The sequence below is a fragment of the Pseudomonadota bacterium genome, from assembly GCA_039196715.1.
Taxonomy (GTDB): Bacteria; Pseudomonadota; Gammaproteobacteria; order CALCKW01; family CALCKW01; genus CALCKW01.
Genome location: JBCCUP010000006.1, coordinates 57048 through 104853, shown reverse-complemented (window position 1 = coordinate 104853; position 47806 = coordinate 57048). Strand labels below are relative to the sequence as shown.

Annotated in this window: 42 protein-coding genes and 1 pseudogene (1 of these 43 running past the window's edge); 29 read left to right on the top strand and 14 right to left on the bottom strand. The window is 65.6% G+C overall.

The annotated features are described in order from the left end of the window. Both AAGA11_04480 and AAGA11_04475 read right to left on the bottom strand, forming a co-directional pair. A partial coding sequence (locus AAGA11_04480) for a GTP-binding protein (GenBank protein ID MEM9602093.1) occupies nucleotides 1-1622 on the bottom strand: 1622 nt, incomplete at its 3' end. A gap of 80 nt (nucleotides 1623-1702) precedes the next feature. Next, nucleotides 1703-2272 (bottom strand): annotated as a pseudogene (locus AAGA11_04475) (MFS transporter). Between the two features lie 240 nt (nucleotides 2273-2512). Between AAGA11_04475 and cyoA the strand changes: the two are divergent. The 5 genes from cyoA to AAGA11_04450 all read left to right on the top strand — a co-directional run bounded on the left by cyoA (nucleotide 2513) and on the right by AAGA11_04450 (nucleotide 7420). After that, nucleotides 2513-3547, top strand: a complete 1035-nt coding sequence (gene cyoA, locus AAGA11_04470; GenBank protein MEM9602092.1) for a ubiquinol oxidase subunit II — start codon at nucleotides 2513-2515, stop codon at nucleotides 3545-3547. A gap of 55 nt (nucleotides 3548-3602) precedes the next feature. After that, complete coding sequence (cyoB, locus tag AAGA11_04465) at nucleotides 3603-5636, top strand: cytochrome o ubiquinol oxidase subunit I (GenBank protein ID MEM9602091.1); 2034 nt, start codon at nucleotides 3603-3605, stop codon at nucleotides 5634-5636. Between the two features lie 71 nt (nucleotides 5637-5707). Then, nucleotides 5708-6289: a cytochrome o ubiquinol oxidase subunit III gene (gene cyoC, locus AAGA11_04460; protein ID MEM9602090.1), complete on the top strand. Its 582-nt coding sequence runs from the start codon at nucleotides 5708-5710 to the stop codon at nucleotides 6287-6289. Next, a complete protein-coding gene (gene cyoD / locus AAGA11_04455; GenBank protein ID MEM9602089.1) occupies nucleotides 6286-6645 on the top strand; it encodes a cytochrome o ubiquinol oxidase subunit IV in 360 nt (119 codons plus the stop codon). Before cyoC ends, cyoD begins: the two co-directional genes overlap by 4 nt. Nucleotide 6646: 1 nt before the next feature. Further along, on the top strand, nucleotides 6647-7420 hold the full coding sequence (locus AAGA11_04450; GenBank protein MEM9602088.1) for an SURF1 family protein: 774 nt from the start codon (nucleotides 6647-6649) through the stop codon (nucleotides 7418-7420). On the opposite strand, the gene AAGA11_04445 is transcribed toward AAGA11_04450, so the two are convergent. After that, nucleotides 7381-8277, bottom strand: coding sequence for a LysR family transcriptional regulator (locus AAGA11_04445; GenBank protein ID MEM9602087.1), 897 nt, complete (start codon nucleotides 8275-8277; stop codon nucleotides 7381-7383). The genes AAGA11_04450 and AAGA11_04445 overlap by 40 nt on opposite strands. Nucleotides 8278-8392: 115 nt before the next feature. On the opposite strand from AAGA11_04445, the gene AAGA11_04440 reads away from it, so the two are divergent. The 8 genes from AAGA11_04440 to AAGA11_04405 all read left to right on the top strand — a co-directional run bounded on the left by AAGA11_04440 (nucleotide 8393) and on the right by AAGA11_04405 (nucleotide 16294). Continuing rightward, nucleotides 8393-8989 (top strand): NAD(P)H-dependent oxidoreductase, encoded by a 597-nt coding sequence (locus AAGA11_04440; protein ID MEM9602086.1) that lies wholly within the window; start codon nucleotides 8393-8395, stop codon nucleotides 8987-8989. 1 nt (nucleotide 8990) lies between these two features. Continuing rightward, a complete protein-coding gene (locus AAGA11_04435; protein MEM9602085.1) occupies nucleotides 8991-9749 on the top strand; it encodes a pirin family protein in 759 nt (252 codons plus the stop codon). Next, nucleotides 9746-10690, top strand: a complete 945-nt coding sequence (locus AAGA11_04430) for a pirin family protein (GenBank protein MEM9602084.1) — start codon at nucleotides 9746-9748, stop codon at nucleotides 10688-10690. Before AAGA11_04435 ends, AAGA11_04430 begins: the two co-directional genes overlap by 4 nt. Before the next feature lie 485 nt (nucleotides 10691-11175). After that, the gene (locus tag AAGA11_04425; GenBank protein ID MEM9602083.1) at nucleotides 11176-13062 is read left to right on the top strand and encodes a PhoX family phosphatase; all 1887 of its coding nucleotides are present in this window, start codon (nucleotides 11176-11178) and stop codon (nucleotides 13060-13062) included. 371 nt (nucleotides 13063-13433) lie between these two features. After that, nucleotides 13434-13934, top strand: a complete 501-nt coding sequence (locus AAGA11_04420; GenBank protein ID MEM9602082.1) for a PepSY domain-containing protein — start codon at nucleotides 13434-13436, stop codon at nucleotides 13932-13934. A gap of 42 nt (nucleotides 13935-13976) precedes the next feature. Beyond that, nucleotides 13977-14297, top strand: coding sequence for a hypothetical protein (locus AAGA11_04415; protein MEM9602081.1), 321 nt, complete (start codon nucleotides 13977-13979; stop codon nucleotides 14295-14297). Nucleotides 14298-14321: 24 nt separating this feature from the next. Beyond that, the gene (locus tag AAGA11_04410) at nucleotides 14322-14981 is read left to right on the top strand and encodes a response regulator transcription factor (protein ID MEM9602080.1); all 660 of its coding nucleotides are present in this window, start codon (nucleotides 14322-14324) and stop codon (nucleotides 14979-14981) included. Then, a complete protein-coding gene (locus AAGA11_04405; protein MEM9602079.1) occupies nucleotides 14978-16294 on the top strand; it encodes a HAMP domain-containing sensor histidine kinase in 1317 nt (438 codons plus the stop codon). The genes AAGA11_04410 and AAGA11_04405 overlap by 4 nt, the downstream gene beginning before the upstream one ends. A gap of 20 nt (nucleotides 16295-16314) precedes the next feature. Here AAGA11_04405 and AAGA11_04400 read toward each other — a convergent pair whose 3' ends face one another. Together AAGA11_04400 and AAGA11_04395 are read right to left on the bottom strand one after the other, a co-directional pair. Beyond that, a complete protein-coding gene (locus AAGA11_04400) occupies nucleotides 16315-17007 on the bottom strand; it encodes an SDR family NAD(P)-dependent oxidoreductase (GenBank protein ID MEM9602078.1) in 693 nt (230 codons plus the stop codon). Nucleotides 17008-17138: 131 nt separating this feature from the next. Further along, the gene (locus AAGA11_04395; protein ID MEM9602077.1) at nucleotides 17139-17342 is read right to left on the bottom strand and encodes a dodecin family protein; all 204 of its coding nucleotides are present in this window, start codon (nucleotides 17340-17342) and stop codon (nucleotides 17139-17141) included. Nucleotides 17343-17662: 320 nt separating this feature from the next. On the opposite strand from AAGA11_04395, the gene AAGA11_04390 reads away from it, so the two are divergent. The 4 genes from AAGA11_04390 to AAGA11_04375 are packed head-to-tail and all read left to right on the top strand — an operon-like array spanning nucleotide 17663 to nucleotide 22662. After that, entirely contained in the window at nucleotides 17663-18628 is a 966-nt protein-coding gene (locus AAGA11_04390) for an NAD(P)-binding protein (GenBank protein ID MEM9602076.1), read from the top strand. Nucleotides 18629-18685: 57 nt separating this feature from the next. Then, the gene (locus AAGA11_04385) at nucleotides 18686-20194 is read left to right on the top strand and encodes a deoxyribodipyrimidine photo-lyase (protein MEM9602075.1); all 1509 of its coding nucleotides are present in this window, start codon (nucleotides 18686-18688) and stop codon (nucleotides 20192-20194) included. Nucleotides 20195-20227: 33 nt separating this feature from the next. Beyond that, nucleotides 20228-21439: a CaiB/BaiF CoA-transferase family protein gene (locus AAGA11_04380; protein ID MEM9602074.1), complete on the top strand. Its 1212-nt coding sequence runs from the start codon at nucleotides 20228-20230 to the stop codon at nucleotides 21437-21439. Further along, nucleotides 21439-22662 carry an FAD-binding domain-containing protein gene (locus AAGA11_04375; protein ID MEM9602073.1) on the top strand — a complete coding sequence of 408 codons (1224 nt, stop codon included), beginning with the start codon at nucleotides 21439-21441 and terminating at the stop codon, nucleotides 22660-22662. Before AAGA11_04380 ends, AAGA11_04375 begins: the two co-directional genes overlap by 1 nt. 20 nt (nucleotides 22663-22682) lie before the next feature. Here the strand turns inward: AAGA11_04375 and AAGA11_04370 are convergent, their stop codons facing one another. Beyond that, entirely contained in the window at nucleotides 22683-23267 is a 585-nt protein-coding gene (locus AAGA11_04370; GenBank protein MEM9602072.1) for a hypothetical protein, read from the bottom strand. 159 nt (nucleotides 23268-23426) lie between these two features. On the opposite strand from AAGA11_04370, the gene AAGA11_04365 reads away from it, so the two are divergent. Further along, complete coding sequence (locus AAGA11_04365; GenBank protein MEM9602071.1) at nucleotides 23427-23768, top strand: helix-turn-helix domain-containing protein; 342 nt, start codon at nucleotides 23427-23429, stop codon at nucleotides 23766-23768. A gap of 11 nt (nucleotides 23769-23779) precedes the next feature. Here AAGA11_04365 and AAGA11_04360 read toward each other — a convergent pair whose 3' ends face one another. The 4 genes from AAGA11_04360 to AAGA11_04345 all read right to left on the bottom strand — a co-directional run bounded on the left by AAGA11_04360 (nucleotide 23780) and on the right by AAGA11_04345 (nucleotide 27572). Next, nucleotides 23780-25330: a cryptochrome/photolyase family protein gene (locus AAGA11_04360; protein MEM9602070.1), complete on the bottom strand. Its 1551-nt coding sequence runs from the start codon at nucleotides 25328-25330 to the stop codon at nucleotides 23780-23782. Between the two features lie 118 nt (nucleotides 25331-25448). Then, nucleotides 25449-27116, bottom strand: coding sequence for a choline dehydrogenase (locus AAGA11_04355; GenBank protein MEM9602069.1), 1668 nt, complete (start codon nucleotides 27114-27116; stop codon nucleotides 25449-25451). Continuing rightward, on the bottom strand, nucleotides 27109-27249 hold the full coding sequence (locus tag AAGA11_04350; protein ID MEM9602068.1) for a hypothetical protein: 141 nt from the start codon (nucleotides 27247-27249) through the stop codon (nucleotides 27109-27111). Before AAGA11_04350 ends, AAGA11_04355 begins: the two co-directional genes overlap by 8 nt. A 29-nt stretch (nucleotides 27250-27278) precedes the next feature. Next, on the bottom strand, nucleotides 27279-27572 hold the full coding sequence (locus AAGA11_04345; GenBank protein ID MEM9602067.1) for a DUF1330 domain-containing protein: 294 nt from the start codon (nucleotides 27570-27572) through the stop codon (nucleotides 27279-27281). 149 nt (nucleotides 27573-27721) lie between these two features. Here AAGA11_04345 and AAGA11_04340 point away from each other — a divergent pair, with 149 nt between their 5' ends. The 3 genes from AAGA11_04340 (at nucleotide 27722) to AAGA11_04330 (ending at nucleotide 31523) form a co-directional block, all read left to right on the top strand. Continuing rightward, entirely contained in the window at nucleotides 27722-28585 is an 864-nt protein-coding gene (locus AAGA11_04340) for a phospholipase A (GenBank protein ID MEM9602066.1), read from the top strand. A gap of 132 nt (nucleotides 28586-28717) precedes the next feature. Beyond that, nucleotides 28718-29464, top strand: a complete 747-nt coding sequence (locus AAGA11_04335; GenBank protein ID MEM9602065.1) for a class II aldolase/adducin family protein — start codon at nucleotides 28718-28720, stop codon at nucleotides 29462-29464. Between the two features lie 433 nt (nucleotides 29465-29897). Beyond that, a complete protein-coding gene (locus AAGA11_04330; protein MEM9602064.1) occupies nucleotides 29898-31523 on the top strand; it encodes a BCCT family transporter in 1626 nt (541 codons plus the stop codon). Between the two features lie 22 nt (nucleotides 31524-31545). Here the strand turns inward: AAGA11_04330 and AAGA11_04325 are convergent, their stop codons facing one another. Then, on the bottom strand, nucleotides 31546-33066 hold the full coding sequence (locus tag AAGA11_04325; GenBank protein MEM9602063.1) for a malonyl-CoA synthase: 1521 nt from the start codon (nucleotides 33064-33066) through the stop codon (nucleotides 31546-31548). 87 nt (nucleotides 33067-33153) lie between these two features. Here AAGA11_04325 and AAGA11_04320 point away from each other — a divergent pair, with 87 nt between their 5' ends. The 8 genes from AAGA11_04320 (at nucleotide 33154) to AAGA11_04285 (ending at nucleotide 40458) form a co-directional block, all read left to right on the top strand. Then, complete coding sequence (locus AAGA11_04320) at nucleotides 33154-34179, top strand: LLM class flavin-dependent oxidoreductase (protein ID MEM9602062.1); 1026 nt, start codon at nucleotides 33154-33156, stop codon at nucleotides 34177-34179. Between the two features lie 3 nt (nucleotides 34180-34182). Beyond that, nucleotides 34183-34377, top strand: coding sequence for a 4-oxalocrotonate tautomerase (locus AAGA11_04315; protein MEM9602061.1), 195 nt, complete (start codon nucleotides 34183-34185; stop codon nucleotides 34375-34377). Nucleotides 34378-34381: 4 nt separating this feature from the next. After that, nucleotides 34382-35158 carry an alpha/beta fold hydrolase gene (locus tag AAGA11_04310; protein MEM9602060.1) on the top strand — a complete coding sequence of 259 codons (777 nt, stop codon included), beginning with the start codon at nucleotides 34382-34384 and terminating at the stop codon, nucleotides 35156-35158. Nucleotides 35159-35212: 54 nt separating this feature from the next. Next, nucleotides 35213-35629: an HIT family protein gene (locus AAGA11_04305; GenBank protein ID MEM9602059.1), complete on the top strand. Its 417-nt coding sequence runs from the start codon at nucleotides 35213-35215 to the stop codon at nucleotides 35627-35629. Nucleotides 35630-36330: 701 nt separating this feature from the next. Further along, on the top strand, nucleotides 36331-37350 hold the full coding sequence (locus AAGA11_04300) for a nuclear transport factor 2 family protein (GenBank protein MEM9602058.1): 1020 nt from the start codon (nucleotides 36331-36333) through the stop codon (nucleotides 37348-37350). 60 nt (nucleotides 37351-37410) lie between these two features. Continuing rightward, a complete protein-coding gene (locus AAGA11_04295) occupies nucleotides 37411-38217 on the top strand; it encodes a crotonase/enoyl-CoA hydratase family protein (protein ID MEM9602057.1) in 807 nt (268 codons plus the stop codon). A 3-nt stretch (nucleotides 38218-38220) separates the two neighbouring features. Then, nucleotides 38221-39402: an aminotransferase class V-fold PLP-dependent enzyme gene (locus AAGA11_04290; GenBank protein ID MEM9602056.1), complete on the top strand. Its 1182-nt coding sequence runs from the start codon at nucleotides 38221-38223 to the stop codon at nucleotides 39400-39402. 18 nt (nucleotides 39403-39420) lie between these two features. Beyond that, on the top strand, nucleotides 39421-40458 hold the full coding sequence (locus AAGA11_04285; GenBank protein ID MEM9602055.1) for a D-cysteine desulfhydrase family protein: 1038 nt from the start codon (nucleotides 39421-39423) through the stop codon (nucleotides 40456-40458). A 22-nt stretch (nucleotides 40459-40480) separates the two neighbouring features. Here AAGA11_04285 and AAGA11_04280 read toward each other — a convergent pair whose 3' ends face one another. The 3 genes from AAGA11_04280 to gcvP form a co-directional block, all read right to left on the bottom strand. After that, on the bottom strand, nucleotides 40481-43582 hold the full coding sequence (locus tag AAGA11_04280; GenBank protein MEM9602054.1) for an EAL domain-containing protein: 3102 nt from the start codon (nucleotides 43580-43582) through the stop codon (nucleotides 40481-40483). Between the two features lie 312 nt (nucleotides 43583-43894). Then, a complete protein-coding gene (locus AAGA11_04275) occupies nucleotides 43895-45430 on the bottom strand; it encodes an AMP-binding protein (protein MEM9602053.1) in 1536 nt (511 codons plus the stop codon). A gap of 72 nt (nucleotides 45431-45502) precedes the next feature. Next, nucleotides 45503-47806 carry the 3' portion of an aminomethyl-transferring glycine dehydrogenase gene (gene gcvP / locus AAGA11_04270; GenBank protein MEM9602052.1) on the bottom strand. It continues 534 nt past the right edge of the window, so the window shows 2304 of its 2838 coding nt (coding positions 535-2838); the start codon falls outside the window, past its right edge; it ends in the stop codon at nucleotides 45503-45505.

Below are 47806 nucleotides of genomic sequence, written 5' to 3'. Positions count from 1 at the left end.
GCGGCCCGGATGTTGGTGAGCTTCTTGCCGCGAACGACGTTAACCACCAGATCGCCCGCTTTGCAGTTCTCGCCAACGACTTGGCCCTCGTACACCTCGTCGCCGGGGCGTACGAAGAAGACGCCGCGGTCGTAGAGCGCGTCCAGGGCGTAGGCGGTCACCATGCCGGGTTCGCTAGCGATCAGCACGCCCGCGGGCCGCGGCGGCGTGGCGCCACGGACCGGCTCGTAGCCGATCACGGTGTGGTGGATGATGGCGTTGCCGGCGGTGGCGGTCAGCAGCCGGCTGCGCAGGCCAATCAGCGACCGGGCGGGGATGGAAAACTCCATGTGCACAAAGCCAGATGTTCCCGCCCGCTGGCCCAGGGCGATCACCTCCGCCCGGCGGTCGCCCACCAGCGACATGACCGCGCTCTGGTGCTCCTCGGGCACGTCGACCACGAGCCGCTCGATCGGCTCTTCCTTGACTCCGTCCAGATCGCGGAGCACGACCTCGGGCTTGCCGACACTGAGCTCGAATCCCTCGCGGCGGAGGTTCTCGATCAGGATCCCCAGGTGCATCAACCCGCGGCCGGAGACACGGAACTGGTCGCGCGTGGCGCCTGGCTCGACCCGCAGGGCGACGTTGCTGCGGAGTTCTTTCTCCAGGCGGGCGCCGATCTGCCGGCTGGTTAAGTAGTCGCCCTCGCGGCCGGCGAGCGGGCCGTCGTTCACCCGGAAAGTCATGTGCAGCGTTGGCTCGTCGATGGCGATCGCGGGCGCCGCCACGGGGCTTTCGGCCGAACAGACGGTGTCGCCAATCTCGATGGGGTCGAGGCCCACCAGCGCGGCGATGTCCCCGCAGGCGACCGTTTCCACCTCCGTGCGATCAAGCCCATCGAACGTAAACAGCTGACCGATCTGCTGCTGCGTGGCCTCGCCGGTCCGAGTTACCACCGCCACACGGCCGCGGTTGGCGACGCTGCCGGCTAGCACTTTGCCGATGCCGATCCGGCCGACGAACTCTGAGTAATCGACCGTGGTGATGAGCAACTGGGTCGGGGCGTCGGCGTCGCCGCCGGGCGGGGGAACGTGCTCCACGATCGCCTCGAGCAGCGGCCGCATGTCGGTCCGCTCGTCCGTCAGGTGCTCCGCGGACCAGCCCTGCTTGGCCGACGCGTACAGAACGGCGAAGTCCAGCGTGTGGTCGTCGGCGCCGAGGTCCACCAGCAGGTCGAACACCTCGGTCAGCACCTCGTCGGGGCGGCTGTCGGGGCGGTCGACCTTGTTGACGACCACGATCGGCTTGAGCCCCAGGCCGAGCGCCTTCTGCAGCACAAACCGGGTCTGGGGCATCGGCCCCTCGAAGGCGTCGACCAGCAGGAGCACGCCGTCGGCCATCATCAGCACACGCTCGACCTCACCGCCGAAGTCGGCGTGGCCCGGCGTGTCGATCAGGTTGATCCGGTAGTCGTCGCCCGCGGCCGACTGGTACCGGACGGCGCAGTTCTTGCTGAAGATCGTGATGCCGCGTTCACGCTCCAGGTCGTTCGAGTCGAACACCAGGCCGTGCTGACCGCCGGCGAGCTTGTCGAGCTGCTCGGACCGGTAGCGGCCCGACTGGTACAGCAGCTGGTCGACCAGCGTTGTCTTGCCGTGGTCGACGTGGGCGATCGCGACGGCTCGAGAAGCGCAGGGTCGCTGCCGAAGTTCTCTGTCAGCAGTCGCAAGCGGGCGAACAGGGAAACGATGTTGACGGCAAGCACGCAGAAAAATGCAAAACGCCACCCGAAAGAGAAAAATTCTTCTTCTGTTAAAAAGTCGGTCAAGACGTAAAATAGCGAAGCTGCGACAGCAAAGCCGATGGGTGCGCCCAACTGCGGAACCATCCCGTACAGACCGCGTCGGTTGACTGGAGACGCGGCCTGCAACTGCAGCGTAAAGCCGTCCCATGACGCACCGAGGCCCAGCCCTTGAATGACTCGCAGTACAACCAGCAATGCGGGTGCATACCAGCCAATGCTGTCAAAGCTCGGCAACAGGCCTATCGCCATCGTGGCGCTTCCGAGCAGCAACAAACCAACGACGATCTTGCCCGCTTTGCCGATGCGGTCCTGCAGCTTGCGACCCAACAGGGCGGCGACAGGCCGCGCCAGAAACGCGAGTGAAAACACGGAAAAGCTGATGAGTGTGCCGGTCAACGGCTCGAACATCGGAAAAAACAACCTGGGGAAGACCAACGCCGACGCGATTGCGTAAACGAAGAATCCGAAAAAATCGGTCACACGCGCCATGACGACCGTCGTGACCACTTCATCGATTGAGACAGAGGGTTTGATAGGTGTGTTCTCTTGCGCCATGTTCCGTTCCCACATCGCCGTCACGCCACGCCGTGACGCAGACAAAAAATATACAGAAATCCGTCTCGGATCGGCAAAATTCCCGCGTCTGTTGTAGGCTCCGACACAGGGAAGCGAGCGCCGTTCATCGGCTGCCCGGACGCCCTTCGCCAAACAGGATGTTCGGTGGACGCCATGAACAATAGCCTCACTCGCGCGACGCTGCTCGTCAGCTTACTCATGCTCTCCGGCTGCGAGCTGGTCGTGATGGATCCCTCCGGCGACGTCGCAAGCCAACAAGCCGATCTGATCGTCTACTCGACCATCATGATGCTCATCGTCATCCTGCCGGTCATGGCGATGACCGTGTTCTTCGCGTTCCACTTCCGTGCGAGCAACAAGAACGCCACCTACGAGCCCGACTGGGACCACTCGATCAGCCTGGAAATCGTCATCTGGTCTGTGCCGATGGCCATCATCATCTGCCTCGCGGGCCTGACCTGGGTTGCCACACACCGGCTGAACCCCTACGACCCGCTCACACGCATCGACGAAACCACACCCGTCACCGAAGACGTCGAGCCTCTGCAGGTCCAGGTGGTCGCGCTGGACTGGAAGTGGATGTTCATCTACCCGGAATACAAGATCGCCACCGTCAACGAATTGGCATCCGTGGTCGATCGACCCATCGAGTTCAAACTGACCTCCGAAACCGTCATGAACGCGTTCTACATCCCGGCCATGTCGGGCATGATCTACACCATGGCCGGCATGGAGACGGAGCTCAATGCGGTGTTGAACGAACCGGGAAGCTACGACGGTTTCTCGGCAAACTACAGCGGTGCCGGTTTTTCGCACATGCGCTTCAAGATGCACGCGTTCGATCAGGCCGGTTTCGACGCGTGGGTCGACGGCGTGCGCAGCAGCGACACTGCGCTGAACCGGGCGCAGTACCTGGAGACGGCGACTCCGAGCATCGACGACCCGGTCCGCTTTTTCAGCAGTGTCGAAGACGGGCTCTGGGAGGCGATCCTGAACCGGTGCGTGGACGGCGAGTCGCTCTGCCAGAACGACATGATGATGGTTGATGCACTCGGCGGTGGTGGTTTGCTCGGTTTGCACAACCGCGAGATCTACCGTGGCATGTGTCTCGCCGACGATTCGCGCGCCCTGCTCGCCTTGCTCAAACCCGCTGCGCGCGATCAGTGGCAGCTTTTCGCGGAGTACTGACGTGACCACGCGACTGCGACCCGACACCCGAACACCGATCCGCGGAGTGTGACCCATGGCCTCAGCTCTTGACGCACACGGCACGGCCGGCGCCGACACCGCACACCCCCTTTTCGGCAAGCTGACCTGGGACGTGTTCCCGCTCTACGATCCGGTGATCCTGTCGACCTTCATCGGGGTGGTAGTTGGCGGGGCCGCGCTCGTTGGCGCGCTGACCTACTTCAAACTCTGGGGCTACCTCTGGCGCGAATGGTTCACCTCGGTGGACCACAAGAAAATCGGCATCATGTACATGGTGCTGGGTATCGTGATGTTGCTGCGCGGTTTCGCCGATGCGCTGTTGATGCGCGCCCAACAGGCGCTCGCGTCCATGGGCATTGGCAGCTTCCTCGACCCGCACCACTACGACCAGATCTTCACCGCGCACGGCGTGATCATGATCTTCTTCGTCGCGATGCCGCTCGTGACCGGCTTCATGAACTACGTGATGCCGTTGCAGATCGGTGCGCGGGATGTCGCTTTCCCCTTCCTGAACAACCTCAGTTTCTGGCTGACAGTGTCGGGCGCCGTGCTCATCATGGTGTCACTGTTCGTGGGCGAGTTCTCGACTGCCGGTTGGTTGGCGTACCCGCCGTTGTCCGGCCTCACCTTCAGCCCCGGCGTCGGGATGGACTACTACCTCTGGTCGCTCAACATCGCAGGCATCGGCACGACGCTCTCGGGAATCAACCTCATCGTCACGCTGGTCAAGATGCGTGCGCCCGGCATGAGTTGGATGAAGATGCCGGTGTTCTGTTGGACCACGCTCTGCACCAACGTGTTGATCGTGGCGACTTTCCCGGTGTTGTCGGCAACCCTGGCGCTGCTGACCGCAGACCGTTACCTCGGTACCAACTTCTTCACGAACGACCTCGGTGGCAACCCGATGATGTACGTGAACCTGATCTGGATCTGGGGTCACCCGGAGGTCTACATCCTGATACTGCCGATTTTCGGCATCTTTTCCGAAATCGTGCCAGTGTTCACCGGCAAGCGTCTGTTCGGCTACACCTCGATGGTGTACGCCACCTGCGTGATCATGATCCTGTCGTACATCGTGTGGTTGCACCATTTCTTCACGATGGGGGCCGGCGCAAGCGTGAACTCCTTTTTCGGCATCACGACCATGATCATCTCGATACCGACAGGTGCGAAGCTGTTCAATTGGTTGTTCACGATGTACAAGGGCCGTGTGCGTTTCGAGCTCCCGATGATGTGGACGCTGGCCTTCATGCTGACCTTCGTCATCGGTGGCATGACGGGCGTGTTGCTCGCCGTACCGCCAGCGGACTACGTGCTCCACAACAGCCTGTTCCTGATTGCGCACTTCCACAACGTCATCATCGGCGGTGTCGTCTACGGCATCTTCGCAGGCATCGTGTTCTGGTTTCCCAAGGCGTTCGGCTTCAAGCTCGACCCGTTCTGGGGCAAGGTCAGCTTCTGGGGCTGGGTGGCTGGCTTCTACCTTGCCTTCATGCCGATCTATGTCCTCGGCCTGATGGGTGTGACACGCCGACTCAGCCAGTTCGAAGACACAATCTACGGCGCCTTTTTCGTGACTGCGGCGATCGGCGCCCTGCTCATCGCTGTCGGCGTCGTTGCGTTCATCATCCAGATCGTGGTGTCGGTTCTGCGCCGTGAGTCGCTGCGAGATCACACCGGCGACCCCTGGGACGGTCGCACACTGGAGTGGTCAACGACCTCCCCGCCACCGTATTACAACTTCGCACTCACGCCCAAAGTCCACGAGCTTGATGCCTGGGCGCAGATGAAAAAACTGGGCGTCGCTCGGCCAGGTGCACACTTTCAACCGATTCACATGCCGAAATCCACTGCCTCGGGCGTGCTGATCTCGGCTGCGGCGACGGTGATGGGGTTTGCGTTGGTGTGGCATGTCTGGTGGCTGGCCGCGGCGGCCTTCCTGTCGACGGTGGCCTACGCGATCATGCACACCTTCGACTACGACCGTGATTACCACGTCCCCGTCGACGAAGTGGCCGCCATCGAGTCGGCCGGTGGACCGGGCTCAAGCGGGAGTGCCGCAACGTGAGCACACCGACACCGACCGCCACGGCGCTCGACATCCCGTTGGGCGATCCCCCGCAGACATCGGATTTCTACGTGATCGACGAGGGCGATCACGGCCACAGCTCCCCCACCATGCTGGGATTCTGGCTGTACCTGATGAGCGATTGTCTGATCTTCGGCATCCTGTTCGCTGTGCACGCCGTGCTCGGCCAGAACTACGCCGCAGGCCCTTCACCAGCGGACCTGTTCGATCTTCGCCTGATTGCGGTGTCGACGGCGATGTTGCTGCTGTCGTCGATCACCTATGGCTTCGCAATGATCGCGATGCAAGCACGGCAACTGCGCGCCTTAGTTGTCTGGCTGATTGTCACCGGGCTCTTCGGGTTGGGGTTCCTCGGACTAGAGATCTATGAATTCGCCCACCTGTGGCAAATCGGCGCCACACCGAACGCAAGCGCCTTCCTGTCTTCGTTCTACCTGTTGGTGGGCACCCACGGCCTGCACGTCACCGTCGGCGTGATCTGGCTCTGTGTCCTGCTCTCGCAGCTGGGATTGCACGGCATCACACCCGCAAACGAGCGGCGCGTGATGTGCCTGAGCCTGTTCTGGCATTTCCTCGACCTCATCTGGATCGGGGTGTTTTCCTTCGTGTACCTGACAGGGGTGATCCTGTGAGCCAAGAGCACGCCGACAGCATGCACGCAACCACACGCGGCTATCTCACCGGGTTTGCATTGTCCGTGGTACTGACCGTGATCCCGTTTGCCTGGGTGATGTCGGGTCAGGCCGACAACCTCGGTGTCAGTCTGATGGTGATCTTCGGCCTCGGCGCCGCACAAATCCTCGTGCACGTGCACTATTTCCTGCATGTCTCGATCAAGGTGGAAGCCGGATGGCAGGCACTGTCGCTGGTGTTCACTGCCATTCTGCTGGTCATCATTCTCGCCGGCTCCATTTGGGTCATGCTGCACTTGCACGACAACATGATGCCGGACCACGAATTGATCGACCGCGTGCGCAACCTGCCCTGAGATGGACACGCAGCGCCGTCCTTGGGTGCGCGTCACCGTGGTGTGCGCCACGCTGCTGGTGTTCGTGTGCCTGGTTCTGCTGGGCAACTGGCAGCTACGGCGCCTGGCGTGGAAACAGGACCTCATCGACACGGTGACCGCCCGCGCCTTCCAGCCTCCGGTGGCTCCACCGACGCACTTCGATGTGTCCCGCCACCGCTATGCACGTGTGGCCGTGACCGGTGTCTTCGATCACGATCTGAGCCAGAGAGTCAAAGCGGTCACCGAACTCGGTCCGGGCCACTGGCTCATGGCCCCACTGTTTGCAGCAGAGGGTGTCTATTGGATCAACCGAGGGTTTGTGCCCAGTGGCAGTGGCCCCGCAGACTGGGTGTCGCCCGAGGGCACGCAGACCATCCTGGGCCATGTGCGTGCATCGGTGCCACATGGCACGCTGCTCGAGAAGAACGACCCGACGGCCGGGCGGTGGTTTTCGCCCGACACGGCGCAACTCAGCACCCACGCCGGGCTGTCACGTGCAGAACCCTTCTACATCGCAGCTGAACACGCCCTGGCTCCCGACGCCTGGCCACGCGGCAGCCTGATGCCACTCACGTTCCGAAACAACCACCTCAGCTACGCGCTCACCTGGTATGCGATGGCAGCTGGTCTGCTGGTCGCCTGTGTCTGTGTGTTTCGGGACAGTCGGCGGCGACGTGGCACCGACAGCCATCAACGAGGCCAAGATTGCAACGATCAGCCAGCCTCCGAGCCACCGCAACAGTCGACCAGGTGATCGATCAGGGCGCGCACGCGCTGCGGCAAGTGCCGCGTGGCCGGATAGACCGCAAACAGTTCGAGCGTGTACCAGTCAACGTCGGGCAGCAGTTCAACCAGATCACCGCGTTCAATCGCCTGATCGACGATGAACCGGGGCAAGAGCACGACGCCGAGCCCGCGACACGCCGCGTCGCAGAGAAACTCACCGTTGTCGGCTGACAACCGGGCCTGCAACTCAATCTCGCCCACGGTGCCGTCGGTGTCCACGTACGGCCAGCGTTTGCGCTCGCGCAGGCCAAAGCGCAGTTCCGGCATCAGCGTGAGGTCCGCGGGGCGGGTCGGTGTGCCGTTTTGCAGCAAAAAGACAGGGCTCGCCACCGCGGTGTGGGTGATGGTTTCGAGCTTCCGCGCCTTCAAGGTCGAGTCCGGCAGATCGGCGATCCGCAACGCCACGTCGAATCCTTCGGCGATCAGATCTACCTTGCGATCGCTGAACTGCACGTCGAGGTGTACATCCGGGTGCAGTTCGCAGAACGACGAGAGCGCTGGGCCGAAGCGCGCAAGGCCAAAGGAGAGCGGGACCGACACCCGGATACGCCCGGCCAGCGGACTGTCTTCAACCCGTCCGAGCGACTCCATGTCCTGCCAGGCTGCCAGCAACTCGGTGGCGCGCTCGTAGAGGGCCTGGCCCTCGTCGGTCAGGTGCTGTGTGCGTGTCGAGCGCACCAGCAGCTGGGCACCCAGGCGTTGCTCGAGCTCGCGAATCCGGCGGCTGACGATCGACTTGCCGATGCCCAGTTGCGTGGCGGCGGCGGTGAAGGAACCGGCTTCCACGGTTCGGACAAACACGGCAATTTCGTCAAATCGGCTCATGAGGTCTGCGGTGTTGTTGCGATTCTGAGAACACTGTAACCCGCCGAAGCGGGCTTATCTTTGGCGTGTGCACGCCCACTATAGCCACACCAGAACTCAAAACGGTGAACCTGCCATGCACATCCTCCGCATCGACGCCAGCGCGCGCCAGACCGATTCCGTCTCCAAACAACTCGGCGATCAACTGGTCGACGCATTCGCTGCGCAACACGACACGACCGTGACCGCCTTCGACACCAACTCCGGCGCGCCGTTCGTGGACGCCGACTGGATCGGTGCCAACTTCACACCTGCCGATGCCCGCTCGGACGCGCAGCGCGACGCGCTCGCCTACTCCGACGCGCGCGTCGCGGAGCTCAAGGCAGCAGACCTGGTGGTGATCACCACGCCAATCTACAACTTCGGTGTACCTGCCACTCTCAAGGCCTGGGTCGACATGGTCGCCCGCGCCGGGTTGACGTTCCGCTACAGCGAGAACGGTCCGGTCGGCCTGCTCGAAGGCAAGCGCGCCGTGGTGCTCGCCACGTCGGGCGGCACACCGATCGGCAGCGACATCGACTTCGCGACGCCGTACCTGAAACACGTGCTCGGCTTCGTCGGCATCCACGACGTGACCGTGATCGGCGCCGCCGGTCTCGCGGGCTCGAAGGACCCGGCGGCGGTGATCGCGGCAGCACAGGCCGAAGCGCGCGCGCTGGCAGAGGCCGCCTGACATGGCCACCGTGACCGCCACCCAGGATCCGGGCGTCGCGCCCGTGCCCGCAGCCGCGCTGCGGGTGCGGCGCGCAGACGCGCGCGGCCAGGCCGACTTCGGCTGGCTGACATCGGCGCACAGTTTCAGTTTCGGAAACTACCACGACCCGGCGCACATGCAGTTCGCCAACCTGCGCGTGATCAACGACGACCACGTCAGTGCAGGCAAGGGCTTCGGCGCCCACCCGCACCGCGATGCCGAGATCTTCTCGTACGTCGTGGCGGGTGCACTCGAGCACCGTGACAGCCTCGGTAACGGCTCCGTGGTGGGTGCGGGCGGCGTGCAATACATGAGCGCCGGACGCGGTGTGGTGCACAGTGAGTTCAACCCGTCTGACACCGATCCCGTGCGTTTCCTGCAGGTCTGGTTGATGCCCGATCAGCTCGGCGGCGAGCCGCGCTACGACACGCTCGATATCGACCCGAGCGACAAGGACGGCAAGCTCGCGTTGTTCCTGTCGCGAGACGGCCGCAACGGGTCGATGCGGGTGCAGGCGCAGGCCGACGTGTACGCGGCCACGCTGTCGGGCAGCCAGCAGATCACGCACACCCTGGCCCCGGGACGGGCCGTCTGGATTCAGGTCGTCAACGGCAGCGTCGCGGTGAACGATACCCCGCTGCGCCAGGGTGACGGGCTCGCGGTGTCGGCACCGGGAAGCTTGACCCTGCATACCGGCGTGAGCGCGGAAATCCTGTTGTTCGACCTGGAGGCAGCATGAGTTGGAACCCGGCACTTGACGCCCACTGCCCCGACCCGGGCGATGTCGACGCCATCGAGACCCTGATCGTCCCGCGCGCCCACGACCTCGGCGGCTTCAGCGTACGGCGCGCGCTGCCAACCGCCCAACGGCAGCTGGTCGGCCCGTTCATTTTTTTCGATCAGATGGGCCCGGCGGAATTCATCACTGAGGGCGGCATCGACGTGCGTCCGCACCCGCACATCGGCCTCGCCACGGTGACCTACCTGCTCCAAGGCGAATTCCAGCACCGGGATTCGCTCGGCACCAACCAGATGATCTACCCGGGCGAGGTCAACCTCATGACCGCCGGCAAGGGCATCACCCATTCCGAACGCACCAGCCCGGAGACCCGTGCCGCACGCCACGCACTCTACGGCATCCAGACCTGGCTGGCCCTCCCAGAGGAGCACGAGGACACCGCGCCCGATTTCGAGCACACCGGCGCCGACGCGCTGCCCTTTCTCGAAGCCGAAGGCAAGACGGTGCGGCTGATCCTCGGCAGCGCCTACGGCGAGCGCGCACCGGTGCGCACCCATTCGGAGCTCTTCTACGCCGACGCCGTGCTCGAAGCGCACACCCACCTGCCCATGCCGGACGAGCACGAAGACCGTGGCCTCTACATCCTCAGCGGCAGCATTCGCGTGGCTGGCCAGGACCTCGACGCCGGCCGTATGGCGGTCTTTCGCCCCGGCGACAAGATCAGTGTGCAAGCCGGGTCCGAAGGCGCGCGACTGATGTTGCTCGGCGGCGCCACGCTGAACGGGCCTCGCCACATCTGGTGGAACTTCGTGTCCTCGTCACGCGAGAAGATCGAAGACGCCAAGCACGCCTGGCAGCGTGCCGCGCAATCGGGTCATTGGGACGAGACGACCTTTACGCTGCCACCGGGCGATGACCAGGAGTTCATTCCCCTGCCGTGATACCGGACCGAAGTCCAAGCGTCACGTTCACTGTGTCTTGCAGGCGCGCGTCAGCGCCGGGTGCAGCACCCCACTGGCCATCGCAGTCCGGTTAACACAGGTGTGCGTGCGTGTTGCTCGCAGCAGGCAATCGAGCCAGTCGAGTCGGACCGGGACAGCGCCCTGCTCACACGGCGACCGTGCCATCCGGAACCGCATCGGCCTCGCGAGGCATGGCAGCGCAGGCTGCTGTCCAGATCACCGCAGCACAGTGGGGTTGCAATGCCACACAGCCCAGTTGTCCTCCGTGGATGTTACAGTCGCTTTTTGCTCGTGCACGGGTGGCCATGCGCCCCTTGCTCGACGCCTCCAATACAGCGGCCGCGTCACGTTAGCGTTCGGCGTACAGCACACGTCAGTGTCTCTCCGCGCATGTGTGGTAGCGTATCAACTTCATGTAGCCATACTTGCAAATAACAATTGATTGCATCTTCAAGGAGAGCAACATGCGCAAGCACGACGACATGTCGTTCGATGATTACGATGAGCTCATCAATCCCAGACCAAACGAAACCGACTTCGACCGTATCGTCGACAGGGCACTGACGCGCCGCGACCTGATGAAAGGCATCATGGTGTTCGGCGGCGTCGCTGCCCTCGGTAGTACGCTTGTTCCCACTGCCACACACGCCGCCACCAACGGATTCGCGTTTGACGCCGTGTCCATGAGCACCGACGACAGCGTCGCAGTGCCTCGGGGCTACCGTGCTCAGGTCATGGTCCGCTGGGGCGACCCGCTCTGGTCTGATGTGCCAGAGTTCGACCACGCGACCCGCGGTACCGGTGCGAGCCAGGCACGTGCTTTCGGCGACAACAACGACGGCATGGAAGTCTATTCAGTTGGGGACAAGACCATTCTGATCGTCAACAACGAGTACACCAACAAACGCATCATCTGGGGCAACCACGACGATGGAAAGGCGGCGTCCGACGATGACATCCTCAAAGGCATGAACGCGCACGGCCTGACTGTCACCGAGATTGTCGAGACTGACGGCGTCTGGGGCATCGTCAAGGACAGCCCCTTCAACCGCCGCGTGACCCCCGACGTTGAAATCGATATTGCAGGCCCGGCAGCTGGCCATAGTCTGATGCGCACGCGACGTGACCCAGCCGGCCGAGTGGCGCAAGGTACGTTCAACAACTGCGGCAACGGGTCGACCCCCTGGGGCACATACCTCGCCTGCGAAGAAAACTTCAATGGCTACTTCGCGACCGACGACCAGGCATACCCTGTGTCGCCGGAGATGAAACGCTACGGTATTTCCCCTAGCGGTCGCGGCTACGATTGGCACAGAATCGATGACCGCTTCGACCTTGCCAAGACCGCCAACGAGTACAACCGCCACGGGTTCGTGACAGAGGTCAATCCCGCGGACCCGACCAGTCGCCCGAAGAAGCGGACGGCACTCGGCCGCTTCAAGCATGAAAACGCCGAGGTTGTCGTCAACGCCGATGGGCGCATCGTCGTCTACATGGGCGACGACGAGCGTGGCGAGTTCCTCTACCGCTACGTCTCCAACGGCGTGTACGCGCCGGGCGGTGAAACCGACTCCCTGCTCGACGACGGCACGCTCTACGCCGCACGCTTCCACGAGAACGGCACGGGTAAATGGCTTGAACTCTCGCCTGCGACCACCGGCATGACCAACCAGGCCGAGGTCTGCATTCACACGCGCCAAGCGGCCTCGACCGTCGGTGCAACCACGATGGACCGCCCCGAGTGGGTCGCGTCCAACCCCACGTCCGCGGAGGTCTACTGCTGCCTGACCAACAACAAGAACCGCGGCAAAAAACCCAATGCCGGTGGCGACGAGACCCCGGTCGGCGGGCCCAACCCACGCGAAGCCAACAGGTTCGGCCAGATCGTACGCTGGCGGCCAGAGGGCGCCGACCACACCAGCAACGACTTTGAGTGGGACCTCTACGTGCTGGCGGGTAACCCGACTGTCCACCAGGACGCGCGAGCCGGTTCGGAGAACATCAATGAAGGCAACATGTTCAATTCCCCCGACGGCTTGAAATTCGACTCGAACGGCCTGCTGTGGATCCAGACCGACGGCAACTACTCGAACGAGAAGGACTACGCCGGCCAGGGCAACAACCAGATGCTCGCGGGTGACCCGGCCAGCGGCGAGATCCGCCGCTTCATGACCGGCCCGAAGCAGTGCGAGGTCACCGGCCTGACCTGGAGCCCGGACCGCCGCACCATGTTCGTCGGTATCCAGCACCCGGGTGAGCGCGGCGAGGGCCACTGGCCCGAGGGCGGCGACGCCGTGCCCCGCTCGGCGATCGTCGCGGTCACCCGAGAGGACGGCGGCGTGGTTGGCTGACACCCTACCCAGCCGTGGCCCGGGCCACGGGGACCCGGGCTGCACCCGTGGCGCGGCGCAACGCCGCCCACATTTCCCTCACTCGCCAGCCTTTGCGCGTGCTGACGTGCACTGACACACTTTTACACTCGTGCCCAGCTTCGCTGGATGTTGTCGTCACGAGTTGAAGAATCGAGCGAAAACAACGATTTGCGAGAACCGCAGCGCAGTGTACGTTTTGGTACATGAGCAGCGGAAGCGCAGCAAACGTTGTTTGCAGCCGATTATCCGGCTCGTGACGACAGCATCTAAGAAATCCCTAATTTTCGCTCCATAGACTTCACACCACTGGCAGCAACGCCAGCCCTGAAGACACACACTTGGAGCACACCATGAAGAAGTCCACCACCCTCGCCGCCCTCGGTGGCGCCAGCCTCGCCGCCCTGATCGCGGTGACGTCCGCCGCGCAGGCCCACACCGCCAAGTACGACGCCGTGACCGCTGTCGGCACCGACCTGCCCGCCGCACTCGCGCTGGCCCGGGCCGCGGTGCCCGGCACCGTGATGGGCGCCGAACTCGAGCGGCACAAGGGCCAGATGGTCTGGGAGATCAAACTGCTGGACGAGAACCAGCAGCGCACGCGCCTGATCCTCGACGCTGACACCGGTGAGGTGCTCAAGCAAAAGGCGAAGCGCAAGCCGGCACGGCACACGGTCGAGGCCGTGAGTATCGAAGCGGCCCTCGAAGCGGCTGACATCCCGGCGGATGCGCGGGTGATCGAAGCCGAACTCGAGCGCGACGACGGCAAGGTGATCTGGGAGATCGAAACGATCGGACCGGACAACACGCGCACCGACATCGACATTGACGGGGAAACCGGTGCTGTCCTCTGAGGACAGCACGGACCCCGCACGACACGATACAAGGAGACTCTGATGATCAACACAAACCACTCGGTGCACATCGACGGCACCACACTGAACCGCGGCGAGTTGCTGAAACACCTGCGACTCGACGGCGACGACCGCATGACCCGCTGGGTGATTCGTCCCCTGGCCCTGCTGACCGCAGCGGGCATCGGTGTCGCCGCGGTGCTGGCCAGCGTCCTGATCCTCGCGGTGTCGCTGGCCCTGGTGCCGCTCATGCTGCTCGGTGGTTGGGCGGTGCGGCGCAAGGTCGAGAAAGCCATGGCCGAGGACGGCGTCACGATCGACGCCGAACCCGCACCCGCACCGACGGCCGAAGCGCAGGCCTGAGGGCAGAGCGTTATAGTTCGCACCATGCGCATTCTGCTCGTCGAAGATGATCCGGAAATCGGGGCCGCCATCGCCAGTGCGCTGGAAGACGCTGGCATGGCGGCCGATTGGGTCCGGGACGGCAACGCCGCCCTCGCCTCGATCCGCTCCGGCAGTTTCGGGCTGGTGCTGCTCGACATCGGCCTGCCGGGCGCCGACGGCTTGACCGTGCTGCGCCGCGTCAGAGACCAGCGCAACAACGTGCCGGTGATCGTGATCACCGCGCGAGACGCAGTCGAAGACCGCATCAGCGGGCTCGACCTCGGCGCCGACGACTACCTGGTCAAGCCCTTCCTGGTCAGCGAGCTGATGGCCCGCGTGCGCGCGGTGGCCCGGCGGCACGCCGGTGCCGGTCAGCCGGTGCTGAGCAACGGCACGCTGACGATCGACCCCGCCACCAAAACCACCGAGCACAACGGCGCCGAGATCACGCTGACCGGCAAGGAATACCGCCTGCTGCACACCCTGCTACTGACCCCGGGGCGCATCTTCACGCGCGAGGAACTCGAGGCCCAGGTCTACACCTGGAACGAGGAAGTGAGCAGCAACGCCGTCGAGGTGTTGATTCACAGCCTGCGCAAGAAGACCGACAAGACCACGATCAAGAACGTGCGCGGCCTGGGTTGGATGGTGCCCAAAGCGTGAGCGAGACGCCGGCGCACCCACAACTTGCCCGTCGGCTGCGCCGAGCGCTGCTGGCCACCTTGCTCGCCTTGCTGATCCTCGCCACCCTCGCCGCTGCGATTTCGGCGTACTTCGAAGTCAGCGACGCGCAGGACGAAGTCCTGCTCTCGATCGGCCGACTGGTCGAGACCAATCAGATCGGCGCGGTCACGGACGACGAGGTCTTTGACGACGACCGCTTCGACGACAGCGCTGTCCGCATCTGGGAGTTCGGCCGCGAAACGCGCCGCAGCATCCAGGTGCGGCGCAACCTGCGCGCGGGGTTTCACACCGTGCACGAGGGCAACGAGCGCTGGCGGATCTACCTCACCCGCCCGAACCGCGCCGGTCAACGCTTCATCGTTGCGCAACAACACAGCATCAGCACCGAGTTCGCCGGCAGCAGCGCCTGGAACACCGCCGCCCCCTTGCTGCTGCTCTTTCTGATCGCCCCGCTCCTGGTGACCTGGATCGTCCGGCACCACTTCACGCCGCTGAACACCCTCGCCCGACGGGTTGACCAGAGCGACTCCCTGACGCTCGACTTCGGCGACACCGCCGCCGTGCCGGAGGAACTGGTGCCGTTTGTCGACGCGATCGACGCGCTGCTCGACAAGAACGCGGCCTTCAACGCGCGCCAGCAACGATTCATCGCCGACGCGGCGCACGAACTGCGCACACCGATCACCGCGCTGTCGCTGCAGCTCGAGAACACCGCGTCCGCGCCGGACGAGGCGACCCGCGCCGAGCGCCAGGCGCGTCTGGCGACCAGCGTCGAGCGCTTGCAGCGGCTGGTCGGTCAACTGCTCGATCTCGCCCGTGTGCAGGCCGAACAAACAACCAACGACACGGTCGTGGGCCTCGACACGCTGGTGCGCGAACACCTCACCGACTTCGTCCACCTGGCCGAGCACAAGGACATCGAGTTGAGCGTCGAGCAGCTCGCGTCGGTGGCCGTTACCGACCGCAACCACCAATTGCAACACGTGGTGCGCAATGCGCTCTCCAACGCGATCAAGTTCACCCCCGACGGCGGTGCGGTGTCGGTCGCTGTGACGCGGGATGGCGGCGACGCGGTGTTCCGCGTGACCGACACCGGACCCGGTGTGCCGGCGGACCAGCTGGCGCGGCTCAGCGAGCCCTTCTTCCGCACCGCAGACCACGCCAGCGGCCTCGGAGCCGGGCTTGGCCTTGCGATCTGCCAGGAAATCGCCGAACGCCTCGGCGGCACGCTGCACCTCGCGAACCGGGCGCCGCACGGCTTCGAGTTCCAGGTCCGCCTGCCGGTGGCCTGACACGCCCCGAGGTCAGCGCGTCACCACTCGACGGTCTGGCCCTCGAAATCGAAAAAGCCACCGGTGTCGGCAGCGTCCAGGCCGTCGATCACGTCGAGCAGCTGCCCCGCCGCCACCTCGGGTGACGCCGTGTAGCGTCCGCGCGCGTAGCGGCGCGTGAGCTCGGTTTCCACCGTGCCGGGGTGCAGCGCCACGACAATGGCGTGTGGGTGAGAGCGCCCGGCTTCGATGGCCGCGCAGCGCACCACCTGGTTGAGGGCGGCCTTGCTGGCCCGGTAGCTGATCCAGCCCCCGAGGCGGTTGTCACCGATGCTGCCGATCCGCGCCGACAAGCTGGCGAACACGCTGCGCCGGTCGGCAATCAGCATCGGCATGAGGTGCTTGAGCAGCAACGCCGGGCCCAGTGCGTTGACCGCAAAGCTGCGCGCCATGTGCGCTGCGGTGATTTCGCGAAACGCTTTCTCCGGGCGCTGGCCATCGACATCGAGGATGCCGGTGGCGTCGATCACGGTGTCGAAGCGTCGGCCGGTGGCTGTCAACTCGGCCACGGCCGATACCACGCTCGCTTCATCGGTGATGTCAAGCGCGTGGTCACGGCGGCTCAGGCCGACCACCTCTGCTGGCGGTCGGCGGGCACGCAGCGCTGTCAGCAGTGCGTCGCCCAAACCGCCGCTCGCCCCGAGGACCAATGCCGACGTGTCGTCAGCGGCCATTCAGGTGAACACGCGGCTTGCCGACTGCACGGCCTGCTCCGCACAGGTGGACCGGGCAGTCAGCGTGGTCACGCTGCAAACCCGTTCAATACCGACGCCTTTTCCAGGCTTGGCATGTACTACGCTCTGCCTCACCCCTTGAGCACGAACGTGACTTTCATGTTCACGCGGTACTCGCTGACCTTGCCGTCCTCCACCACCACTTTCTGGCTCTCGACCCAGGCACCGGTGATGTTCTCGAGCGTCTTGGACGCGCGTTTGATGCCTTTGCGAACGGCATCGTCAAAGCCTTTGGAACTTGAAGCCGTGATTTCGGTTACGCGGGCAACTGACATGATCATCCTCCTGGTGGTCAAACGAGCTCGCAGTATAGGGGACGCAACGACTGCAGAAAAAGGCCGAACAACGGCCGCAATCGTGTGCACCCGGCAAGGTTGCGACTCGGCGATAGAACGCTCCTGACGTTGTGTCAACGCTGACCCGCGCCAAGGCCGTGTCTGCCGAGCCCAGGGCACCGCCGGCTTGCTCACGCCCGCTGGTCATGCACAGCGGCGTGTGTTGATGCAGCTTGCAAGGCGCCGACCGACGCGGGGAACACCGAGTCGCATTACCGCGGCCCCTTGCGTATGCTCCACCGTTTTTGCGAGTGATCACGATGGCTTCACTGCCCCGCATTGCGGTTGTCGGCGCTGGCGTCGCCGGCATCACCTGCACCGCACGTTTGCACGCGGCAGGCTTTCCTGTGCAGCTTTTCGACAAGAGCCGCGGCCTCGGTGGGCGGCTCGCCACCCGGCGCTGGCCGTCCGGGATCGCTTTTGACCACGGCGCGCCCCATTTCACGGCTGAGAGCGAGGTCCTTCGCGCCGCACTCGCCGCTGCAGGGGACGCCGTCGAACACTGGCAACCGCGCACCGACGGCGAGAGCGTCAACAGCTTCGTGGGTGTGCCGCGCATGAACAGCTGGCTCAAACCCGCCTTGGCAGGCGTCGCGCCACAGCTAAACACACAGATCCAGGCCGTCGCGCCCGCGGGTGACGGCTGGTCGCTCGCCATAGACGGGCGCCGAACCACGGTGCAGGCCGATGCGGTGATCCTCGCGACACCGTCGCCACAGGCCGCGGTGATGGCGGCCGTCGACACCGATCTCGCCGCGCGCCTCGCCGCGGTCGACTACGCCCCCTGCTGGGCGCTGTTGCTGCAACTCACCGATCACGCCCCCGTCGCGCGCGATGTGTCCACTGCCTTCGGCGCCGACAGCCCGCTCGTCTGGCTCGGCCGCAACGCCGGCAAACCGGGGCGTGATGACGACAACACCGGTTGGGTCGCCCACGCCAGCGAGGCCTGGAGCCGTGCGCAGCTGGAACTCACCACCGACGCCGCCATCGCTGCGCTGCTGCCCAGTGTGCTCGACGCCCTCGGTATGCCGCGCACGGCTGTGGCCAAGACCCAGGCACACCGCTGGCGTTACGCCAACGTGCGACGCGCAGCCGAGGCGCCCTATCTGCACAACGCCGCCAACACGCTCTTCGCGATCGGCGACGGCTGCCTCGGCGGCGGGGTCGAGGGTGCCTTCACGAGCGGTGCCACGCTGGCCGACGCACTGATTGATCGTCACAGCTGACGAACCCAATCCCCCGCCATCGGTCTCACCGCCACCGATACCGCCACGCACGCGCCCATGACCGCCCCCCTGCAACTCGTCTGGTTCAAACGTGATCTGCGCGTACAGGACCACGCCGCGCTCGCGCAGGCCGCGGCGCACGGTCCGGTGCTGCCGCTCTACATCGCCGAGCCCGGTTTGTGGGCGTTACCCGACCACGCCGAGCGCCAGTGGGCCTTTATCGCCGAGACCCTGGCCGAACTGCGCGAGGCCCTCGCAGCCCGCGGTCAACCGCTGGTGATCCGCGTTGGCGAGGCCGTGCCGATTCTCGAACGGGCGCGCAAACAGCTCGGGGTTGCCGCCATCTGGTCGCACGAGGAAACCGGCAACGCCTGGACCTACGCGCGCGACCGCGCGGTGGCGGCCTGGGCGGCCGACCGCGGTTTGCCCTGGCACGAGCTGCAGCAGACCGGCGTGGTCCGCCCGTTGGGTAACCGGGACGGCTGGGCCGGGCGTTGGAACCGGTTCATGGCCGAGCCGGTGGTGAACGCGCCCGAGGCGCTACCGCCGCTGGCAGACGTCGAACCCGGCGCCATCCCCGACAGCGACAACCTCGGCCTCACAACGGCACCCTGCCCCGAGCGCCAGCGCGGCGGTCGACACGTCGGCCTCGAGACACTCTCGAGCTTCCTCAACGAGCGGGGCGCACCCTACCGCGCGGCCATGTCCGGTCCGGTCAGCGGCGCTGTCCATTGCAGCCGCATCAGCCCGTACCTCGCCTGGGGGGCGCTGTCGATGCGCGAGGTTGCCCACGCCACCTGGGCACGCCGCGCCCAACTCAAGGCACTCGACGGACCGACCCCGTGGCGCCAGTCGATGAGCAGCTTCGAAAGCCGGCTGCACTGGCGTGACCATTTCATGCAGAAGCTCGAAGACGAACCGCGGCTCGAGCACGAAAACCTGCACCGGGCCTACGACGGACTTCGCCCGTGCGAGCCCGATACCGCGCTCTTGCAGGCGTGGTGCAGCGGCCAGACCGGCCTGCCCTTCGTTGACGCGTGCATGCGCATGCTGATTCACACCGGTTGGATGAACTTCCGCATGCGGGCCATGCTTGTGGCGGTTGCGAGCTACCACCTGTGGCTCGACTGGCGCGCCACCGGCGAGCACATCGCGCGGCAGTTCACCGACTACGAACCCGGCATCCACTGGTCGCAGGTGCAGATGCAATCGGGCACCACCGGCATCAACACGGTGCGGATATACAACCCCGTCAAGCAGGGCATCGACCAGGACCCCGGCGGGGAGTTCATCCGCCGCTGGCTGCCGGAACTCGACGACGTGCCGGATCTGTACATTCACATGCCCTGGGAGTGGGAAGGCGCACACACGTTGCTTGGCTCGCGCTACCCCGAGCCGATCGTCGATCACCTGGCCGCCGCCAAACACGCGCGCGAACGGATCTGGGCGGTGCGCAAGGGCGAGGCCTTCAAGCGCGAGGCGGATGCCATTCAACACAAACACGGCAGCCGCAAGAGCGGCGTGCGTTCGCCGCGCGCGCGACGGCCACGGCGCAACACCGGCTGATACACTCGGGCTGCGCACGCACCGCGAACACCCATGACCACTGACGCCCACCGCCCCCTCGCCGGCATCCGCGTTCTCGACCTCACCAATGTCCTGGCCGGTCCGTTCTGCTGCCACCAGCTCGCCCACCTCGGCGCCGACGTGATCAAGGTCGAGGTGCCTGGCAATGGCGACCTCGCGCGTCAACTCGGCGCCGACCCGACGCTGAACGCCAAGGGCATGGGCGTGTCCTTTCTCGCCCAGAACACCGGCAAGCGCTCGATCACGGTCAACCTCAAGCACGACGAGGGCAAACGCGTGTTGCGCCGGCTGGTCGCCGGTGCCGATGTGCTGGTCGAGAATTTTCGGCCGGGGGTGATGGACCGCCTGTCGCTCGGCCACGCGGCGCTTCGCGCTGACAACCCGCGGCTGATCTACTGCGCCATTTCCGGCTTCGGCCAGACCGGGCCCTTGCGCGGTGCCCCGGCCTACGACCAGATTGTCCAGGGGCTGTCCGGGGTGATGAGCATCACCGGGGACGACACCTGTGCGCCCCTCAGGGTCGGCTACCCGGTCGGTGACACCGTCGGCGGGCTGACCGCCGCGTTCGCAATCAGCGCGGCACTGGCGCGACCGGTGGACGAGCGCGGTGCGTTCATCGACGTGTCGATGCTCGACGCCCTGCTCGCCACCATGGGATGGGCGGTCTCGAACTACCTGGTCGCCGACCAGCCGCCGCGCGCGATGGGCAACGAGAACATCACCGCGAGCCCCTCCGGGGCCTTTGCAACCGCGGACGGGCTGATCAACATCGCCGCCAACAAGCAGGAACAGTTCGAAGCCCTCTGCGACACCGTCGGTCTTCCCGCCCTGGTGGAGGACCCGCGCTTTGCGGTGCGCCAGGCGCGGCTCGAACACCGCGCTGCGTTGAAGCAGGCGCTGGAGTCGGCCCTGCAGCGCGAAGCGACGGCGCATTGGGTCGAGCGTCTCACGGCCGTCGGCGTCCCCGCCGGCGCCGTGCTCGACGTCCCTGCCGCGCTGGCCCACCCGCAGGTGGCAGCGCGCGGCCTGGTTGGCAGCTACCCGGACACCCCCCACGTCGACCGCCCGGTGCACGTCGCGCGCACCGGTTTGCACATCGACGGCACCGCCCCGGGCACCACCGCACCGCCGCCGGCGCTCGGCGCCGACACGCACGCGATCCTCGGCGAACTCGGGTACAGCCCTGATGAAATCGACGCCCTGCACGACGCGGGTGCGGTCTAGTGCCTCCGTTCGAGCCAAGCCGCGCTGCCGCGGAGGCCGCCCTGCAGGCCTTTTTGCCGCGCGCCGGGCACGCTTACCGCGCCGAGCGCAACCACGACCGCGGCCCGGGTCACCACAGCGCTGTCTCACGCCTGTCGCCGTGGTTGCGGCACCGCTTGCTGCTCGAGGACGACGTGCTGCGGGCGGTGGCGGCGCAGCACACCGTGCGCGACGCCGAGGCCTACCTCGCGGAGGTGTTGTGGCGCGGCTATTTCCGCGGTCACCTCGAACACCGGCCGGCAGTCTGGGCACGGTACCTCGAGGAGCGCATTGCCGCACAGGCCGCACTTCAGGACGACGACCGCTTGCGCGAGCAGGTTGAAACGGCCACCCGTGGCGAGACCGGCATCGCCTGTTTTGACGCGTGGGTGCACGAGTTGCGCGACACGGGCTACCTGCACAACCACGCCCGCATGTGGTTCGCGAGCATCTGGGTATTCACCCTGCGTCTTCCCTGGCAGCTTGGCGCCGACGTTTTCCTGACCCACCTGATCGACGGCGACCCGGCGGCCAACACGGGCTCCTGGCGTTGGGTCGCTGGCTTGCACACGCCCGGCAAGACCTACTGCGCGACGGCAGACAACATCGCCCGCTTCACAGGGGGTCGTTTCGGTACCGTGACGGGTCTGGCCGATACGGCACCGGCGCTGACCGAATCGCCCCTGCCACCGCCGCAGCCGCCGGTGTTCTCCGCGACAGCACCGCTGCCGGCGGGCGCACGCCTCGGGTTGCTGCTGCTCGAGAGTGATTGCCAGGCCGAGTCGCTGCCGCTGCCACAGGCACCCGCCAGCGTCCTCGCGCTGACCGACCCCTGCGCCCGATCGGTCGCGCCCCTCGCGCCGGCCGCCGCGCAGTTCACGCGTGCCGCACTGAGCGATGCACTGCAGCGTGCAGGCCACGCCTTCGACCTGACGCCGCACGGCGACGACCGGGAGGATTGGCGTGCAGCCGTGCGCGACTGGCTCAACCGGGACCGCGTGGACGCAATCGCCGTCGCGCGCCCACCGATCGGCTGGGTTCACGACCGCGTGGAGCCGGTGCTGCGTGCGCTGGAACTGGACGGCGTGCCTTTGCACCGCATCACCCGTGTCCACGACCAACGCGTGTGGCCTCACAGCAGCAAGGGCTTCTTCAAATTGAAGAAGCCCCTCAGCCAGATCGTTGCCAGCGCTGTAGAAGGCTGACACCGCGACAGCGGCTGTGCTCAATCGGCGCGGATCAACGGCTGTTGCAGGCCGACGCGCGGACGGTGCTCGGGCAGGTAGAACCCGGTGCCGTCGACATGCTTGGCACCCATGAACAGAAGATTGGGCGTGTCGGCGCGGACGTAGAGGAAGTCGTGGTCGACGACCACGTTGCGGCCCTCGACAAAACGCGAGAGTGCACAGGGTTTGCCGAGGATGTCGCGTGTTTCATTCAGCACGAACGGTCCCTCACCGCAGGCCCCCTCCGGCAAGCCGTTCAGCTGGTCGACCATAGCCGGCAAGCGGACAGTCAGCGACAGGGCGCGGTTGAGCACGTAGTCCTGCGACCAGGCCCCGTCGGCGGCCGGATTCGCACCGTGCCACACCAATTCGCCGGCGAAGTCGTAGGTGGCAGCCGGATGCTCGCACGCCGCGTCGGCGTACACCGTGATGGACGCTTCGAAACCCGCTTTGGCGTCGTAGCGAAAGTCCCGAGTCAGGTAGGTCGGTTGTGGCGCCAGCGCGGGGTCTGCCGGGTTGGGCTGCGGTCTGATTTCGCAGCTGATCGAAGTCCAGTGGCCGACGATGCGTTGCTGCAGCGACACCAGACTCGTTTCCGTTGCGAGTGATATTTGGCAAGCCAGGCACGACGTGGCGGCGATAAGAAAAGGGAATTTCATGACAGGTTGTTTTGTTTGACTGAGTGTCCGAATATAAGTACAAGATATTTCAAGAACAATTAGTCACATTTTTCTGGTCTAGTCATGATTTCCAGACCATCTGCACCCGATCCCACCGCCGACTGCCCGGTAAGCCACTGCCTGAAAGTGGTCGGCGGCAAATGGAAACCGGTGATCCTCTTCTGCCTGAGCCACGGCATCAATCGCTTTGGTGCGCTGCGCCGGGCCATCCCCGGCATCACCAAGCACATGCTCACGCAACAACTGCGCGAGCTCGAGGCCGACGGCGTCATCACGCGAACGGTGTACGCCGAGGTGCCACCGCGCGTGGACTACGCGCTGACGGCCCGAGGCACGTCGTTGCGCTCCGTCATCACCGCCATGAAGCGTTGGGGCGAGCGCGATCTCGCTGCCGGAGCGGGCTGAGCGGCACGCACTCAGCGCAGTTGTGACAGGAAAGCGCGGGCGCTGTCCCGGTAGGCCGCCTGGGTTTCTGGCGCGAACCGGTGCCAGGTCCGGTACATCTGCGCCATACGCGGGTTGCTCGACAGCATGTCGGCGTTGCGGGCGAGAAAGTCCCAGTAGAGTGCATTGAACGGGCACGCCGCTGGGCCGGTCTTCTGCTTCACGTCGTAGCGGCAATGCTTGCAGTGGTCGGACATCTTGTTGATGTAGTTGCCGCCCGCGGCGTAGGGCTTGGAGCCGAGCAGCCCGCCGTCGCCGAACTGGCTCATCCCGAGCGTGTTGGGCAACTCGACCCACTCGACGGCGTCGGCGTACACCGCGAGGTACCAGCTGTGGACCTGGTGCGGGTCGACACCGACCAGCATCGCAAAGTTGCCGGTCAGCATCAGGCGCTGGATGTGGTGGGCGTAGGCCTCCTCGAGCGTTTGTGTGATCGCCGAACGCAGGCAGGCCATGTCCGTCTCGCCCGTCCAGTAGAACGCGGGCAAATCGCGCTCGGCCGACAGCGCATTGCGGGTAACGTACTCGGGCATGAAGTGCCAATAGATGCCGCGCACGTACTCACGCCACCCGAGGATCTGGCGAATGAACCCCTCCACGGCATTGATCGGGGCGTGGCCGCGGTGGTACGCGGCTTCGGCGGCCTTGCAGACGGCGAGCGGGTCGAGCAACCCCACGTTCAGGTAGAGCGCGATGACAGCGTGGTAGAGAAAGCGTTGCCGCTGCAGCATCGCGTCCTGGTAGTCACCAAAATGTGGCAGCGCCTTGTCGATGAAGTGCGTCAGCGCGGACTCGGCATCGGCGTGCGTCACGCCGAAACGGAAGGGCTCGAGTGACCCGATGTGATCCGGGAACCGGGTTTTCACAAGGTCGATGACGGCCCGCGTCTGGGCATCGGGTTGCACGCCGAAGGGCGCCGGCGGGTCGAGGTCGCTGGGCGCGCGTTTGCGGTTTTCCGCGTCGAAATTCCAGGCCCCGCCAACCGGCTGCCCAGCGTCCATCAACAGGCCTGTGCGCCGCCGCATGTCGCGGTAGAAATACTCCATGCGGAGCTGTTTTCGACCGGTGGCCCAGGCGGCAAAGTCGGCGGGTGTGGCGAAAAAGCGGTCGTCGTCGTGCACACGCAGCGGCATGCCGTTCGCCTCGCACCAGCTGCAGATGGCGTCTTGCACGCGCCACTCCCCCGCTTGTGTGATGACAACCGCGTCCGGCTCCAAGCGGTTACAGGCGCGCTCAAGCTCCCCCACCAGTGACCCGCTGTTCGCAGGGTCATCCAGCGCGGTATACCCCACATCCCAGCCCGCGCCACGCAGATGCTCGGCAAAATGGCGCATCGCCGAAAAGAAGAACACGAGCTTCTTCTTGTGGTGTTTGACGTAGGTCGCCTCGTCATTCACCTCGGCCATCAAGACGTGGTCGGCGCGCGGGTCACCGTGGCGCAAGGCCGTCAGCGATGGCGACAACTGATCACCCAGCACCAGAATCAGGTCAGGCACTGCTCGCACTCCTGTGGGGCATGGCATGGACGGCACGCGCCCGATAAGGTGCGTCGTTCGCGCATTCAGCCTGCCATCGGAAACGGGCCTCCCGCTCCGCACCGTTGCAGGCGACGCTGCTCGGACCGCGCACGTCCGGGCAGGTTCAGCCGCCGGTGTCGAATGGCGCGACGAAGGCAAACCGGGCCTGCTCGGGTGGCAGGGGCACAACGCCGTTCAGGGTGTCAGCCGCACGCGCTGCAATCATCTGCGTGGGTGCGTTCAGGTTGCCACTGACAATGCGAGGCATGACCGACGCGTCGACCACGCGCAGCCCCTCGACCCCGTGTACCGCAAAGTTCGGGTCGACCACGCAGTCCTCACCCACGCCCATTCGGCAGGTGCCGCACGGGTGAAAGTCGGTGGTCGCCGTGGCGCGAATCCAGTGCACGATGTCCGCGTCCGACGCGTCACGCGAGATCGGATCGAGCGCGGGACCACGCAGGGCATCGAAAGCCGGTTGGGCGATCAGCTCGAGGGCGCGTCGCACACCCGAAACCATCTCGCTGAGGTCGAGCGGATGGGACAGGTAGTGGAACTGCATGTGCGGCTTGTCGGCCGGGTTGGCGCTGCGCAGCGTGACCGCCCCGCGGCTGCGGGGCCGCAACTGGTCGACGTGCAGCGCAAAGGCCTGTCGCAAGGCGATGCGCTTGCCCTCGTAGCTGAACCCCACCGGCCCGAAGTGGTATTGCAGGTCCGGGTACGCGGCATCGGCCGTGCTTCTGATCAGGCCACCCGCTTCCCAGATGTTGCTGGCCGCGACGCCGTCCCGGGCAAACAGCCAACGGGCACCGGCGAGGGCCTTGCGCACCGGGTGATCGACCTTGTGCACCGGGAACGCACGCGTGCAGGCGGTCTGGACGATCACGCTCGCGTGGTCCTGCAGGTGTTGGCCGACCGCGGGCACCGCGGCACGGCACGCGATCCCGTGGCGTTCGAGCTGTTTGCGCTCGCCGACGCCCGACAGCATCAACAGCTGTGGCGAATTGATTGCCCCGGCCGCGAGGATCACGTCGCAACCGGCACGCAACTCGAGCGTGCGCCCACGGCACACGGCGCGCACACCCACTGCGCGGCGGCCGTCAAACAACACCCGCTCCACCAGCGCGCGGGTGAGCAGGCGCACGTTGCCCCGGCGCAGCGCCGGGCGCAGGTGTGCGACCGCCGCACTGCACCGCCGTCCCCGCCACCGCGTGGCGTCGAGGCGGGCCACCCCTTCGGGGTCGAAGCCGTTCGGGTCGGTTGTTGCGCCCTGCCCGGCCTGCGCGCCTGCAGCCAGAAACGCGTCGTACAGCGGATTGTCGTAGCGACCGCGCGTGACCCCCAGCGGCCCCCCACTGCCCCGCCAGGCATCAGCGCCCCGGTCCGAGGTCTCACCGGCCTTGAAGTACGGCAGACAGTCGGCGTAGCGCCAGTGCGCGAGGCCGGGACGCTGTGACCAGGCGTCGTAGTCGAGCGGGTGCCCGCGCATGTAAACCATGCTGTTGATCGACGACGACCCGCCGACCACCTTGCCGCGCGGCATGTCGATCAGGCGATCGTCCAGAGTCGGTTCGGGGTCGGTCAGGTAATTCCAGTTGAGCTTGGGCTCACACCAGACGGCGTGCACACCGGCCGGCACGTGGATCATCAGATCGCGGTCGGGCGGCCCTGCCTCGAGCACGATGATGCGCCTGCCCGCGTCAGCGCCGAGGCGGTTGGCGAGCACACAACCGGCGGAGCCGGCGCCGACGATCACGTAGTCGGCTTCGATGACCTGGTCGACGTCAAACACGCGTCATGATGTCGTTGAGTGGCAGGCGTTCAAGCGCGGGCACGGTAGCGCCCGCAGCCGGACAGCCACAGACCAGCGGCACGAAGGGCCGTTCGTGAGACGGGCGACCGAGAATCTTCGTGAGAAATTTCATCGGGCTCGGCGTGTGCGATGGCCTGAGCGTCAGTCGCAGCCGTCGACGATCACCAAGGTGCATTTGGCGTTGGCGTGGCGGATCTTGGCGACCGGTGCATACTCGGGCGACTCGGCAAACGCCACGGCCTGCTCACGCGAGGGAAACTCGACCACCACGAGGCGGGACGGCGACCACAAGTCGCTCTCGCGTACTTGCATTTCACCCCCACGCACCCGGTACACGCCGCCGTAGCTCTCGACGATGGGTTTCGCGAGTGCCTTGTACTCCTCGTAGGCGTCCGGGTTGAGCAGTTGCGTGTCGACGATGACGTAGGCACTCATGGTGTTTTCCGTTCTGGCGGGAGTGACTAGGGTACCCCAGCGTGCGGGCTGCGCAACCCCGCGCCGTGTCGCCTCGCGATGCCCACAACGGCTGCGCTACACTGCGGCGCCAGCCACAGCGCTGCCCCACCCGTCCGACCGAGTGTCCCATGCCCCGAGGCCCGATTCGCCGCCTGCTCATCGCTGCGTGCAGCATCGCCGTTTCCGTGACTGCCCGTGCCGACGACGCGCGAAACGTGATCAACGACCCGCGGCTGTTTCGTGCCCACAAGCCGAACTACATCCTGCCCTTGAGCACGACGAACCGCGTCAACCGCGCGGTCTACACCGTCGAGGACACCGACCTCGCCGCGCGGTTGAAGCCGGAGGAAGTGGCCTTCCAGATGAGCCTGAAGGTGCAACTCAACGCCGACCCGCTGTTGCGCGGCGGCGATGCGGTGTTTTTCGGTTTCACGCTGAAATCGTGGTGGCAGCTCTACTCGCCGGACATCTCCAGCCCGTTTCGCGAAACAAACTACCAACCCGAGGTGTTCTACACCGCGCCTCTGCGGCTGGTGCCCTTCGGTGCAGACACCACGTTGACACTGGGGCTGGAGCACCAGTCGAACGGCCAGGTACAGGCTTACTCCCGCAGTTGGAACCGCCTCTACGCCGAGCTCGCGCTGCGCACGGAGCGGGCCTTTTTTGCGGTGCGACCCTGGTACCGGTTGCCCGAGGACCCCAAACCGTCGCCGGACAGTGCGCTCGGGGACGACAACCCGGACATCGACGACTTTCTCGGCCGAGGTCAGGTCCAGCTCGGTTGGCGCGGTGAGCGCATCGAGATCAGCAGCACACTGCACGGCAGCCTGTCGACGGGCAAGGGCGGGCTCAGGCTCATGCTCACCTACCCGTTGTTCAAGCGCTTCCGCGGCGTCGTGCACTACGTCGACGGCTACGGCGACTCGCTGATCGACTACAACCACAAGCAACGGCGGTTGGGATTGGGCGTGCTGCTGTCGGACCTCTTCTGAGCCGTTGCGCCGACCGTTGGCGCCACTGACGAGTCTCGGGACCGTCTGGCTAGCACACCGCCTGGGGATCGGTCACACTCGCCACGCGAGCCGGCCAAACCGGCTGCCCACGGTGACACCCGGAGACACCTCATGACAGCCATGCACCCGGACGAATGGCAACTCCGCTGCGACCTTGCCGCGTGTTACCGCCTGTTCGTCCACTTCGGCTGGACCGATCTGATCTTCACGCACCTGAGCGCGCGCGTACCGCACAGCGCGGACGAGTACCTGATCAACCCCTACGGCCTGTTGTTCGAAGAGATCACGGCCAGTACGTTGATCAAAGTCCGGTTTGACGGCACCGTGGTCGCTGGCGACTACCCCGTCAACACCGCAGGCCACCACATTCACAGCGCCATTCTACAGGCCCGTCCCGACATCAACGTGGCGCTGCACAGCCACACCCGAGCCGGCATTGCGGTGTCGTGCATGCCACAAGGCCTGTTGCCGCTGAGCCAGCAAGCCATGGAGGTGATCCAGTTCGTCTGCTACCACGACTACGCGTACTCGGTGGACGACCCCGACTACGAGTGCCGAAAGCTGGCCGAGGACATCGGCACGGACTGGCTCATGGTCATGCGCAACCACGGTCTGCTCGCTGCAGGCCGCACCGTGGCCGAGGCCTTCTACTACCTCTACACGCTCGAGAACGCCTGCAAGGTGCAGGTGGACGTGCTCGCGGCCACGGACACACCGGTGTTGCCCGCACCCGACGCCGTTGATGCGGTCGCGCGCAGCACCGCGATGCCGGCCGATGGCCCTGCCCCCTTTGTGCAGGACAGCTGGCGCGCGGTGCTTCGTCGCCTGCAGGACAGCGGCTCAAACTGGGCGACCTGAGCTGCCAGGCCACGCACTGAACGGCGTCGCGGTGCCGGGTGCCGCGCACGCCTTTGCCGCAGCCGTTCGGCCGAACCTCCGGCGTGGACTCGGCGGTACGGGCCCGAGCGGCACCAATAAAACCCTGCGTTATCAATAGCTTACCTATCAATTGGTAAGGCCATACCAATTCACCAACCGGTCTCGGTCCGTGACGTAGTACTCAGATACTTTATATAATTCGTATACGGTCGATATACGTTCTAGCACGTACAGAAAGACACCCGCAGCGGACCGCATCACACGGCACTCGGTGCGGTCTCACGGTGCCCGATCCTGCGACGGTGTTCCCACCCCACCAGGGTGGGACGCGCCGGTCTTTCTGCCTTTTGGTGTGCGCAGCGCGTGTCGGCCTCGGGCCACCGCACTGCGCCGTGAGCAGCTCGACATCGCGATGGCCAACCCACATACCGGATCTGCCTGGTGGTCGAACGCCACCGCCACCACGCTCGCCTCGGGCGTGCTGTTCGGTGTGGTCGCGCTCACGCTCTTCGCCCCCGTGACCCTCGGCACGGCCCTCGACTGGCTCAACGGCGCCATCATGTCGACGGTCGGCGCGGGCTACGTGTGGTTGCTCGCGCTGACCACCCTGTTGTGCGCCGTTTTGCTGTTGTGGCCCGGTGCCGGTCGACTGCGCTTGGGCCGATCAGGTGATCTGCCCGACTACAGCTTTGGTTCGTGGGTCGCGATGATGTACGGCGCCGGCCTGAGCGCCGCGTTGATCAAGTGGTCGATCGCTGAACCGGTCGAGTTCATGCACGCCAACCCTGACCTGATTCAGCAGGCCGTGGCCCCCGACACCACGGAAAACATGCGCATGGCAATGAAGTGGGCGTTTCTGCACTGGGGATTCGGTGCCTGGTCGAGCTACGCGGTGCTCGGTCTGGCCCTCGCCTTTGTCTGTCACCGACGCGGTTTGCCGCTCAACCTGGTCTCGCCCCTGCGCTGCTTCCTCGGCGACGCCACCGCGCGACGCCTGAGCACACCGGTCAACGCCCTCACGATTGTGTTGTGCGTGATTTGCGTGATGCAGATACTCCACTTCAGCATCGACCAGGTGCACGCGAACCTGGCCTTGCTCGGGTCCGAACTCGGCGTCGCCGTGCCCGATGCATCGGCGACCACGACGGCCGTCATGACGGTGCTGGCCGTGGGCCTTGGCAGCCTGTGCATTGCGAGCGGATTGCAGCGTGGTGTCCGCTGGATGGCGAACTCGAGCCTGGTCACCAGCGCGGTGTTGCTCGCCCTGCTGCTGACCGCGTCGTCGTTCAACGGTTTCAAGGCCCTGGTGATCTGCATCACAGACTACCTGGTGGCGCTGCCCGACATGGCCGTGCGCATCTGGCGTGGTGACGCGCTCGCAGCAGACCACAGCGTGCAACTTTCCGCCTGGCAGCTCGAGTGGTCGCTGTTTCACTGGACCTGGTGGATTCCGTTCACCGTCTTTGTCGGTTTGTTCATGGCCCGCATTTCCCGCGGCCGCACCGTGCGCGAATTCGTCCTGGGCGCCATGGTCGTGCCCTCCTTTCTGTGCTGGGTCTGGTTGACCTGGGCCGGTGGCACCGCCATTGACCTCGCCATGCACTCGGGCGGCGGCGCCTTCTGGGTCGGTGTGGAGAACGACCACAAGCTGTTCGTCCTGATCGCCAACCTCTTCTCCCCCGACGCTGCGATCGCGCTGTGCACGCTGGTCGTGGTGATGTTTCTGATGTACTCGATCACCTCGGTGAATGCGGTACTGTGGGTTGTCAGTGGCCTTGCCACACACGGCCGTGTCGCGCGCACAGCGCCGCGCAGCCACCTGTACTGGGCGGCCGTGTTGGCCGGGCTCGTCTGGGTCACTCACCAGCACGGTGCGGTTGCGGCTATCCAGGCGCTCGCCTGCGTCGCAGCGCTGCCGGTTTCGGTGTTGATCGCCGCAAACGCCCTGGCCTTGTGCAAGAGCGTGCTGGAAACCACCGGGGCACCCTGGCGCCCGTTTGCGCGACGAGACACGATCCTCGTCGGCGGCGACCACTGAATCGGGTGTTGCCGGACGGTCGCTACGGGGCCGGCTCGAACACCGAGACGTAGCTGTCGCGAAGCAGATTCTTCTGCACTTTCCCCATCGTGTTGCGCGGCAACTCCGACACGACCGCGTAGTGCTTGGGCTGCTTGAAACGCGCGATCTCGTCGCGGATGCGCGCGGCGATGGCATCGCAATCGAGCGTGACACCCTGCTCGGCCACCAACACCGCCACCACCCCTTCACCGAAATCCGGGTGTGGCGCCGCGATCACCGCAGACTCGAGCACACCCGCCTGCTCGTCGAGCAGCAACTCCACTTCCTTGGGGTAGATGTTGTAGCCGCCCGAGATGATCAGGTCCTTGCCACGGCCGACAATGTGCACATAGCCGTCGTCGTCCACCCGACCGAGGTCGCCGGTGATGAAAAAGCCGTTGTCGCGCAGCTCCTCGGCGGTTTTCTCGGGCATGTTCCAATACCCCGAGAACACGTTGTCCCCCCTGACCTCGATAACACCCACCTCACCGGCGGGTACCGTGTCCTCGCTGCCCGGGACACACACGCGCAGGTCTACCCCCGACAATGGCAGGCCGACCGTGCCAGGCCTGCGGTCTCCGTCATAGGGGTTCGAGGTGTTCATGTTGGTCTCGGTCATGCCGTAGCGCTCGAGAATGCGGTGGCCGGTGCGCTGCTCGAACTGCTTGTGGGTTTCGGCCAGGAGCGGCGCGCTGCCGGACACGAACAAGCGCATGTGGGCCGTCGCCTCGCGTGTGAAGGCGTCCTGGTCGAGTAAGCGGGTATAGAAAGTCGGCACCCCCATCATTGCGGTGCAGTCGGGCAACCAATGCAGCACACGCTCGGCGTTGAAGCCGGGCAGAAACACCATGCGGCAGCCGGCGAGCAGACAGATGTTGCTGGCGACAAACAGGCCGTGGGTGTGAAAGATCGGCAATGCGTGCAGGAGCACATCGTCCGCGCCGAACTGCCAGGCATCGACCAGCGTGCGCGCGTTGGACAGCAGATTGGTCTGGGTGAGCATGGCACCCTTGGACCGTCCGGTGGTGCCCGAGGTGTAGAGGATCGCAGCCAGGTCATCCCCGCTGCGCGGTGCCACCACCGCGCAGGGTTCGGCACCCGAGGCCAGCGCGCCAAGCGTGCCACCGCCCGCGTCGTCCAGCGTCAACACGCGCGCACCGTGCCGCTCGGCGGTGGCCGACAACGCCTCGGCGCGCTCCGGTGCCACAACGACCACACGCGGCCCCGCGTCGCCGATGAAATAGTCGAGTTCGTTGGCAGTGTAGGCGGTGTTGAGCGGCAGGAACACAGCACCCGCCTGCACACAGCCGGCGTAGAGCGCCAGCGCGTGCGCGGACTTGGCGACCTGCACCGCCACGCGGTCGCCGGGCTGGACGCCGGCGTCGAGCAACACCTGCGCGAGTCGCGCAGCGCAGGTGGCGAAATCACGGTGACGCCACACCGCGGCGTCATCCAGCACCAGGAACGGAATATCGCTGTCGCGGTGGGGCGCGAGCAGCGCATCAAACAGGGGATTCGTCACGGCACTGTCCGAGGTTGTATTGCGGGGTCGGTTCGCTATTCTACGACGAAGTCGGCAGAACCCCGACAGCAACCCACGCCTCGGACCATGAAATTTTCGCTACAGTTGTCGTCCTACCACCCGGACAAAGCCAGCGGTGGCGCGGCGGTGTACGCCGACATGCTGGAGCAGGCACGCTTGGCAGACCGCCTCGGCTACGACGCCGTGTCGATCACCGAGCACCACCTCATCAACATCCTGATGATGCCGGCGCCGCTGGTGTTCGCGACCCGCATCGCCGCAGAAACGGCGCACCTCAAGATCCTGACGTCGGTCGTCGTGCTGCCCTTGCACGACATGCGCACCTACGCCGGCGAGGTGATCGTCACCGACATGCTGACCGACGGCCGACTCTTGCTCGGCGTCGGTCGCGGCGCCTTCGGCTTCGAAATGGACCGGCTCGGCACACCGCTCTCGATCAGCCGAGCGAAATTCGACGAATCGCTCGAGGTGTTGCAGGCGCTGCTCACGCGTGAGGAGGTCAGCTGGAACGGCGAGTTCTACCGATTCGAGCCGCTGACCGTGATGCCCCGCCCGCGGACACCCGAGGGTCCGGCCTTGATGATGGCCGTCATGAACCCTGAAGGTATCGAGGCCTGCGCACGACGCGGCTTTCACATCCAGACAACACCGCTGGCGGGCAACCACGGCTTGCTGGTCGATCAGGTGGCGGCGTTTCACCGCGGCAAGGCCGCGCTCGGGGAGCGCGGTCGGGACCTGAGTCTGTCACTGTCCCGCGTCGCGTTTCTCAGCCGCAATCCGGCCGACCGTGCCGCCAAGCTGGCCCTCGCCGAGGCCTACTACAGCCGGTTCGACAACGTCTACACGGGTCCCGGGCAGGTCACTGCAGGCATGATCGACCCGCTGCCGCGCAGCCAGAGCCTGACGGAGCTGGCCGAGAGCCTGCTGATCGAGGACGCCGGTGAGATGGTTGATCAGCTCGGTGTCTACGCCGAGCTCGGCATCGACCGCGTGATCCTGAACATGAATTTCGGCGCGTCGCAGGCCGACACGCTCGACAACATCCAGCGCTTCGCCGACGAGGTGATGCCGCATTTCGCCGAGGAGTCCTGAGCCATGCCCGTGATCCAAGTCCAGTTGTTCGAGGGCCGCACCGTCGAACAGAAACGCGCCCTGGTGCGCGAGTTGACCGATGCCCTGGTCCGCACCTGCGGCGGTAACGCTGCAGCTGTGCACGTGGTGATTCAGGACGTCAAAAAAGAGAACTGGGGCGCCGGCGGTGCGCTCTGCAGCGACACCTTTGCAGACTGACGGCGTGCAACACACTGTCGACTGCGACTACAGCGTCGAGGGCAGCGGGCCACCGCTGGTGCTGATTCACGGCATCGGCGCGGCCCGCGACGCCTGGCGCTTCGTGACGCCGGATCTCACCGCACACTTCACTGTAGTCCGCTACGACCTGCGCGGCCACGGCTCGTCGCCGCCGGCCGAGCCCGGTTTCGGCCTCGAAGAGCTCGTCAACGACCTCGTGTCGGTGTGCGACCGAGCCGGCTTCGACGCGGTGCACCTCGCAGGCCACTCGCTCGGTGGCATGATCGCGCCCGCCTTCGCGCGACGCAACCCGGCGCGGGTGAGGAGCATGAGCCTGCTCTCAACAGCCGCGTTTCGCACAGCCGATGACCGCGCCAAGGTGGCGGCCGTGGTCAAGGCGATGACCGAACAGGGTATTGCGGACGTCTTGCCGACACTGACCAACCGCTGGTTCACGGACGATTTCATTGCGGCAAACCCGGCCGTCGTCGAGCGGCGCATGGCGCAGGTGATCGGCACCGACGCGGCGACATTCCTGAACGTGTTCCACATCTACGCCACAACAGAAATGCAACCCTGGATCGCTGACATCGAGACTCCGGCTCTGGTGCTGACCGGCGAACACGACGGCGGCTGCCCACCCCGCCTGAATGCACAGATTGCCGACGCAATGCCCAACAGCAGCCTGGTTGTGCTCGACGGGCTGAAGCACGCTGTGCAGCTCGAGGCACCGAAACGCGTCGCGGCTGCGGTGCGCGATTTCGCCTCGCGCCACCCCTGACACGGCAGGGTCAATGCGCCGTATACTGAGCCATCACCGAAGAGCCGCGCAGCCATGACCTACGACCCCGACAACATCTTTGCCAAGATCCTGCGCGAGGAGATCCCGAGCGAGCGGGTATTCGAGGACGAGCACACACTCGCCTTCATGGACATCATGCCCCGCGCCGACGGCCACCTGCTGGTCATCCCCAAGCAACCGGCACGAAACACGCTCGACGCCAGCCCCGAGCAACTGGCCCAGGTGATGACGACCGTGCAGCGCCTGTGCCACGCGGTGATGCGCGCGTTTGACGCCGAGGGCGTGACACTGCAGCAATTCAACGAAGCCGCCGGCGGGCAGGAAGTCTTCCACCTGCATGTCCATGTGCTGCCACGGCACGCGGGCGTCCCGCTCAGGCCACCGGGTCAGATGGGCGACACCGACGCCATCAAGGCCCACGCCGCCCGCATCCGCGCTGCCCTGGACTGAGCGCACGCCGCACGACCGGGTGCGACAACCCGCCATGCGCCGACCCGCGCTGGCGTCCTCGCGTACTGCGAAAGGCGTCACCGCCCGCGCGGCCCGTCGCGCGTCGCACACCGATCGGGCGACGACCGTCTGATCGAGGCCCAACCCGACGCCGCCGCGGCGGTCCGCTTGCCCCCAGTGCGCTGTGCGCCCGTCCCGGTGGCAGGCCGGCGACGCGTGCGAGCGCCACGGCGTGGGAACCGCGCTGAGGCCAGTGTCGCCAAGCTGTCGATCCGCCCCGCACCGGGCACCGTGCGGGGTGCAGGGCTCAGAGACCGAGGCAGCTGCGCAAGCAGAGCACCCGGTCACCCACCCCGTTGCTACCCCGCACGCGGCAATGTCGACGACGTCGCGTATCGACGCCGACGCACCCGAAACGCAGAGCGGTCGGGCGCTGACCGGCGGCAGCATCAAAAGCGCAGCCAAGAGCCAACCCGTGTTGCGCATCGCACAGTCCCGTGCAGCAGATGACCGGCACAGCCTGACCCAGGCAGCGGCATGGCACCGGACCGGCAACGCTGCCTGGGCACCGATTGTGGCACGGCTCGCTGGCCGCGCATCGTGTGTGCGACACCCGAACGACGAAACGCGGAGTGCTGTGCCGGGAACACAGCGACATCTGGCAGACTGTGCAGTCCCCCGTGAGCTCAAACGCCGATTCCATGGACCCGTTGCAAGCCGCCAAGCGCACCGTACAGCGTTACCAGGCCGACCTGGCCACCGCACCGATCGAGGCCTTGCCCGCCGTGTTGGCCAGCCACACCACCGCGGACTACCGGTGGCGCGGCAGCTACCCGTTTCGCGAATTCGACACGGTAACGGCCGCCGCCGAGGCCTTCTGGCAGCCACTCGCCGGCAGCTTCACCCGCCTGCAACGGCGCGAGGACATCTTCATCGCCGGGGAGAACCTCTACGGCGACGCGGGTGAGATCTGGGTCATGAGCATGGGCCACTTCGTCGGCCTGTTCGACGTGCCCTTTCTTGGCATTCAGCCAACCGGGCGGCTGGCGCACCTGCGGTACGCCGAGTTTTCGCGTATCGACGCCGACCGTATCGCCGAGACCGGGCTGTTCGTCGACCTGATCGGTCTCATGCAACTGGCCGGCTGCAACCCCGTACCGCCGGCAACCGGGGTGCACTTCGTCTACCCGGGACCGCGCGACCACGACGGCCTGTGCCTGACACCGCAGTCCCCGACCGAGTCGGAAAAAACCCTGGCCGTGCTGGACCGCATGGTCGAAGACCTTCGGGCGTTGAACGAGAGCGGGTCGATGACGTGCGCGCCGGAGGTGCTCGAGCGCAGCTGGACCGAGGACATGATCTGGTACGGTCCTGCCGGCATTGGCGCCACCTACACGATTCCGCGGTACCAACAGCAACATCAGCTGCCCTTTCGCTCGCAATTGGCCGACAAGCAATTCGTCGGGCACGTGTGCCGTTTCGCCGAGGGCAAGTTTGCGTGCTTCTTCGGCTGGCCCAACCTCAGCAACACCCCCATTGGCGGCTGGATGGGACTGCCCGGTGGCCGCGTTACCGCGCAGATGCAGGTGGTGGATGTGTACCGACGCGAGGGCGACAGGCTCAGCGAAAACTGGGTCATCATCGACCTGCCGTGGTGGCTCGAACAACAGGGTCTGGACGTGCTCGCACGCAACCGCGAGCTGCAGTTCCCGCACGCGTGAAAGCCGCCGGCGCGTTGCCACCGCTTGATACACTCCGGTCTCCTGATTGAGGAAGTTCGCATGCGACAACCCGCCAACGAGTGCGTCGTGATCCGCTGTGACGGTCCGCGTGCCCATGTGCAACTCAACCGACCGGACAAACTCAACGCCGTCAGCCTCGACATGATCGAGGACCTGATCGAAGCAGCCGCCATCGTGCGGGCGGACCGAGCGATACGCTGTGTGGTCCTCGAGGGTGCTGGCCGCTCCTTCTGCGCCGGCCTCGATTTCCCCTCGGCCGCCACCGAGCCCAAGCGCCTCGCCCGGTTCTTCGCGAAAGTCGTTCGCCGCGACAACCACTTTCAGCGCTGCTGCATGGTGTGGCGCGACCTGCCCATTCCGGTGATCGCCGTGCTGCAGGGCCACTGCCTCGGCGCTGGCGTACAAATCGCCATGGCGGCCGACTTCCGTTTTGCCAAGGGTGACCTCGAGCTCGCCATCATGGAAGCCAAATGGGGCCTGGTACCGGACATGTCGGGACTGGTCAGCTTGCCGGAGTGCGTGCCGATGGACCAGGCCAAACGCCTGGCCATGACAGCCGACCCGGTGGACGCCGTCACGGCATTGCGACACGGCCTGGTGACAGAGGTGATCGACGACCCGCACGCCGCTGCCCGAGCGCTCGCAGATCGCCTGATCGAACGTTCCCCGGATGCCCTCGCGTTGACCAAGACCCTCTTTCACCGCACGTGGTTCAGTGGCGCACGCTGGTCGTTGCTCTGGGAAACGTGGTATCAGATGCGTCTCATGCGCGGCCGGAACCACCGTGTCGCCCGCGCGCGCGCCGCCGGCAAGGACAGGGCGTTTGTGCCCCGTGCGGTGCGCTGAACGATGGCCCTCACCGACCAGGACATCACCCGCCTGCGCGCCGACACCGCGGGGTGTGAAGCGCGAATCCACTTCAACAACGCCGGCGCCTCACCGGTGCCGAACCCGGTGCACGCAGCAGTCACGGCACACCTCGAACGCGAGTGCCAGGTTGGCGGCTACCGAGCCGAGGCCGAGGCAGCCGAGGCACTCGGCCGTTTCTACAGCAACTTTGCGACGCTGTTGAACGCCTCAGCCGACGAGATTGCCTACGTCGAGAACGCAACACGCGCCTGGGACATGGTGTTCTACGGTCTGAAGCTCGTGCCCGGTGACCGCGTCCTCACACACGGCGCCGAGTACGTGTCGAACTACCTCGGCATGTTGCAGGTGGCACAGACGCGCGGCATTCACATCGACATCATCCCGTCGGATGCACACGGGCAACTCGATGTCGGGGCGATGGACGCCCTTGTCACGCCTCAGACACGCTGCGTCGCCATCACCCACGTGCCCACCCAGGGTGGCCTGGTCAACCCCGCCGAGGCAGTCGGTCGGGTCGCGCGCCGGCACAAGCTGTTCTACCTGCTCGACGCCTGCCAGTCAGCCGGCCAGATCGCACTGGACGTGGAGGCGATCGGCTGCGACGCGCTCTCGGGCACCGGGCGAAAATTTTTGCGAGGTCCACGAGGCACCGGTTTTCTCTACGTTCGGCGTAGCGCACTCGACCGCATCGATCCGCCCTTCGTCGACCTCCGCGCCGCTCACTGGGAATCCGACGCACATTACCGACTCGCCGACGGCGCCCGGCGGTTCGAGAACTGGGAGAGCTACGTCGCCGGCAAAATCGGCCTCGCAGAGGCCGTGCACTACGCGTTGGACCTCGGCGTGGACGCCATCGCACAGCGCGTACAACACCTTGCGGGCACCTTGCGGCGGTCACTGAGCGATCTGCCGGGTGTGGCGGTTCACGACCAGGGGGAGACGCGCTGCGGCATCGTCACATTTGACAAGCACGGCACTTCTCCGGACAGTATCGCCAACGCACTCGAAGCTCAGTCCATGGCCGTGTCGGTGTCAACACTTTCGAGTGCACGCCTCGATCTCGGCGTACGCGGCCTCGAGAACCTGGTGCGCGCGTCCGTGCATTGCTTCAACACCGAAGCGGAGATCAGCCGCTTCTGCGACGCCGTCGCGGCACTCTGACCTGGACACCCAACGCCGATGCGCCACGCCCTGCCCACCCTGTCGCACCCCCGCACCGAACTGGTCGCCCACGTGACGCCGTGCACCCGGCTCAACCGCCTGTCAAAGCACTTCGGCATCGACTTGTGGGTGAAGCGAGACGACCTCGCCGGCACCACACTCGGCGGCAACAAGTCCCGACAACTCGAGTTCTACTTCGGCGCAGCGCAGGCCGCTGACGCCGACACCGTGCTGATCACAGGCGCAGTGCAATCCAACTTCGTGCGCACCACGGTCGCCGCGGCCAACGCGCTCGGCATGCGTGCGGTGGTGCAGCTCGAAGACCGCGTGGCCGGCATGTCGGACACCTACCACCATTCAGGCAATGCCTGGCTGACCGAGATGCTCGGTGCCGAGATCATGCGCTACCCCGAGGGGGAAGACGAGGCCGGTGCAGACGCGGCGCTGCGCGCGCGCGCTGATCGCCTCAGGGCCGAGGGCCATCGGCCCTACGTGATCCCGCTCGCCGCCGGGAACCCCCCGCTTGGCGCACTGGGCTACGTGCGCTCTGCTGCAGAGATCCACACCGCGCACCCCGACGTCGATGCCGTCGTGGTGCCCTCGGGCAGCGGCATGACGCACGTCGGCACCGTGGCGGGCCTGCGCGCCTGCGGCAATACAGCGCCGGTCATTGGCAGCTGCGTGCGGCGACCTGAGGCGGCACAGCGGGCCCGCTTGCGCCACACGCTCGATCACCTCGTGGAAATCGAGCCGACACTGCCACGGCTGCCCGACGCCGACATTCAGCTCTGGGACGGCGCACTGTCTCCCGGTTACGGCCGGGCCGGCGAAACCGCACTCGACGCCATGCGGCTGATGGGCTTGCACGAGGGGATGTTGCTCGACCCGGTGTACTCGGGCAAAGCGTTCGCCGCGATACCCGCTCTGCTCGAAGGCGGCACCGTGCGACCCGGCCAGAAAGTGGTGTTCGTCCACACCGGCGGGCTCGGTGGCCTGTTTGCCTACGCCGACTCGGTGTTCCCCGTCACCCCGGGTGGGCCCGATTCACAAGGGTGACCCCAGATCGGCAGCGCACCTGTCAGCGCGTGTCGTCGGGCGCAGGAAAGGCGTTGAATGCACCCGGTATGCCCCCCTGCGAGACCATCCGTGGGTGCATGGCGACATTCGAAAGCGCGGGATCGCGATCGAGCACCCGTGGACACAGCGCCGCCGGGTCGGACAGCAGCGCGGTCATTGCCTCGCTCGGCAACGGTGAGCTGACATACTCGCCTTGCACTTCGTCACACTGCAAGCCCTGGAGGAAGTGCAGTTGGGCCTCGGTCTCGACACCCTCGGCAATGACACGCAAGCCGAGGCTCTGGGCCATCGCAATGATCGCGCTGACGATCGCGGCACTGTGCTGGGTGTCCAGCAGGTCGGCAATGAAACTGCGGTCGATCTTCACCCGCGTCAGCGGAAAGTGCTTGAGGTAGCTGAGCGACGAGTAGCCGGTGCCGAAATCGTCGAGCGCCACGCTGCAGCCCATCTCGCTAAACTGCCGCAGGGTGCAGGCGGTGACCTGCGTGTCCTGCAAGAGAACGGCCTCAGTGATCTCCACTTCCAGCGCACTGGCTGGCACCCCGTGCCGAGACAGCTCGGCCGCCACGTCGCTGGCCAGGTCGGGGTTGCGAAACTCCACAGGTGAAAAATTCACCGCGACGCGCGGGCACGCCAGACCGGTCTCCCGCCAGGTAGCAAGCTGGCGGCACACCACAGCGAACAGCTGCTGGCTGAGCACACCCATCAGCCCGTTTCGTTCGGCGAGCTCGATGAACTGGTGTGGCGGCACGAAGCCGAAGTCCGGGTGGTGCCAGCGCGCGAGCGCCTCGACGCCCTGCATGCAGCCAGTGCGCAGATCGACCTTTGGTTGGTACTGAACCGTCAGCGAATGGCTGTCGAGCGCATCATGCAAGTCCGACTCGAGGCGCAGACTCGCGACCATGCGATCGTTGATCGAGGCATCGTAGAAGCGAAAGTCACGGCGCGTGTCTGTGTCGATGATGTCCTGGACCGCACTGCTCGCTGCTTTCAACAGCGCCTCAGGCGCAGCGCCGTCACCCGGGAACACACTGACGCCGGCGCGCACATCGAGATGGTAGCTGTCGCCCTCGACTATCAGCGCCGCGTCGAACACCCGAAGGATGCGTTGCAGCAACGTCTGTACGATCTCGGTGTTGCCAAGATCCGTCAACAGAATCACCACTTCGCCGCCTTCCAGGCGCGAAATGCTGAACATCAGCTCTTCGTTCTCCGCAAGCGTGACGGTGTCGGTGTCGCGCAGTTGGTTCTGGATGCGCGAGACCGCCAGTTTCGTGAGTTTTTCAGCCACCGCATTACCCATGGTGTTGGCCACGCGCAGCAGTTTTTCCAGGGTCAGCACGACGACCGCGAATTCGGTGCCTTGCCGTCGCGATCGCTTGATCGACTGTTCGATGCGGTCGAACAGCAGCACGCGTCCGGGCAACGCACGGTTGGCCGACTCGGCGATGTACCGGAGTTCGATGTCGAGCTCGGGCGATGCGCCAGGCAGCCCGAGCTCGAGCCCTGCAAGGCCGCTCAAGTCGACCGCGTCGAGGTCTGCGTCGGGCTCTTCGAGCACGACCACCGGCACGGCGGCCGAATCCGCAGCCTCAGCGCCCGTGTCATCGATGCCGGTGGCCGTGACCGAGGCAAGGGCCGTCGACCAGGCAACCACGCGGTTGCGTCCGGTGTTCTTGGCCTCGTACAAGGCCAGGTCTGCTCGCTCGACCAACTCCTGCGGCGACTGGGTGGTACCCTCCAAAGTCGCGACACCGAAACTCGACGTGACCTGTAACGCGTCGTCGGTAAAACGCGCACCGTCGCCACGCTCCACGGCCTGGCGCATCCGGTCGGCAACTTCGAGGCACCCGTCGGCGTTGACGCCGGGCAACACGACACAGAACTCTTCCCCACCCAGGCGACCCACCAGGTCGTTCGGCCGGGAATGCCGCGTGAGAATGCGCGCGAGCATCTTGATCACCTGGTCGCCGGCGGCGTGACCGAAGCGGTCATTGACCGATTTGAAGTGGTCGATGTCGACCATGATGCAGCTGAGCGGATGCCCTGCACTCCGGGCCTCGTCGATCAACGCACCGAACCCGTCGAACAACGCACGGCGGTTGAGCGCTCCGGTCAACGAATCGCGGGTTGCCAGCACGTGCAAGGCCCGGTTTTGTCGGGTGATCTCGCGCTGGCTGTGCTCGAGTTTGTCGAGCGTCTTCTGCAACGCCTCGTTCTTGACCTCGACTTCGGTGATGTCATCGAAGGTCACGAGGGCGCCACGCACGTCCTCACCGTCCGCACCGATCGGCGTGGCATTGACCACGAAATGAAAAGCCTCACCCGCCGCCGTGCGCAACGCCAACGGCGCGCCCTGTACTGTTATTCCGTGTTGTACGGACGCCAGCCACGGCAGTTCGACCGGCTCGCCGTCGCTGTCAACCCAGTGCAAGTCTCCGCTACGACGCCCCATCAGTTCCGCGACCGGCCAGCCAGTCCTCTTCGCGAAGGCCGCATTGGCAAACAGAATGTGGTCGTCCTCGTCGACAATCACGAGCCCCTCGGAGAGGGTATTGAGTGCCCTGCCGACGCGCGACGGGATGATCGCGTCCGGGTCGAGTTCGCGCAGGATGCGGCGCAGGTACAGAAAATAGGCAAGGAAACCCGACAGCGCGACGAACACCAGCGTCGCTGGCAAGGACTGCCGCCACGGGACCGCTCCGGCCCCGTCGGACAGGTCGACGAAGCGCAATTCCACGTCGCCCCAGCGTTCGCCTCCGGTGTATATCGGCACGCGCACCTGCGTTGGCACCGATGCTTCGCCGGGCTCGAGGGTCCAGTGTTGCGCGTGGTCGCCGAAGGCCATGAGCGCGGTGCCGGTGCTGTCCCGCAGTCCGGCCGAGCGCACGAGCTCGTTGCGCTCCACCGCGGCGAGCAAGGTCGGCTCGACCAGCGTGTGTGCGTCGTGGTGCAACGCGGCTGACACCTGGACAGCCAGCGACTCCGCGATCAGGTTGCGCGCGGTCAGGGCAGTGTCCCGTGTGCTGGGCACCAGACCGAGAAGGTCGGCGACCAGCAAAACCGAGACGGTGAGCATCACCAGTCCGAAACTGGTGCGCACCGAAGGAGACCTGTAAAAGCGTTTCATACGGCTCGTGCTGCTGACAGCTCGTAACATCCTGCCGCGTCGGGGTGACAACTGAACCCTTAGCGGCAGCGAAACGACATAATTCAGGTGTGATGAGACAGAGCCCGAGGCAACTCAACCGCAGCAACACGGCACTGATGGGCAGTCTCGGGGATCAACTGGCGTTGGCACTGTCCTCAACGCCGTCCCCGGGGGAAAACCACTCGCCGCAGTCGGCGTCGCACAGGTGACTCCTCGACGGGCGCTGGCACGGGATACCGGGCCACGCCACGCCGACCCCGCGGCCTAGCCGTCGCGCAACCGCGTTTCCAGGTGGTGACGCTGGATCTTGCCGGTGGTCGACCGGGGTATGTCTGCATGGGCGACAATGCGGTAGTCCCGCGGGTGCTTGTAGCGCGCCAACCCCTCGAGGCAACAGGCCTCGAGTTCGCCGACGGCGACCGCGCTGCCGTCGGTGACGATGAAGGCCACCGGCACCTCACCCCACGTGGGATCCGGCTGCCTGACCACCACGGCCTCCACCACCGCAGGGTGGAGCTTCAACACCCCCTCGACTTCCGCCGGGTAGATGTTTTCGCCACCGGACTTGATCAGGTACTTCACCCGATCGACATAGTCGAGCGTGCCATCGGGGTTGCGCCTGAGCACATCACCCATGTGAAACCAGCCGTCGCGAAAGTCGTGGAGGTTGGTCTCCTCGTTCTCCCAGTAGCCGCTGAACACCGTGGGACCACGCACGGCAACTTCGCCGGGTTCGCCAATCGGCACCGTCAAGCCCTCGGGATCGACCAACTTGATCTCACAGAACGCACTTTGCCGTTTGGCGAGGTTGCTGGGCGGGACGCCAATGTCCAACAGCGCGCCGGTGGCAGGCGGGAAGCCGGTTTCGGTCGCACCGAAAGTGTTGAGGTACGGCGCGTCGAGCGCCGCCGTGATCGCTGCAATGTCATCGGCCGGCACGAGGTCGGCCATGGCACCACAAATGCCCACCCCGACCACCTTGGCCTCGCGGGCACGCAAGCGCGAGGCGAAGTCACCGACCATACCGGGCATCACGATCAGGTAGCGCATCGGCACGGCTTCGAGCAGGTCGATCAGCCGATCGGCGTCGTAGCCGTCGACCGGGTAGACCGTGCCCCCCGACATCAGGGTGGCGAGCATATGGTCGGTCGAGGCCATGTGGTACATCGGCGCCCAGGCGACAAAATTGTCCCCGATCGGTACGTCCATCTCCGAGCGGTAGCATTGTGCCCTCGCGACCATGGCACGGTGAGACACCAATGCCCCCTTCGGCAAGCCGGTGGTGCCGCTGGTGTAGAGGATGATCAGACCGTCTTCGCCACCCGCCTCGATGTCCACGGGTTCGCCGAGGTGTGCGGCGAACGCCGCATCGAGCTCGGCTCCGATACGCAAGCACGGCACATCGAGTCCGTCAATGGCGGCGATTGCATCATCGAACTCGGCTTGCAGGATCAACAGCCTCGGGCTGACCAGGGTGATGCAGTGCGCGAGCTCGCGTGTGCCGAGACGCCAGTTCAGGGCCGCGGTGATCGCGCCGCACTTGGCCGCAGCGAGTTCAAGCTCGACGTATTCGAGGCAATTTCGTGCCAGAAGCGCAACCCTGTCACCACGCACGAAACCGCGCGCGCGCAGCATGGCCGCCATGGCGTTACTGCGCTGCTCACACTCCCGGTAACTGACACGTCGCCCGGCCTCGACAATGGCGGGGTGCGCCGGGTTGGCTTCCGCACGCGAGCGGAACAGCCCGCCCACGCTGGCCGCGCCCGCTTTCCGAATGCGGCTTGCTTCACGCTGATTCATCCCGTCACCGTCATGCTGCGATGCCGCGCATTGTGACGGTGACGGGAATTCCGCCGCAAGCAGCAAGCGGCATCAGGCGGACTCGGCGTAGTCCTCCAGCGGAGGGCACGCGCACACGAGGTTGCGGTCGCCGTAGACGTTGTCAATCCGCGACACCGGCGGCCAATACTTGGCCTGGGCCTGCTGTACCCCAGCTGGAAACGCGCCCTGCTGACGGCTGTAGGGGCGAGTCCAGTCGTCCGCGAGCAGGTCACTCGCCGTGTGTGGTGCGTGCCGCAGCGGGCTGTCTTCGGCCGCGTAGGCACCGTTGCGGATCGCGTCGATCTCCTCTCCGATGGCCAGCATCGCATCGCAGAAGCGGTCAACCTCAGCCAACGACTCGCTCTCTGTCGGCTCGATCATCAGCGTGCCCGCCACTGGGAAGGACATGGTCGGCGCGTGAAAACCGAAGTCGATCAGGCGCTTCGCCACGTCATCGACCGTCACGCCAAGCTCGTCCTTGACCGGCCGCAGGTCGATGATGCACTCGTGCGCCACGCGGCCGTTGTCATCACTGTAGAGCACCGGGAAAACGTGACCAATGCGCCGCGCAATGTAATTCGCGCTCAGCAGCGCCACTGCGCTCGCCTGACGCAAGCCCTCGCTGCCCATCATGCGCAGGTACATCCAGACGATCGGGAGGATGCTCGCCGAGCCGTAGGGGGCCGCCGCGACGACACCGGTTTGGTCACCCCAGGCACGGTGCCCCGGCAGGAAGGGCGCCAGGTGTGCCTTCACACCGATTGGCCCGACACCCGGCCCACCGCCACCGTGCGGAATGCAGAAAGTCTTGTGCAGGTTGAGGTGCGACACGTCTCCGCCGTACTCACCCGGTGCCGCCAATCCCACCTGCGCGTTCAGGTTCGCGCCGTCGATGTACACCTGGCCACCCGCCGCGTGAACGCGGTCGCAGATGTCGCGCACGGCTTGCTCGAACACGCCATGGGTGGACGGGTAGGTGATCATGATGGCCGCGAGCTGCTCACGGTGCGCGTCGATCTTGTCTTGAAGGTCCGAGACGTCGACGTCGCCGCGGTCGTCGCAAGCCACCACCACCACGCGCATGCCGCACATCTGGGCACTCGCCGGGTTGGTGCCGTGCGCGGACTGCGGAATCAGGCAGACGTCACGGTGGTGGTCACCGCGCGAGGCGTGGTAACGCTGAATGGCCAACAGACCGGCGTACTCACCCTGACTGCCAGCATTGGGCTGCAGCGACATCGCATCGTAGCCAGTGCAGGCACACAGCCAGGCTTCGAGGTCGTCGATCAGGCTGGCGTAGCCGGCCGTCTGCGAGGTTGGCGCAAAGGGGTGCACCCCCGCAAACGCCGGCCAGCTGACCGGCATCATCTCGCTCGCCGCGTTCAACTTCATGGTGCACGAGCCCAGCGGAATCATCGCACGGTCGAGCGCGATGTCGCGGTCGGCCAACAGCCGCAGGTAACGCATCATCTCGGTTTCGCTCTGATACCGGTTGAACACGGCCTGCGTGAGTGGCCGGTCACTGCGAAGGAGCGCAGTTGCAATTTGTGGTGCGGCCACCGCACAGGAAACCGGCGCAACGCCACGGGCTGCCGCCAGCGCGGCAAGCAAGGCGTCGAGCTCGTCCCGGGTCACGGTTTCATCGAGCGCAATGCCAACCCCGCTGTCGAGCGGACGCAGGTTGAACCCGGCGTCTTCGGCGGCCGTCAGCAGCGCCTCGGCATCGTCAGCCGCAATCGTCACGGTGTCGAATCGGTCAGCCTCGTCGACCGCGAAACCGAGCGCCCGCAACGCATTGACCAGGCTTGCGGTTTTTCCGGCAACGTCAGTGGCAATCTCACGCAGGCCGCCAAAGCCGTGGTAGCAGGCGTACAACGTCGCCATGATCGCAAGCAGCGCCTGCGCAGTGCAGATGTTCGAGGTCGCTTTTTCACGTCGAATGTGCTGCTCGCGCGTCTGCAGAGCCAGGCGGTAGGCAGCCCGCCCGGCCGCGTCGATGGATTGCCCTACCAGACGCCCCGGCAGGTTGCGTTTGAGTTTGTCGGTCGCGGCGAGAAACCCCGCATGCGGTCCGCCAAAGCCCAGTGGCACGCCAAAGCGCTGTGCGCTGCCGACTGCGATGTCGGCACCCCACTGCCCGGGCGGGGTCAGCAGTGTGAGCGCCAGCAGGTCGGTCGCGGCGATCACCAGAGCGCCGGCGTCGTGCGCGGCCTTCGCCAGCGCGCTGCAGTCACAGACGCCGCCGGTGGTGCGTGGGTACTGCAACAGCACGGCGAAGGCGTCGCTGGCGTCCACACCGTCGTCGTCGTCGAATTCGACAACCTCGATACCCAGCGGTGTCGCACGGGTACGCAC

What these genes read in the sequence shown, in the direction of transcription:
- AAGA11_04345 (MEM9602067.1), bottom strand. Translation starts at nt 27,572, where the DNA reads ATGAGTGCCTACGTCATCGTCGACACGCAACTGCTCAACCCGGACGCC.
- AAGA11_04385 (MEM9602075.1), top strand. Translation starts at nt 18,686, where the DNA reads ATGACCGCCCCCCTGCAACTCGTCTGGTTCAAACGTGATCTGCGCGTA.
- AAGA11_04365 (MEM9602071.1), top strand. Translation starts at nt 23,427, where the DNA reads ATGATTTCCAGACCATCTGCACCCGATCCCACCGCCGACTGCCCGGTA.
- AAGA11_04410 (MEM9602080.1), top strand. Translation starts at nt 14,322, where the DNA reads ATGCGCATTCTGCTCGTCGAAGATGATCCGGAAATCGGGGCCGCCATC.
- AAGA11_04440 (MEM9602086.1), top strand. Translation starts at nt 8,393, where the DNA reads ATGCACATCCTCCGCATCGACGCCAGCGCGCGCCAGACCGATTCCGTC.
- AAGA11_04445 (MEM9602087.1), bottom strand. Translation starts at nt 8,277, where the DNA reads ATGAGCCGATTTGACGAAATTGCCGTGTTTGTCCGAACCGTGGAAGCC.
- AAGA11_04395 (MEM9602077.1), bottom strand. Translation starts at nt 17,342, where the DNA reads ATGTCAGTTGCCCGCGTAACCGAAATCACGGCTTCAAGTTCCAAAGGC.
- cyoB (MEM9602091.1), top strand. Translation starts at nt 3,603, where the DNA reads ATGGCCTCAGCTCTTGACGCACACGGCACGGCCGGCGCCGACACCGCA.
- AAGA11_04450 (MEM9602088.1), top strand. Translation starts at nt 6,647, where the DNA reads ATGGACACGCAGCGCCGTCCTTGGGTGCGCGTCACCGTGGTGTGCGCC.
- AAGA11_04305 (MEM9602059.1), top strand. Translation starts at nt 35,213, where the DNA reads ATGACCTACGACCCCGACAACATCTTTGCCAAGATCCTGCGCGAGGAG.
- AAGA11_04315 (MEM9602061.1), top strand. Translation starts at nt 34,183, where the DNA reads ATGCCCGTGATCCAAGTCCAGTTGTTCGAGGGCCGCACCGTCGAACAG.
- AAGA11_04400 (MEM9602078.1), bottom strand. Translation starts at nt 17,007, where the DNA reads ATGGCCGCTGACGACACGTCGGCATTGGTCCTCGGGGCGAGCGGCGGT.
- AAGA11_04360 (MEM9602070.1), bottom strand. Translation starts at nt 25,330, where the DNA reads ATGCCATGCCCCACAGGAGTGCGAGCAGTGCCTGACCTGATTCTGGTG.
- AAGA11_04380 (MEM9602074.1), top strand. Translation starts at nt 20,228, where the DNA reads ATGACCACTGACGCCCACCGCCCCCTCGCCGGCATCCGCGTTCTCGAC.
- AAGA11_04435 (MEM9602085.1), top strand. Translation starts at nt 8,991, where the DNA reads ATGGCCACCGTGACCGCCACCCAGGATCCGGGCGTCGCGCCCGTGCCC.
- AAGA11_04425 (MEM9602083.1), top strand. Translation starts at nt 11,176, where the DNA reads ATGCGCAAGCACGACGACATGTCGTTCGATGATTACGATGAGCTCATC.
- AAGA11_04430 (MEM9602084.1), top strand. Translation starts at nt 9,746, where the DNA reads ATGAGTTGGAACCCGGCACTTGACGCCCACTGCCCCGACCCGGGCGAT.
- AAGA11_04335 (MEM9602065.1), top strand. Translation starts at nt 28,718, where the DNA reads ATGACAGCCATGCACCCGGACGAATGGCAACTCCGCTGCGACCTTGCC.
- AAGA11_04390 (MEM9602076.1), top strand. Translation starts at nt 17,663, where the DNA reads ATGGCTTCACTGCCCCGCATTGCGGTTGTCGGCGCTGGCGTCGCCGGC.
- AAGA11_04295 (MEM9602057.1), top strand. Translation starts at nt 37,411, where the DNA reads ATGCGACAACCCGCCAACGAGTGCGTCGTGATCCGCTGTGACGGTCCG.
- AAGA11_04340 (MEM9602066.1), top strand. Translation starts at nt 27,722, where the DNA reads ATGCCCCGAGGCCCGATTCGCCGCCTGCTCATCGCTGCGTGCAGCATC.
- AAGA11_04350 (MEM9602068.1), bottom strand. Translation starts at nt 27,249, where the DNA reads ATGAAATTTCTCACGAAGATTCTCGGTCGCCCGTCTCACGAACGGCCC.
- AAGA11_04415 (MEM9602081.1), top strand. Translation starts at nt 13,977, where the DNA reads ATGATCAACACAAACCACTCGGTGCACATCGACGGCACCACACTGAAC.
- AAGA11_04330 (MEM9602064.1), top strand. Translation starts at nt 29,898, where the DNA reads ATGGCCAACCCACATACCGGATCTGCCTGGTGGTCGAACGCCACCGCC.
- AAGA11_04420 (MEM9602082.1), top strand. Translation starts at nt 13,434, where the DNA reads ATGAAGAAGTCCACCACCCTCGCCGCCCTCGGTGGCGCCAGCCTCGCC.
- AAGA11_04275 (MEM9602053.1), bottom strand. Translation starts at nt 45,430, where the DNA reads ATGAATCAGCGTGAAGCAAGCCGCATTCGGAAAGCGGGCGCGGCCAGC.
- AAGA11_04285 (MEM9602055.1), top strand. Translation starts at nt 39,421, where the DNA reads ATGCGCCACGCCCTGCCCACCCTGTCGCACCCCCGCACCGAACTGGTC.
- cyoA (MEM9602092.1), top strand. Translation starts at nt 2,513, where the DNA reads ATGAACAATAGCCTCACTCGCGCGACGCTGCTCGTCAGCTTACTCATG.
- AAGA11_04290 (MEM9602056.1), top strand. Translation starts at nt 38,221, where the DNA reads ATGGCCCTCACCGACCAGGACATCACCCGCCTGCGCGCCGACACCGCG.
- AAGA11_04320 (MEM9602062.1), top strand. Translation starts at nt 33,154, where the DNA reads ATGAAATTTTCGCTACAGTTGTCGTCCTACCACCCGGACAAAGCCAGC.
- AAGA11_04300 (MEM9602058.1), top strand. Translation starts at nt 36,331, where the DNA reads ATGGACCCGTTGCAAGCCGCCAAGCGCACCGTACAGCGTTACCAGGCC.